General features: G+C 44.5%; 59 protein-coding genes, 2 tRNA genes, 1 pseudogene and 1 riboswitch (2 of these 63 cut by a window edge). Of the genes and pseudogenes, 10 read left to right on the top strand and 52 right to left on the bottom strand.

What is annotated here, in order from left to right; genetic code table 11:
• From CLOSA_RS07110 to CLOSA_RS06955, 34 genes are all read right to left on the bottom strand, one after another.
• Positions 1 to 107, bottom strand: the start of a protein-coding gene (locus CLOSA_RS07110) for a head-tail connector protein (RefSeq protein WP_013272088.1). Its footprint begins 247 nt before the window's first position; the window shows 107 of its 354 coding nt (coding positions 1-107); it begins with the start codon at positions 105 to 107; its stop codon lies off the left edge, out of view.
• Between the two features lie 9 nt (positions 108 to 116).
• Positions 117 to 1,115, bottom strand: coding sequence for a major capsid protein (locus CLOSA_RS07105; RefSeq protein ID WP_013272087.1), 999 nt, complete (start codon positions 1,113 to 1,115; stop codon positions 117 to 119).
• Positions 1,116 to 1,145: 30 nt separating this feature from the next.
• Positions 1,146 to 1,739 (bottom strand): phage scaffolding protein, encoded by a 594-nt coding sequence (locus CLOSA_RS07100; protein WP_013272086.1) that lies wholly within the window; start codon positions 1,737 to 1,739, stop codon positions 1,146 to 1,148.
• 283 nt (positions 1,740 to 2,022) lie between these two features.
• On the bottom strand, positions 2,023 to 2,298 hold the full coding sequence (locus CLOSA_RS07095; RefSeq protein WP_013272085.1) for a hypothetical protein: 276 nt from the start codon (positions 2,296 to 2,298) through the stop codon (positions 2,023 to 2,025).
• Complete coding sequence (locus CLOSA_RS22095; RefSeq protein WP_013272084.1) at positions 2,295 to 3,869, bottom strand: minor capsid protein; 1,575 nt, start codon at positions 3,867 to 3,869, stop codon at positions 2,295 to 2,297. The genes CLOSA_RS07095 and CLOSA_RS22095 overlap by 4 nt, the downstream gene beginning before the upstream one ends.
• A complete protein-coding gene (locus tag CLOSA_RS07085; protein WP_013272083.1) occupies positions 3,869 to 5,275 on the bottom strand; it encodes a phage portal protein in 1,407 nt (468 codons plus the stop codon). Before CLOSA_RS07085 ends, CLOSA_RS22095 begins: the two co-directional genes overlap by 1 nt.
• 10 nt (positions 5,276 to 5,285) lie before the next feature.
• Positions 5,286 to 6,572, bottom strand: a complete 1,287-nt coding sequence (locus CLOSA_RS07080; protein ID WP_013272082.1) for a PBSX family phage terminase large subunit — start codon at positions 6,570 to 6,572, stop codon at positions 5,286 to 5,288.
• Positions 6,565 to 7,266, bottom strand: coding sequence for a phage terminase small subunit (terS, locus tag CLOSA_RS07075; protein ID WP_013272081.1), 702 nt, complete (start codon positions 7,264 to 7,266; stop codon positions 6,565 to 6,567). Before terS ends, CLOSA_RS07080 begins: the two co-directional genes overlap by 8 nt.
• Positions 7,267 to 7,336: 70 nt before the next feature.
• On the bottom strand, positions 7,337 to 7,522 hold the full coding sequence (locus CLOSA_RS07070; protein ID WP_013272080.1) for a hypothetical protein: 186 nt from the start codon (positions 7,520 to 7,522) through the stop codon (positions 7,337 to 7,339).
• A 586-nt stretch (positions 7,523 to 8,108) separates the two neighbouring features.
• Complete coding sequence (locus CLOSA_RS07065) at positions 8,109 to 8,924, bottom strand: DUF3825 domain-containing protein (protein WP_013272079.1); 816 nt, start codon at positions 8,922 to 8,924, stop codon at positions 8,109 to 8,111.
• A 139-nt stretch (positions 8,925 to 9,063) separates the two neighbouring features.
• Entirely contained in the window at positions 9,064 to 9,525 is a 462-nt protein-coding gene (locus CLOSA_RS23135) for a hypothetical protein (RefSeq protein ID WP_013272078.1), read from the bottom strand.
• 28 nt (positions 9,526 to 9,553) lie between these two features.
• A complete protein-coding gene (locus CLOSA_RS07055) occupies positions 9,554 to 10,495 on the bottom strand; it encodes a hypothetical protein (RefSeq protein ID WP_013272077.1) in 942 nt (313 codons plus the stop codon).
• A gap of 336 nt (positions 10,496 to 10,831) precedes the next feature.
• On the bottom strand, positions 10,832 to 11,284 hold the full coding sequence (locus CLOSA_RS07050) for a hypothetical protein (protein ID WP_013272076.1): 453 nt from the start codon (positions 11,282 to 11,284) through the stop codon (positions 10,832 to 10,834).
• Positions 11,285 to 11,290: 6 nt separating this feature from the next.
• A complete protein-coding gene (locus CLOSA_RS07045; protein WP_013272075.1) occupies positions 11,291 to 11,542 on the bottom strand; it encodes a hypothetical protein in 252 nt (83 codons plus the stop codon).
• Complete coding sequence (locus CLOSA_RS07040) at positions 11,511 to 11,708, bottom strand: hypothetical protein (protein WP_013272074.1); 198 nt, start codon at positions 11,706 to 11,708, stop codon at positions 11,511 to 11,513. Before CLOSA_RS07040 ends, CLOSA_RS07045 begins: the two co-directional genes overlap by 32 nt.
• Positions 11,698 to 11,892: a hypothetical protein gene (locus CLOSA_RS07035; RefSeq protein WP_041708542.1), complete on the bottom strand. Its 195-nt coding sequence runs from the start codon at positions 11,890 to 11,892 to the stop codon at positions 11,698 to 11,700. Before CLOSA_RS07035 ends, CLOSA_RS07040 begins: the two co-directional genes overlap by 11 nt.
• Before the next feature lie 29 nt (positions 11,893 to 11,921).
• Positions 11,922 to 12,773: a DNA cytosine methyltransferase gene (locus CLOSA_RS07030; RefSeq protein WP_330362192.1), complete on the bottom strand. Its 852-nt coding sequence runs from the start codon at positions 12,771 to 12,773 to the stop codon at positions 11,922 to 11,924.
• 72 nt (positions 12,774 to 12,845) lie between these two features.
• On the bottom strand, positions 12,846 to 13,088 hold the full coding sequence (locus CLOSA_RS07025) for a hypothetical protein (protein ID WP_013271453.1): 243 nt from the start codon (positions 13,086 to 13,088) through the stop codon (positions 12,846 to 12,848).
• A 29-nt stretch (positions 13,089 to 13,117) separates the two neighbouring features.
• Positions 13,118 to 13,354, bottom strand: a complete 237-nt coding sequence (locus CLOSA_RS07020; RefSeq protein WP_013271452.1) for a hypothetical protein — start codon at positions 13,352 to 13,354, stop codon at positions 13,118 to 13,120.
• Between the two features lie 164 nt (positions 13,355 to 13,518).
• A complete protein-coding gene (locus CLOSA_RS07015) occupies positions 13,519 to 13,896 on the bottom strand; it encodes an HNH endonuclease (protein WP_013271450.1) in 378 nt (125 codons plus the stop codon).
• A gap of 32 nt (positions 13,897 to 13,928) precedes the next feature.
• The gene (locus CLOSA_RS07010) at positions 13,929 to 14,156 is read right to left on the bottom strand and encodes a hypothetical protein (protein WP_013272072.1); all 228 of its coding nucleotides are present in this window, start codon (positions 14,154 to 14,156) and stop codon (positions 13,929 to 13,931) included.
• Positions 14,157 to 14,249: 93 nt separating this feature from the next.
• Positions 14,250 to 14,597 carry a beta barrel domain-containing protein gene (locus CLOSA_RS07005; protein ID WP_013272071.1) on the bottom strand — a complete coding sequence of 116 codons (348 nt, stop codon included), beginning with the start codon at positions 14,595 to 14,597 and terminating at the stop codon, positions 14,250 to 14,252.
• A gap of 13 nt (positions 14,598 to 14,610) precedes the next feature.
• Positions 14,611 to 14,979 (bottom strand): hypothetical protein, encoded by a 369-nt coding sequence (locus tag CLOSA_RS07000; RefSeq protein WP_013272070.1) that lies wholly within the window; start codon positions 14,977 to 14,979, stop codon positions 14,611 to 14,613.
• Positions 14,980 to 15,028: 49 nt separating this feature from the next.
• Complete coding sequence (locus CLOSA_RS06995) at positions 15,029 to 15,238, bottom strand: hypothetical protein (RefSeq protein WP_013272069.1); 210 nt, start codon at positions 15,236 to 15,238, stop codon at positions 15,029 to 15,031.
• Complete coding sequence (locus tag CLOSA_RS06990) at positions 15,235 to 15,633, bottom strand: RusA family crossover junction endodeoxyribonuclease (RefSeq protein ID WP_013272068.1); 399 nt, start codon at positions 15,631 to 15,633, stop codon at positions 15,235 to 15,237. Before CLOSA_RS06990 ends, CLOSA_RS06995 begins: the two co-directional genes overlap by 4 nt.
• A 318-nt stretch (positions 15,634 to 15,951) precedes the next feature.
• Positions 15,952 to 18,159: an AAA family ATPase gene (locus CLOSA_RS06985; protein WP_013272067.1), complete on the bottom strand. Its 2,208-nt coding sequence runs from the start codon at positions 18,157 to 18,159 to the stop codon at positions 15,952 to 15,954.
• Between the two features lie 13 nt (positions 18,160 to 18,172).
• Positions 18,173 to 19,756, bottom strand: coding sequence for a DEAD/DEAH box helicase (locus tag CLOSA_RS06980; RefSeq protein ID WP_013272066.1), 1,584 nt, complete (start codon positions 19,754 to 19,756; stop codon positions 18,173 to 18,175).
• Positions 19,757 to 19,758: 2 nt separating this feature from the next.
• A complete protein-coding gene (locus tag CLOSA_RS06975; protein ID WP_013272065.1) occupies positions 19,759 to 20,208 on the bottom strand; it encodes a hypothetical protein in 450 nt (149 codons plus the stop codon).
• 13 nt (positions 20,209 to 20,221) lie between these two features.
• Positions 20,222 to 21,346, bottom strand: coding sequence for an ATP-binding protein (locus CLOSA_RS06970; protein ID WP_013272064.1), 1,125 nt, complete (start codon positions 21,344 to 21,346; stop codon positions 20,222 to 20,224).
• The gene (locus tag CLOSA_RS06965; protein WP_013272063.1) at positions 21,346 to 22,620 is read right to left on the bottom strand and encodes an AAA family ATPase; all 1,275 of its coding nucleotides are present in this window, start codon (positions 22,618 to 22,620) and stop codon (positions 21,346 to 21,348) included. Before CLOSA_RS06965 ends, CLOSA_RS06970 begins: the two co-directional genes overlap by 1 nt.
• A gap of 53 nt (positions 22,621 to 22,673) precedes the next feature.
• Positions 22,674 to 22,844, bottom strand: coding sequence for a hypothetical protein (locus CLOSA_RS22620; protein ID WP_013272062.1), 171 nt, complete (start codon positions 22,842 to 22,844; stop codon positions 22,674 to 22,676).
• Positions 22,845 to 22,860: 16 nt separating this feature from the next.
• On the bottom strand, positions 22,861 to 23,007 hold the full coding sequence (locus tag CLOSA_RS22615; RefSeq protein WP_013272061.1) for a hypothetical protein: 147 nt from the start codon (positions 23,005 to 23,007) through the stop codon (positions 22,861 to 22,863).
• On the bottom strand, positions 23,004 to 23,258 hold the full coding sequence (locus CLOSA_RS06960) for a hypothetical protein (RefSeq protein WP_013272060.1): 255 nt from the start codon (positions 23,256 to 23,258) through the stop codon (positions 23,004 to 23,006). The genes CLOSA_RS22615 and CLOSA_RS06960 overlap by 4 nt, the downstream gene beginning before the upstream one ends.
• Before the next feature lie 21 nt (positions 23,259 to 23,279).
• Positions 23,280 to 23,453, bottom strand: coding sequence for a helix-turn-helix domain-containing protein (locus tag CLOSA_RS06955; protein WP_013272059.1), 174 nt, complete (start codon positions 23,451 to 23,453; stop codon positions 23,280 to 23,282).
• A gap of 216 nt (positions 23,454 to 23,669) precedes the next feature.
• Here CLOSA_RS06955 and CLOSA_RS06950 point away from each other — a divergent pair, with 216 nt between their 5' ends.
• On the top strand, positions 23,670 to 24,077 hold the full coding sequence (locus CLOSA_RS06950) for a helix-turn-helix domain-containing protein (protein ID WP_013272058.1): 408 nt from the start codon (positions 23,670 to 23,672) through the stop codon (positions 24,075 to 24,077).
• 179 nt (positions 24,078 to 24,256) lie between these two features.
• On the top strand, positions 24,257 to 25,342 hold the full coding sequence (locus tag CLOSA_RS06945) for a site-specific integrase (protein WP_013272057.1): 1,086 nt from the start codon (positions 24,257 to 24,259) through the stop codon (positions 25,340 to 25,342).
• Between the two features lie 20 nt (positions 25,343 to 25,362).
• Here CLOSA_RS06945 and CLOSA_RS06940 read toward each other — a convergent pair.
• A tRNA-Ala gene (locus tag CLOSA_RS06940) sits at positions 25,363 to 25,435 on the bottom strand.
• Between the two features lie 94 nt (positions 25,436 to 25,529).
• A riboswitch (FMN riboswitch) is annotated at positions 25,530 to 25,646 on the top strand.
• An 83-nt stretch (positions 25,647 to 25,729) separates the two neighbouring features.
• Here CLOSA_RS06940 and CLOSA_RS06935 point away from each other — a divergent pair.
• A complete protein-coding gene (locus CLOSA_RS06935; RefSeq protein WP_013272056.1) occupies positions 25,730 to 26,407 on the top strand; it encodes an ECF transporter S component in 678 nt (225 codons plus the stop codon).
• A 141-nt stretch (positions 26,408 to 26,548) separates the two neighbouring features.
• On the opposite strand, the gene CLOSA_RS06930 is transcribed toward CLOSA_RS06935, so the two are convergent.
• The 4 genes and pseudogenes from CLOSA_RS06930 to xylB form a co-directional block, all read right to left on the bottom strand.
• Positions 26,549 to 28,027 carry an L-fucose/L-arabinose isomerase family protein gene (locus CLOSA_RS06930; RefSeq protein ID WP_013272055.1) on the bottom strand — a complete coding sequence of 493 codons (1,479 nt, stop codon included), beginning with the start codon at positions 28,025 to 28,027 and terminating at the stop codon, positions 26,549 to 26,551.
• Positions 28,028 to 28,099: 72 nt separating this feature from the next.
• Positions 28,100 to 28,726: a DUF4867 family protein gene (locus tag CLOSA_RS06925; protein ID WP_013272054.1), complete on the bottom strand. Its 627-nt coding sequence runs from the start codon at positions 28,724 to 28,726 to the stop codon at positions 28,100 to 28,102.
• A 64-nt stretch (positions 28,727 to 28,790) separates the two neighbouring features.
• Positions 28,791 to 28,913, bottom strand: a pseudogene (locus CLOSA_RS22090) (transaldolase family protein); the annotation flags it as partial.
• Between the two features lie 36 nt (positions 28,914 to 28,949).
• Positions 28,950 to 30,473: a xylulokinase gene (xylB, locus tag CLOSA_RS06920; protein ID WP_013272053.1), complete on the bottom strand. Its 1,524-nt coding sequence runs from the start codon at positions 30,471 to 30,473 to the stop codon at positions 28,950 to 28,952.
• Positions 30,474 to 30,856: 383 nt separating this feature from the next.
• Here xylB and CLOSA_RS06915 point away from each other — a divergent pair, with 383 nt between their 5' ends.
• Positions 30,857 to 31,459: a sugar O-acetyltransferase gene (locus tag CLOSA_RS06915; protein ID WP_013272052.1), complete on the top strand. Its 603-nt coding sequence runs from the start codon at positions 30,857 to 30,859 to the stop codon at positions 31,457 to 31,459.
• A gap of 5 nt (positions 31,460 to 31,464) precedes the next feature.
• Here the strand turns inward: CLOSA_RS06915 and CLOSA_RS06910 are convergent, their stop codons facing one another.
• Positions 31,465 to 33,321, bottom strand: coding sequence for an ATP-dependent nuclease (locus tag CLOSA_RS06910; RefSeq protein WP_013272051.1), 1,857 nt, complete (start codon positions 33,319 to 33,321; stop codon positions 31,465 to 31,467).
• Positions 33,322 to 33,449: 128 nt separating this feature from the next.
• Between CLOSA_RS06910 and CLOSA_RS06905 the strand changes: the two genes are divergently transcribed.
• Entirely contained in the window at positions 33,450 to 34,820 is a 1,371-nt protein-coding gene (locus CLOSA_RS06905; RefSeq protein WP_013272050.1) for a hypothetical protein, read from the top strand.
• 27 nt (positions 34,821 to 34,847) lie between these two features.
• Entirely contained in the window at positions 34,848 to 36,698 is a 1,851-nt protein-coding gene (gene asnB, locus CLOSA_RS06900; protein ID WP_013272049.1) for an asparagine synthase (glutamine-hydrolyzing), read from the top strand.
• Positions 36,699 to 36,754: 56 nt separating this feature from the next.
• Here asnB and CLOSA_RS06895 read toward each other — a convergent pair whose 3' ends face one another.
• Complete coding sequence (locus CLOSA_RS06895) at positions 36,755 to 38,044, bottom strand: FAD-dependent oxidoreductase (RefSeq protein WP_013272048.1); 1,290 nt, start codon at positions 38,042 to 38,044, stop codon at positions 36,755 to 36,757.
• A gap of 277 nt (positions 38,045 to 38,321) precedes the next feature.
• Here CLOSA_RS06895 and CLOSA_RS06885 point away from each other — a divergent pair, with 277 nt between their 5' ends.
• Positions 38,322 to 39,116 carry a MerR family transcriptional regulator gene (locus CLOSA_RS06885; protein ID WP_013272047.1) on the top strand — a complete coding sequence of 265 codons (795 nt, stop codon included), beginning with the start codon at positions 38,322 to 38,324 and terminating at the stop codon, positions 39,114 to 39,116.
• Between the two features lie 63 nt (positions 39,117 to 39,179).
• On the opposite strand, the gene CLOSA_RS06880 is transcribed toward CLOSA_RS06885, so the two are convergent.
• Positions 39,180 to 42,929, bottom strand: coding sequence for a phosphoribosylformylglycinamidine synthase (locus CLOSA_RS06880; RefSeq protein WP_013272046.1), 3,750 nt, complete (start codon positions 42,927 to 42,929; stop codon positions 39,180 to 39,182).
• A gap of 308 nt (positions 42,930 to 43,237) precedes the next feature.
• Here CLOSA_RS06880 and CLOSA_RS06875 point away from each other — a divergent pair, with 308 nt between their 5' ends.
• Positions 43,238 to 43,555 carry a hypothetical protein gene (locus CLOSA_RS06875; protein WP_013272045.1) on the top strand — a complete coding sequence of 106 codons (318 nt, stop codon included), beginning with the start codon at positions 43,238 to 43,240 and terminating at the stop codon, positions 43,553 to 43,555.
• 79 nt (positions 43,556 to 43,634) lie between these two features.
• On the opposite strand, the gene CLOSA_RS06870 is transcribed toward CLOSA_RS06875, so the two are convergent.
• Together CLOSA_RS06870 and CLOSA_RS06865 are read right to left on the bottom strand one after the other, a co-directional pair.
• Complete coding sequence (locus tag CLOSA_RS06870; RefSeq protein WP_013272044.1) at positions 43,635 to 44,249, bottom strand: histidine phosphatase family protein; 615 nt, start codon at positions 44,247 to 44,249, stop codon at positions 43,635 to 43,637.
• An 18-nt stretch (positions 44,250 to 44,267) separates the two neighbouring features.
• A complete protein-coding gene (locus CLOSA_RS06865; RefSeq protein WP_013272043.1) occupies positions 44,268 to 44,879 on the bottom strand; it encodes a sigma-70 domain-containing protein in 612 nt (203 codons plus the stop codon).
• Positions 44,880 to 45,015: 136 nt separating this feature from the next.
• Between CLOSA_RS06865 and CLOSA_RS06860 the strand changes: the two genes are divergently transcribed.
• Entirely contained in the window at positions 45,016 to 45,900 is an 885-nt protein-coding gene (locus CLOSA_RS06860) for a LysR family transcriptional regulator (protein WP_013272042.1), read from the top strand.
• Positions 45,901 to 45,956: 56 nt separating this feature from the next.
• Here the strand turns inward: CLOSA_RS06860 and CLOSA_RS06855 are convergent, their stop codons facing one another.
• Both CLOSA_RS06855 and CLOSA_RS06850 read right to left on the bottom strand, forming a co-directional pair.
• Positions 45,957 to 48,359 carry an ATP-dependent DNA helicase gene (locus tag CLOSA_RS06855; RefSeq protein ID WP_081443008.1) on the bottom strand — a complete coding sequence of 801 codons (2,403 nt, stop codon included), beginning with the start codon at positions 48,357 to 48,359 and terminating at the stop codon, positions 45,957 to 45,959.
• A 127-nt stretch (positions 48,360 to 48,486) separates the two neighbouring features.
• Complete coding sequence (locus tag CLOSA_RS06850) at positions 48,487 to 48,729, bottom strand: HPr family phosphocarrier protein (RefSeq protein WP_013272040.1); 243 nt, start codon at positions 48,727 to 48,729, stop codon at positions 48,487 to 48,489.
• A 436-nt stretch (positions 48,730 to 49,165) separates the two neighbouring features.
• Here CLOSA_RS06850 and CLOSA_RS06845 point away from each other — a divergent pair.
• A tRNA-Trp gene (locus CLOSA_RS06845) sits at positions 49,166 to 49,236 on the top strand.
• A 101-nt stretch (positions 49,237 to 49,337) separates the two neighbouring features.
• Here the strand turns inward: CLOSA_RS06845 and CLOSA_RS06840 are convergent.
• From CLOSA_RS06840 to radA, 6 genes are all read right to left on the bottom strand, one after another.
• Positions 49,338 to 49,775: a hypothetical protein gene (locus tag CLOSA_RS06840; RefSeq protein ID WP_157669002.1), complete on the bottom strand. Its 438-nt coding sequence runs from the start codon at positions 49,773 to 49,775 to the stop codon at positions 49,338 to 49,340.
• 66 nt (positions 49,776 to 49,841) lie between these two features.
• A complete protein-coding gene (locus CLOSA_RS06835) occupies positions 49,842 to 50,888 on the bottom strand; it encodes a hypothetical protein (RefSeq protein ID WP_013272038.1) in 1,047 nt (348 codons plus the stop codon).
• Positions 50,889 to 51,556: 668 nt separating this feature from the next.
• A complete protein-coding gene (locus tag CLOSA_RS06830; RefSeq protein WP_013272037.1) occupies positions 51,557 to 52,462 on the bottom strand; it encodes a DUF2935 domain-containing protein in 906 nt (301 codons plus the stop codon).
• 141 nt (positions 52,463 to 52,603) lie between these two features.
• A complete protein-coding gene (locus tag CLOSA_RS06825) occupies positions 52,604 to 55,177 on the bottom strand; it encodes a PEP/pyruvate-binding domain-containing protein (protein WP_013272036.1) in 2,574 nt (857 codons plus the stop codon).
• A gap of 2 nt (positions 55,178 to 55,179) precedes the next feature.
• Positions 55,180 to 55,785: a TetR/AcrR family transcriptional regulator gene (locus CLOSA_RS06820; protein WP_013272035.1), complete on the bottom strand. Its 606-nt coding sequence runs from the start codon at positions 55,783 to 55,785 to the stop codon at positions 55,180 to 55,182.
• Between the two features lie 302 nt (positions 55,786 to 56,087).
• Positions 56,088 to 57,234 carry the 3' portion of a DNA repair protein RadA gene (radA, locus tag CLOSA_RS06815; protein ID WP_013272034.1) on the bottom strand. It continues 248 nt past the right edge of the window, so 1,147 of the gene's 1,395 nt are visible here — the last part of the coding sequence; its start codon lies off the right edge, out of view; the stop codon is at positions 56,088 to 56,090.

Genomic DNA, 57,234 nt, shown 5'->3' with positions numbered 1-57,234 from the left:
CAATATTCGCAGACGAGTAGGATGACATCGGAGATGGTCAGGTCCTGCGTTTCGTCCTCGATTTTAAGATTACCTTTAACTGCTGCGATCATCTCCGATTTTGTCATACTGCCTCCTTATCCAATCTTATGCTTAAAGGCTACAATTCTGATCTGTTTAGGCTCATACACACGCTCATAGTTGATAGCATTCATCAGCTCGGCTTTCGTTGGTGTTTCCACATGCTCACGGGCCAGGTTGGTCCACTTGATTCCGCGTGGGTGCATAATGAAAGTCTTACGGCTGATGAGATAATCAACACCAGAACCTTTCTTTTTATCTCGGTCAACTTCTGTTGGTACAAACCCTACCGGGGATCCGTTACCAAATGCGATAGCACCCTGACCAAACAAATAGGTAGTATATACATCATTTGCTACCGGGCAGCCATCATCTACGATAACACGGCGACCCTGATAAGCTTCGAATTCTACATCAGTTGAATCTCTCTCCGTTGTAATAAGGTTGAGCTTCTTCAAGTATGTTTTAGTAGCACTATGCATGGCTACAGCAGTAAGCTGACCCTGTGCATCTCCAAGAAGCTGTAAAGCGTCGATGAATGCACTCGCACTGACTTTCTGTGCTGCGGCAGTACTTAAGGCGGAAATATCAAGAATATGATCTGCCAAAGGAGTTATCGTCGCACTTTCCGTATTTGTATAGCTGCCGAATACTCCAGTAAGCTCCTGGATTAATATTTTCTGGTATTCTCTTGCCCAATATCCAGCTTCGAGATTACCAATAGCCGCCATCGGATCACTGCCAGCAAGCGCGGCAGCCAGATCCGTTGATGCCCACAGATTTGCGCGGCGAATGGTGGTAGATACATCCTTATTGGATGTAATTTTCTTTGCTGTCAGATCTGCATCTTCAATAATGTCTTCGGAATCACCAGTTAAATCCTCGAAGAAAGGCATATTATGAATTGGGGCTGCTTCGCTAGCTAAACGATCAAATTCTGCGTTGTTAGTGATGATTCCGCTTTGGAAGAGTGCGGATAACTCCATAGTACGATTGACTACATATGGTGTATAAAGCTCTGGAATAATTACGTCTGATAATTTTGTTGTTGGCATTTAATTCACCTGTTCCCTTCTTTTATTCGTTCATTGGTTAATTGTTACCCCGGCAGCGGCAGCTAGTGCCATAGCCTGTGTTGGATTATCACGCAACAGCTTCCCTTGTTCCGTGAGGTTGAAACTTTCTTTTGCAAATGGGTTATTTGCCGCAGGATTTCCTCCGCCTGCCGGTCTGTATCCGCCGCCGTTCTCTGCCTTGAAGAGATGGGGATAAGCTTCTTTTAACGGCTTCAATACATCATCAATGCCAACAGGCTTTCCGTCATTGTCAAAGGTGAACTTATCAAGGCCACCTTGTTTATAGATGATGTAATCGGTATCCACGGTGCCTGATTCTTTAAGGGCATCTTTAAGAGCATATTCTTTCAACGTGTTTGCGGACTTGATCTCAAGATCTGCAACCTTGTCTTTATATTCTTTTACCTGCTTCTGCAACTCCTCATTGTCAGTATTATTTTTCTTCAATGTATCAATGGTTGCATTGGCTTCTTTCATCTTGCCGTTAACCTCGTCAAAGCGTTCCTTTGGTACATAGGCTTTAATGGATTCATTCCACGCATCTACAGCAATCTGGGCCTGCTCATCAGTCAAACCTTTTGCAATTAAATCCTCTTTCTTCATGTTTCTGTTACTCCTTTCGATTCATCTTCACTTGTTATCCCGGTCGTGTCCGGTGATGTCTCCCTCTTTTTCGCCGGGGATACCAAAAAAGGCGATAAAAATAACACCCAGGGGATTCCTGCGTGCTTATCACATTATTTGATTTTGTCAGTAGGAGGCTTTACCCCGCCGCCTTGAGGGAGAAAAGAAGGATCACCGGCCTTTTTATTCAGCCTCTGTTGCGACGGTCGCAACGATAAAATGGGTATTAAAATACCACCGGCCATTTTCTGACTGGTGGTATTTAATCGAAATACTGTATTAATTCTTTTATTACTTCTGGGCTTTTCGCGTAGATACTGGTTCCATAATCTATATCGTAAAATAAAGTAAAAGGTACATCTGAGAAGGTGCATTCATAGAAGTCCTCAGAAGGTCCCGTCTGCTTTTTTCCCATGTCAATATCTGGGTTCTCCTTTAACCTTTCGTATACCTTGGAGAAGAGCTCTTCCTCATCGATTCTCTCATAATTGGTAAATTCCAAAATCTCCGGTTTCCCGGTTATCTGATAAGTTTTCATCTCTCTTCCTCCTCTCTTTCTACTCCTGCAATACGGTCATACTTTTTGTTTGTAGTGGCGCTGCTACGAATGATATCCTGATAAGCTTCTTCATCTGTCAGTCCATACTTTTTCTTCTTGTGTTCCATGATCTGCTCAAACGAGGGGTTCTTGTGGTTTCTATCCAATTCCTCACGGGCTTTCTTATCCTTCATTAGCTCTCTGGCCTGGGTGCGGTATTCGTTTCTAAGGTTAAAAGCTCGAATCGCCTGTTCTCTTGACGACTTTGTTCCATCAACCAAATTCGGAATTTTTTCGTCCTGAGACTTATACCATAAACGTACCTCTTTATTTCCAAGCCTTTCTTTTAGCTTGCCCATCTGGGAGAAGTCCATTTGATTAATACGGCTTTGTTTTTCTGCCTTTACCTCTTTCCACTTCTCAACTTTAGTATACTTCATATCCTGGAATTCTGCAAATGATTCAGCGATATCTTTTCCAAAAATTGCTTTATAATCTTTGTACTGTTCCATGTCACCATTTTTATGCAAGATCTTTAATTCAGCTAACGCTTTTTGTGGATCGTTCTCTATGTATTTGGTATGCCACTCATCATAGGACATTCCAGCCGGAACCTTGTAAGATTCACCGGTTTCCGGGTCCCTAGCAATTCTCTTCATGCCGGCCGTTGGTGTATCCTCATAGTATGGCGCGTCTGTGCAGCGACACAAAGCATGCATAGGGGCCATATTAACGCCCGTAACCGCATCTTCGGTATCAAACACCTTTTTGTCCAAAGGCCTGCATATCTCGCATGTACGGCTGTCCAGAGCGGCTATGTATTCATACTTGTCTACTCCGTCCTCTTTGTACACATCATGGGTGGCCTGGGACATTACGAAACTAGCCTCGGTATGTAATAAGCGATAAGCTTCCCACTGACTCCTCCCGAACTTCTTCGCAAAACCTTTGCTTAATGTGCTAGGGTGCTTGCCCTGTATCATCATTGTAGTCATGGATTCCATAAGCTGCTGTTGCAGGTATGCCTTTTTTTTCCATAGCCGGGTGGAGAATTTAGCACCGTCAAATGGATAGTTGATGTAAGTATCAATCAACGATGGGGATATCTGTGCAAATTCCTTGTGGAATCCGGTGTACTGATCGATGTTGTACCATGTCTGATAGTAGGAGCCTTTATAAACCTGTTCTAATGTCAGAGATCCGTTATATTCATAGTCAACTGCGTAAAGCTTTTGTAGGACAGCATCAATCTGCTTTTCCAAGGCCTCATACCGGGTCACTCTTGCCTTGATGGACATATTCTCAACATCAAGGTTATACTTTCCCATATTTTCCTTTACCTTATCAATAAAGTCTTTAAGCTCCCCGATTTCAGCCTTTGACAGCAGCTTCCGTGCCTTTGCATACGTTACGCCGTTTTCGTCCGCATAGCGCATGTAAAACAAGTCTATGACCTGCTGGATCTCTTTCTTTGCCTGGATAAATGCTTTTTCCAAATCCTTATAATATTGGTTGATTGTCTTTTCCCCAGCCTTGTAGCGGATTATCTGCCTATCTTCCCAATAAGACATTATGTATCATCTCCTTCAATGCCTGGGGCTCCATTCTCAGTGAGCATTTCGGTGACGGTCTTATTACGTTCCTCGTGCTCGCCTTCCTCTTCTTTTATGGTGTTCATTTCTGCTTCCGGATCCTCTACCCACGGGTGATGACCAACGATAGTCGTCTGAGAGATAACTCCCATACTCTGCATTGCAATCTGAGAAAGTTCCAGGTCATTTTTAACGCTTGTTCTGGTCCATGTCTGGATAATAGAATCGTCCTTAATTGCAATGTTTGACACTCTGCAGACACAACGTATAAACCGTCCAAAACTTAGTTTAAATTCGGTCTCCATAAGCCCTGCTTTGAGTTCTAAGAGAGAATATAGGAAACCCAGCGCAACCCCCGAACTATTACCAAAATTCTGTGGATCTGGATCTATACCTTGCCCTTGTTCAAAGATACATTTGCGAGTTATTGCAAGCAGCTTATCCCTAGCCTCTACCGGTAATTCAATCGTAAGGGTGGAAACTCCTGATTTATCGTCAGAGCCTCCACTCTCAACCTGGATTGTCTTATAGTCTTTCAAATCCCTCAAAAACTGCCCAAGATCTGTGCCGCCGTAATTTGTAAGCACGAATATAACTTCTTGGATATCCTCCAGATCATTAACAAAACCGCTGAATACCTTACAGTAGGTATCAATCAGTGGCTTTGTATTTACCAGATCGTTTGTATCTATATTGTTGTTGTAAAACGGGAAGAATGGCACCTCTCCCATACCGTGATTGTATGTTTCTGACATATCACAAAGCTGTGGGTCTATAACAAACATCTGGTATGGTGTTAGTAGGCTAATGTCATCGCCTGTCTTTAACCTGTATGCATTACACTCTGTATCATTCCAATATTCATAGACAGTGTACACAACGCCAGTGTTTTCATCAGTATCCTGATAAACTCTAAATGCACCCAGCAGTTCCTTTTCTAAACTCGAACCCCATACCGGCATGATTTGTTCAGATGGTACTACCGCATATTTCAATATACCTTTGTTGTCCTTCCAAAGATGTAACCACCCTACTGTACAGTTAGAAGCATCAATACACAGGTCTTTACATACTTTAGGATATTTGTCACCAAGGAATCCGGTCAGTTTTTTGTTTGCGGCCTTATTTCCCAAATCAAATAATGGTGGTGCCGTGAACATATAGGCGGCTTTTTGATTAACAAGGAGACCGTGGAAATTAAAAGGTATTCGGTTGTCAGCATTCCTTAATGGATTTTCCTCCTGGTCACGTTCGTTTTTCGGTTTGTCAAACAAGATATCAGTCTTATTCCTATAGTAGTTGCGCGCTTTTTTAGCTTGCATGATAAACTCAGATTGTCCCGGCTGATATTTCTTGATTAGCCTTTTTATAACATCTATATCCATGTGTTTCACCTCACTTTAATACTTTCAGTCCGCCGCCCTTAAGGTCTGACACCTCATAATCATCAAGCCCGTACCATATAGCTGATAAGGTATGAGGGTCTATGTTGAATTCGTCCTCTATGATTTCGCCATCCTTATCAACAGCAAATGTAAGATCCTGCAACTCATCAATAATGTGCTGACATTTATCTGAGCATACAATGTGTATAAAACGTTTCACCTTTTTAGTGTACACTTCGCGTGATCCCTGAAACTTTTTGCATGGTTTAATACGGAATCCCTGCTGTTTATAGTACCTTATTGCTTTAGGCTCCGCACAATCTGCTTTTATCAGTACACCTATCCATTTTGCGAGATCAGCTGCTATCTCAGGGTCCGTCTTATCCCTGGAATAATACTCATCATACAGGTACAAGATTTTGTTATCATGATCTATCATCATACGCACTACAGCATTATAAGAAGTTACAAAACCGAAGTCCATACCGTTCTTTTCAACAGGGTTCCGGATCAGTTTAATAAGTGTTTTAACCTCATCATCTGGTTTAACAACGAACTGAGGAAATACCAACCTCCCATTGACACCAAATCTCCCCTTTCTAGCAATACGATATAGGTCAGGATCATGCTGTTGTAATTCGTCCAACTGTTCCACATATTCCTGCGGCACAAAATAATTATCATCTACAGTGCTGTGGTGGTAATACGTGTTGCCTATCACAACAATTCTTCTGGTATATAATTCCTCATCGTTCAGGATCTTGTACCCTGTTGATTTATCTTGAAAGAAATGCTTATACACCCAGTTGCTCTTGCTGACTGGATTTGTGGAAAGTATAATATGGTTGCTCAATTCTGGGTGACGCAAACGCCCAAGAATCTCTTTAAAACCAGCATACTTCACTTCAGAACATTCCTCGATCCAGACGATTGAAACACCGTTTAGGGATTTCAGCTTGGCCGGCTTATCCATACCTTTGAAGATAATCTTACTACCATTGCTAAAACGTACTTGCATTGGGGAAGTCGTAAAGGTGATGTAATCGCTCACTCCCATGGCTTCCGACACTTCCATCAGAAGGTCAAAGCAGGAATCCCGAATTGTATCAAATACCTCTCGAACCACCAGAACCTTACGCTTTTCCTCCAGAAGCTTTTTTATCAACTTTACGGCCACATGGTAACTCTTTGAGCTGCCATATCCGCCAACGGTCAAATATATCTTGTAATTCCAATCGTCTACAAAATCAAAAAAATGATCATTCAGAGTGAAATCTACATTTTTTACATCACTCATGACGATCACTCGCTTTTCTAAAGGTTATCCGGATCGGCTTATCCGTCTTGTCCTCTACCTTGGATTTTAAGGTTGCAATCCGGGCTTTCTGTTCTTCCGTAGCCAGCTCCCAATCTTTATGCAACAACTCATCATATTGCTTGATCAGAGACCGTAGTTCTGACTGAGCCCGGGCCTGGGCCTGCATGAAATTTGCCTGCTTATCCCAGGCTTGCTGAACCTCCCACTTTTCACCGCTTACCTTGCCGATCTGCTCGGATACCCTTTCAATGGTCTTATCCTCTCGATTCCGGACATACATGATCTGCTGAGCTCGGATAATGGCAGCGTAGGCAATCTGTATCTGATCCCACAGGATATCCAGGGGATTTACGGTCATGCTGTTTACAATCTCCAGGGTCTCCGCAGGAAGATACTTAGAAAACAGGCCATGTTTCTCTGCATTCTTATTTCCGGCCGGTGCTCCATGGCCCGTAGCATTTTGGTTTCCAGGTTGCCCTCCCTTTTGTGTGCACACCTTTTCATTTTTTGTGTGCACACCTTTTTGACTATCCTTTACCCACTTGTACCTGGTCTTCCATGATTTCACGGTGTTAATGGTGACACCATACTTTTCAGCAATTTCCCTGTACTTCAATCCTGCCTGATAGTCAATCAGGGCAAGTTCGTTATTTGGTGCTCTGGCCCCACTCATCATCACCACCTCTCAATCGTTTTTATTGTAAAGAAAAAGCACCCGCTACGACTAACGGATGCCTTCTTCGTTACTTATTTTGTTCATCAATAAATGATCTCATCATCTTGCTGATCTGCCCTGCCTGACTGACTCCTGCCTTGTCACAGGCTTCCGCAAACTGCTCTGTCAACTCCTGCTTTAACTTGTATGACTTACTTATAAGCCCTGCCTTTGCATTCCATTTGTCTTGTGGCCTAATTTTCTTTTCTTCCATAGCTATCCCTCCACATGCAATATAAACCTTTTGCCAGTTTTGCACATGCCAGCGCAATGAAGAAAATACCTAGAAATCTTAAACTTTCAGCCATATTGATTTTATACAGATGAGTGTGTTATAATAAGTTATAGAGAAGGGCTTTCGCCCCTCTCCGCTACTTGAGTAGCTTTGATATGAATAGAAGGATTATTCCTACTATTAAGTCCGTTAGCACTCCGACCAGCCAAGTCTTGAGTTTGCTATCGGGCTTTTTCTTTCGGCTTCTACCTCTCATCTGTATCTCACCTCCTTATGTATATATTATATCATACGGTGTACCGTATGTCAACAACTATCCACAAGAAGTTTTTATTTTGTTGCCTTTTCTCATTCGTTTGTTTTGGGTAAAGAAAAAGAGACGGGGTTGAGCGTCCCGTGAAAAAAAGAGGCACCACACGGGCGCCTCTTTTCAAATCTTATAAGAGTCTACGAAAAAACTATTATACTTACAAAACTTTGATAAAACACTAATAAAATCTCTACTTTTTATAATCTAATTAAACGTCTGTATCAAATATACTACATATTGCAGTAATTTGCAAGCCTAAATTTTAAGCCAATCAGCATCTGGCTTAACAATACGTCTTGAATTTACATATGCCCATCCAATCGTCAAAACCGTCTTTCCAATATAATTGTGATTTGTTTTATCCACCACCAGCGCTAAGTCAGCAACATTGTTGTTTCCTTTTAAAAACAAAGGTAATAATAATTGAATTTTAGATTCACCGGTACCCTTATCAGTAAAATATTGAGGAATGGCCAATTTGTAATTTCTTTTTAACTTTTCTTTTATTGTTGCTGTCGCATTCATAAGTAATGCTTTTATCAAATGTTTATCGTTATAGCCTATATCTACAAATCTTTCGTAATTATCATCTATTATATGATCATAGTCCAATATTAATTCCAATTTACGATCAAAAATGAAATCAGAGGGATTGGTAAAATAATCCGCTACATCAGGGAGCTTTGAAAAGCATTTCATCCTGCTTTCCACACCTTGACAAAAACCTATAAAATACCACTTCTGATCAGGCTTAGCGACCTTACTTGTACAAGTTGCAAAAAAAGCAAAAACATCGTTTCCATTCAGAGTTTGCAAACCTGTGTTGAAACACATATTATTGCCATCAGAGGAAATCTCTATCTTTCCTTCTTCTTTTACTTGATCGTATGTATATAAAATATAATTTTTTAAAATGAAATTCTCTTTATAACTTCCCTCCGTTTCAGAATACCCCCACTCTTCTGGTTGCACAGTGTTTGCTAAGTAATTAATCTTTTTCTGATAAGACTCCGGATTTCCCATATATGCATCTTTATATAGATATCCCTCTGGCGAATATTCCTTCTCCACGACTTTTTATTCCCCCTATATCATTTTTTTCATTATACACCAAAAATCACCAAAAGAAAACACCCATCGACCAAATTTCGACAGGTGTTTCAAAAAGGAGGGAGACACCGGGTGAGCGCCTCCTCCTAATATTGTTCTTCTATTTAAAAATGGTATATACAACTAACGATAAAAAAACTAAACACATAGCGACATCGATTAATGTTATAATTAATGCGCCTATAAATATACAGAATAATACATCAGAAACAAGATTATTTATAATAACTGGAATAAATACTGAAATAGCTATTAACAAGGTAAAACAGGTTAGAATATATGTGTATAAAACAGTTTTAAAGTGACCGGTTCTTTTTATCTCTTCAGTCAGCTTACTTCCCGTAAATGCAACCAATATTGAAACTACCGTAATTATAAATCCCAATAGCGTCCCCCATATATCAATAACTACTTTAACTGATTCTATGAAATTATGAGGATTGTAAATTTCTGCATTTTGCGGTGCATTCTTAATTACTATATATGGAATAAGCAATCCAATTACAAGAGGAAAAAGAGTAATAAAAATTCGGCGAGCAAAATGTCTTTGTACAATCTTCATCTTAATCCCCTCCTTGCTTTCTTCTTCATTACATACCAAAGACCGAATTATAATAATTAACTATTGTTGCATACATTTCATTTGAATCAATGACTTTACTATCTGTTACTGCAAAAACTTTTTTACAAATTAGCTTATCACTTAAAAGATCTATGCAATCTTTGTAAGCACCTTGACTAACTTTGAAATTTTTAATATCCTCTCTATTTTCATTAACGATATTTTTGATTTCCTCAATAGAAACTGGTAATTTAAAGCCTTCTTTCTTTTGAGTAATTCTTCTCTTAATTACCACTTCATAAGTGTCAAAATCGTCAATATTATTAAAGAATGCTCCAAATATTCCCATTTGATCTCTCAATAATACTTTCATTTCATCTGTATTTCTAACCCCTAATTCAAACAAACTATATCCTCTATTTTCAGTCAATCGCTCAAAAACATCATTCCTCATTTTACCGCTACACGTTATCATAGTAATTTCAGGAAAAACTTTTGGAATGTAAGTTACTACAGAACTGGGGCGTGCACCATTGAAATTAAATTCTGCACCCATAATCATTTTATCTGGAAATAATACACAATGAGTAATTTCCGCTACTTTAAAATTTCCTTTGACTTCAGACACCATGTTGCTAAGCTTACCATTTTTTTCAATATACGGTAAAGCATTAGACCTACAGAGCACAATTCTAAATTTTATATTTCCCTTATTTGGAATATCGTCTACGATAATATAAATATTATCCCCTACTAAAGTATGAAATGCAATCTCTTTTAAAATTTGTAGTCTTTCAGTATCGTTTTTACATGCTTCTATTTTTTCATTTACTTTCTTTATATGCTGAAATGCTTTTTTTATTACAATTTCTTGCTCAGCTTCAGTTACACCATTTTTTAAGTTTTCTTCCGTAAAGGCTGTAAAATCATAGTAATAGATTTTTCTATCTATACCTTCATCTTTTTGCATACTCAATTCTCCCCGTTCGACATTTTTCTTTATTATATCACAAGTCTACTGGGAATATATTCCAAAAAACAAGAGCGTGTTTTGTATAATCAGTATAGAACAAATGTTCGAATATGTAAAATTAGAAAATATTATAAAAGGCCCCTAGCTATAAGCTAAGAGCCTTAGGCGCCCGGAAAATGTCTTGGGAGAGTATGAACCGGGTTAATCAGTCACCGGGCTGTTACACCCGGCAACCGTAGGGGGATTACCTAAATGAAGGTATGCAAGGCTTTTTCGTCTGGCTCCTGCATAGTATCATGCTAACATATTTTATTCCAACACGAACCAACAATTCTAAATTTCTCCAAAAAATCTTTTATTCCTCTGCCAGCAGCTATCCTCCGTAAACTTTACCCTCCGCTTTGGAAACATGCGATTCATGGACTGCGCCACCTTCCACCAGGGAAGTCCGTCTATGTAATACAGCCTGAACATAGTCCTTACTTCGCTTTTGGGGATAGATTCAATATATTCCTCTGCCTGCGTCATAAGTTCCAGCAACTCCGTCTCCTTGATATCCAGTACTTTCTGTAGTCTTTCAATAGCTGCCTTTTTCCGGTAATGTTCCGGTGTCGGATACCCTGTGATTCTGATGCTGCCATAAGTTCCATCAGATCTGGTTCCTTTCACAGAATCCGAAACGATACCCAGGTTTCTGATCTGCTTTTCAAGCTGCTCCTTTCGTCTGCGAATGTCCTTGATTTCCTCTCTCATCTCACAATACTGGACCAGTATTTCTTTGTCCAAATCCTGTCACCTCCTTGCTGTCAATATCTTCTCTACTACCTCGTCCCATTCCTTGGCCCATCTCATAGCCGCCGCAGTCTTTTCATTTGCCAGCCCTATCTCCTGGAAGGTATACTGGTCTTTATAGATCAGTCCGTCTCTTGCGTAATTGCAAATAACGCCCGAGGCTGTCCCTAACTTCTTTGCAAGTTCCCTGGCTGTCCCTGAATCTATCGGTATGCCATGGCTACAAACGGAATATATCTTCTTTGGTTTCATGATCCACCTCCACCGATACAATTCTCACCCGTTCCCGGGGAATGTCTATGTATTCACCGTTGTCTAGCAGGATCCCGATCAGGCCATCGTTGCTACCGATCACAGTCCCGAACTTCCTACTGGGATAAACCTGAACAGTGAATTTCTGTTTTTCTTCAAACTTCATGCTGCACCTTCTTCTTTGCAGGAGGCTTCCTGCGCTTCGGGTCCGGACACAGGCTTGTGAATAAATAGGCCGGCTCTCTTGCGCTGATTGTATCGGCTTTAGGTCCATTAAGTATGTAATACTGCTTCGCAGCCCTTGCGTGTTCCGTTGAAAGAATGGCCGCATGTTCATCTTTACTACTCAATTTATCACCTTCCTTGTGGAAATATTAGTTTACCGGCCTAACTCTATATCAGCTATTGCCTGGAATATCGGGTAGAACTGTGCCGGCACTACTGCATTTCCGAGACATTTAATTCTGTCCAGCCCTTCGGAAATCCCATCATCATTTCGTAATACTCCGCTGATTGGTTTGCGGTGTATCCCTGGTACATAAGGTAATGGATCGTTTTTTTTGCGTGCCCTTTCATTTCGTGTTTGTATAATGATGTTTGCATGTCCGTCTTTTTCACCTTTGTCCACGCTATTGCATCTGAAGCTTGTGGCGTGGGCAATAATTCCAATCCGCTTTCTGGAGTGAACTGCTCCGACATCGGAAGCTCTGTAACAACACCATCCAACATCATACCCCAGGCTGGCAAAATCTCTGAGTATTCCTCGAAAGAACCGTCCAGATTCGCTTGATAAGAGTCCCCATACATTTTCAGCCACAACCCACTGGGGCTTAATTTCATTAATGACGCGCCTGTACTCCGGCCATAAGTCACGTTCATCACCAGACGCTTTACGCAGCCCATTAACCGAATGTGGCTGGCACGGGAAGCCACCCGAAATGACCGTGAGTTCTCCCGGCTTGATTCCGGTTCTTCGAATAAAGTCATCTGCGTGTAGTTCATGTATATCTCTCCACCTTTCTACATCGGGCCAGTGCTTTTCTAATACCTTTGTCGGGTATTCAGCCCATTCACACTGTCCTACACTTTTAAACCCAGCCCACTCAGCTGCCAGATCAAGTCCCCCTATGCCAGAGAAAAGCGATAAGTGAGTGAGCTGTTTATTCTCTGTGCAATCGGTCATTTCCATCTGACCGTCACATTTATAATTGTCAAATACTTCAAATCCCATTTTTGAAAGGAGCCAGGTACCTTTTCGTCCGGACGGCTCCGGCCTCCTTTCTTAATGAATCAAATATCAGTTTTATTGGATAACGTTCAGTTCATCATCTACCTTAAATAGTCTTTTACCACAGTCAGCACATAAAGCGTATTTTCCGGTATTCTTATAATATAAGTAATCATGAAGTGATGAACTTTCAATTTCTCCATTCTCTAAATCCACAAGGTATTCACCGTATCCGTGAATATGTTGCCTTATTTTTATTGTTCCTCCACCACAATGAGGGCATTGATTTATAGGAAATGAATATTTATTATTTTGCACACTGGATACCTCCTTCTGAAAATCTAAATTTACCGGGCCAGCTTACAAAACTTAGGTATTACCTTGTAGGCCGTTTCCCATGCCAGGACAGATATATCTTTAAAACTTTCTGCTCTGGCCACCTGTTCCCATACTGCCCTTTCAATATCGTTCATTGATTCAAAGGCTTTATCAATATTACTCTGTTTTACGGCTGTAAGCTGCCGTTTCTGCCATCTTCTAAGTTGCTGATCTAATTCAATCTGTTCCTGCACTGTATAAGCCATTCCTACCTCACAATTCTAAATATTAGTCATTCGCAACTTCCTAATTTCTTCGGCATTTAGTTCCCTTTTCAAATCTCTAACAATTTCTCTAAGATGTTCTGCATTCCTGGCGTTTAAGCATCTTTCAGAGTAAGTCTTTAACAATCCAGCTACGTCAAGATTATTCATAGTTCATTACCTTTCTCCGGGATCGTTTCAAAATAAAATTGAACTGGCTTTTCGATTTCCTGGATAATGCCGTATTTTTTAGAGATGCGGTAAATAAATTCCTTCTCCAAGCGTTCCGGAATAGTCTTTACGTGTTCTCTAAACTCTTCTAATGGCAAGGTGCTTTTGTAAAAATTACACGCCCTGCACGCTGGCATATAATTGCTTATATCATCAGCTCCACCGTACCAGTATAAAGACTCTACATGATCTACTTGCATTTCACTAATCTCCATGTCACTGCCACAATAGGCGCAATGCCCATTATACTTTTCATAGACCTTTATTCGAATCTTTTTAGGAATTGCTTTTCTCTTTACTTCGGTATTCCCCATGATTCTCCTTTCTCCTGGTGCTCCGGAAAATCCTAATTTACTGGTTCAAAATACTGTTTCAAATCGGATTCTGTAATCTCAATCCAACCAAGTTCATCCGATCCTTTAAGGCAGTCAAGGTGTACTTCGCCGCCAATCAAGTTACTTTCATCGTCCTGTAACCACGTTGATCCGATTGGTACACAATCATACTCTCCAGTAGGGAAACATTCTTCACCGTACTTTTCAAGCCACATTTCCTTGATGCATTTATATTCCATAATACTTACTGCCTCTCTTTCTCCCTCCGGCCCCGGTCCTGCCAGTCAGGCCGGAAGGTTATGTAATGCCGGACACGCCGGACGCATTACCCATCAATCAACAAGAATCTCCTTCACTTTTCGCAACTGCTCCAAAGTATATTTCCTGCATTTGATCCATGTTATATTGCTTAGCCATTTTGAAAGCTTACTTTGTTCAATGTAATTATTTGCATCTGTTCTTGAAGGGCATAGGTAAGTTATTTCGCCATAATCAGTATTTTGAACCAGTCCGTAACAAAACCTTTCCTCATGCTCATATCTGTTTCCATTATCAATGGTCACATATTTGCGCCCCACTGCTTTTACCTTTGCTTCTCTGATCTCTGGTTCACAGTTCCTACCCTCATACATATTGATAATAAAAACTTTTTGACCTACATCAAAATCTTTTACTGTCATTTTGTTTCCTCCGTCAAACTTTGGTTTTATGGCCTGCAGGCCCTGTCAGCCATTCAAGAGCACCCATCATACAAGTTTCCCCGTCTCCAACCTCATTTCCATCTTCATCGAATTTACATTGTCCAGTGTGGTTATATTTACACATGGGGCAAATGGCGGACCACTCTCCACTGACAATCAATTCAGCCAGTTCCCTATCAGTCATTGATCTGATTTTCTCAGCGTTTGTCATTCCAGCTTTCTTTTCTTCATGTTCCAAATAAAAGAGCTTTGCTAGTGCATAAGAAATGCGGCTTCTCTTTCCTGGATTGCGATTGTATACCGTCTGATTCCCACAAACCCTGAAATGATCTGGTCCATACGCCTCTGTTAATCTTTCCATGTCTCTCCTTCCTCCGGTAAACCCGCGTTTCCTTGTTGATCTATAATTTTCATTCTCTTCTCCACATTCTCTGCCCTAACTCCGCTATCATTTCCGCCACCAGCTGCTCCATGAATGGATACTTCTTCATCAGGACCACGGCCCAGGTGTTCATGCGCTCCCATTCGTCTGATCCTCGAGGAAGAATCTTTCCCCGGTAATTGAGCCAAAACTTGTTATACACCTCTTCAAAGGCTTTCTGTACTTCTTGATCCGTCATAAGCTTTCCACCTTTACATAAATCCCAGGCAGATCAGCCCAGTACTTTTCAATCACTTCGGATGCTACCTGCGCATCATCTTTCCAGAAATGCAGCTCTGTCATAACGTCCTTAAGAAGCTTTACCAGATTGTCTGTGTCAGGCTTGCTGGTCTTATACTCCCCGTTCTTATGTTTGCCAGTAACAGGGAAGCACCACCACGTTGTCAACCTCACCGGACCCACAAACCTTTTTTCCGGGACGTGCTGCCCCAAGTGCGCCGATAGCTTCGCCCTGGCTGCTTTTAGCTCATCCGGTTCATAAAAGACCGGCTTCCCATTTACCACATGCACCTGCTTTTCCTGGTGAGTCACGGTAGGGACCTTTTTCATGACTATAAAAAAATCTATTACCATTCACTTCACCTCTCTAAAATTTTAATGTACGAAATCTTCTTGTGAAAAGTTTTATTTGTCAAAGGACAGGGGAAGGAAGGAGGGTGGGCAGCGCTTAAGCCCACCTTTCTTTCCCCCTTTGACCGTCAGGGAAAATAGCCTTATATATATACGTAGTATATATAGCATTTCCCTTCCCTGGAAAATCTCGGTGTTTTCCCGACTTTTTCCCTGCGAGGGAAATGCTCGGCATTCTTCGAGTTTTTCACTTTTAGGGGGAAAGGGGAAATGTTCGACTTTTTCACAATTAGGGGAACTGTTTCCCTTCGACTTTTTCCCTTACTTTCTACCCACATAACCTTCATCAATCCAGAAACCACCATGCTCTTTAATACGATTCCGGACTGTTTTTTCTGTCGTTCCCATGCCCTCTGCAAGATCTTTGATTGTTACTTTCCCGTCTTCATTAAAGCTTTTTAAGGACTCATATTGTGTTTCCAGACTCTCCTTACGCTCCTTTTTGGACTCTTCTGGGGACTTCTTTTTACTGAAATTTTTCTTCCAGGAAGGAGCATCTGCTTCTGGCTGAATATCTCCTAAGACTCCGGACTGATCCAGAGTGTGAACCGGATAATTAAACCATAGATTCACCGGATCAAACTTTGAAAACTCTCTGAGCGTCCCTTCAATACGCCATGCGGTCATACCCTTTACCCTGGACTTGGCCGCTTCTATATTGCGTTCCAGGGCTGCCATTTGCCATTTATCCAACTTCTCCTTGCAGTACTCCATCATCTGGTAGCTACTACATAAATCATCCTGGGAAAGGTCGTCCTCCCACTTAAAATGTGCATCAAGGTACTGCCTGCAGGTGTCACAGACTGCCCGGTTCTCCTGTTGCTTCATCAGTTCTTCGGTCGTTTCTAGTTCAATAAGATCAATAAGCGCATCAGGATCCCTGGCAAATACGCCGGATCCGCTGGCCCGGTCCATGGACTTCTTCCCGCCCTGGCTTCCCTTGCTGTGATGATGGCAGTAGATCACTGCCACGCCAAGCTCCGTACACACCTTATCAAACTGATTACAGAAATTAGACATCTGATCCGCGCTGTTTTCATCACCGGTAATTACTTTGTAGATCGGGTCAATGACAATGGCTATGTAATTCTTTTTCGCCGCCCTGCGTATAAGCATTGGGGCCAGCTTGTCCATAGGACGGGACTTTCCTCTTAAGTTCCAGATATCTATGTTTTTTAGGTTCTTAGGCTGCCACCCAAGTGCCTGATATACATCTTTAAAACGGTGAAGGCAGCTGGCCCGGTCAAGCTCTAAGTTCACGTACATCACTCTTCCCTGCGTACAGGCCCAATTAAGCCACTGTTTTCCCTCAGCTATAGCAATGCACATTTCTATCTGTAAAAACGATTTCCCGGCCTTGGAGGGGCCTGCAATCAGCATCTTGTGTCCTTGTCGTAACAGGCCGTCTATTAGGGTCGGTGCCAACTCCGGAAGGTTCTCCCATACATCGTCTAAGCTTTCCGGATCCGGAAGATCATCGTTGATGGACTCAATCCATTCTTTCCACTCCGTCCAGCTTTCTTTTCCTATATTGGTATCAACAATAAACTGCTTCTTATCGCCACGCATAATACCGGGCAGCCTTGATAGCCTGGAAGGATTCCGGTTTTGCTGATCAATAGCAAGTCCATTTTTCTTGCAGATATCGTAAAGATAATCCACTCGCTTCCGGTACTCGCTGTAATCTGCGGCGTCAACCCTTACAATAGCATGGAGACTCTTACCGCCGCTGTGCACCAGACAGGCAACCGGTAATTCCAATTCCCGGATAATGGCGTGCTGTTTCTCTATCTCCATGGAATCTGATTCTACCAGTGCATACTTAAAATCAGAGACATTCTCATTTTTCACGCCTTTTCCATCCAGAGGATTAAAGCGGATCCACGCTCCGCCCTCCGGATTGTAATCGCCAAGTACGCTGCCAATATCACCCTTACATTGGGACAGAAGTTCAATAAGCTGCCCCGCCGTCCGACCGTAAGATCCTTTATCTGCAGGAAGGTATTTCTCATCCTTTTTCCAGCTCTTTACTACATAGCCGACATTCTCTCCAGCCTCAAACAGGGTTTCTAAATACTTTATAAGTTCCCCGGCTGGATCCCACTGCCTGGGCTCTGTAACTTCTCTTTCCTCTACCCAGTTTTTATCAACTATAATACCTTCTGCTGAAATGGTGTCGTTCCAATCAAGGGCTGTCCCAGGATCATAGGGAGGCGTCCACCCCTGATCCCTGGCATATTGGACAATGGTTCCACCTGTCACCGGAGTACCGGCCCCGTGGAAGCCCCGCCATTTCTTTTCACATTCCCCTGCGTGATAGCGCCGGTCATTCATGCTCCAACGGTCCCACACATCAACGGAATACCCTTCATGCTGCAAAGCCATACCTACATTGATCCAGTCCTGATAGGAAAGCTCTGAGGGGTCTATATGATTAAGGACCTCCATGAGGTCGTATGTACTATCCATGTTTCAAGTCTCCTTATTCCGGTATATATTCCTGCGGATTCACGCCAGAGGGCGCTCCCCTCCAACCTGCCGCTGCGATACGGTCAATCATGTTTTTGGCAGAATCAAAGTTCCACGTTCCAACATGCTGGAATCCGTACTTTTCCAGGCAGCGGATTTGCTTTGGTGTGCTCAAATTTTCTTCCTGACGCTTGTGTAAACGATCCAGGATGAGGCTGGCCTTTCCAGCATTGTCTATCTGATCAGGGAGGATCCCACGCTTTTCAAGCTCTCTTTTCTGGCTGTCTGATGGAGGTGCCATTTCCCAACCAAAGGCTGGAACATATCCAGACAAATCCTCCGCCTGGATACTCATTTCAAATTGCAACGGATCCACCAGCTTCTTTTTACGATTTCTCATTTCCTTAAGCTGTTTTGCAAGGGCTTCCTCTCTTTGGGCGACAACATCCTCTGCAGCCTGCTTTTCTGCTTCTTCAATATCTATTGGGCATCCGGCCTTTTCGATGTTCTCAGTCATTTTCTTTGCAACTTCCTCATCCTGACAGATCAGACTTGCAGGGTGGCATAGTTCATGACGTTCTGTGTGCCAAAGAAAATCCAACAGTAGTAAGTGGTCCTTCCCCGGGAATAACCGGGTGCCACGCCCTACCATCTGGCTGTAAAGGCTACGGACCTTAGTCGGCCGCAAGACTACAATACAATCCACACTTGGACAGTCCCAGCCTTCCGTAAGAAGCATAGAGTTACAGAGTACGTTATAATCTCCCCGCTCATAGGCTGCCAGGACCTCCGCCCGGTCTTTGCTGTCCCCGTTTACCTCGGCGGCCTTAAAACCCTTTTCATTCAAAATGTCCCGGAATTTTTGGCTTGTCTTTACTAAAGGGAGGAATACAACGGTCTTCCGGTCCTTACAATGCTTTTCCATTTCGTCTGCAATCTGATACAGGTATGGATCCAGGGCCGTTGCCAGATCTCCGGATTTGAAATCCCCGGACTGGATACCAACTCCTGAAAGATCAAGCTGCAGGGGAATGGTGAGGGCTTTGATTGGGGATAAGAACCCGGCTTTAATTGCTTTAGGGAGCGTGTATTCATAGGCCAGACTGTCAAAGCATTCACCCAGGTTTCTCATATCGCCACGGTCCGGTGTGGCCGTAACCCCTAGAATGTTGGCCCCTTTGAAATAATCTAAAATCTTTTGGTAACTGTCAGATAAACAATGATGTGCTTCGTCGATAATGATGGTGTCGAAATAATCCACCGGGAATTGTTTTAGTCTCTTATCTCTCATTAGGCTCTGAACGGATCCGACTACAACCCGGAACCAACTCCCTAAGCAGGTTTCCTCTGCCTTCTCGGTAGCACACCCAAGGCCGGTGGCCTTTCCGATCTTATCGGCGGCCTGATCCAGAAGCTCCCCACGGTGAGCCAGAATCAACACCCGGTTCCCCCTGCGGACACAATCTTCTGTTACCTTGGCAAATACGATTGTCTTACCGCATCCGGTGGGGAGGACCAGAAGCGTTCGTTTGACGCCCTTGTCCCATTCTTCAAAAATAGCAGCCTTTGCCTCTGACTGATATGGTCTAAGTTCCATAGTTAAAATGTCCCTGCTTTAAATTTTTTAGGTTCATATGGAAGATACCTTTTTACATGGTTAAACTTTTTGCTTGGATCATCTCTGCCTGGAGTTACCTCGATTGTTGCTTTTCCCTTAGCTCCGGGAACTGCTGGCCAGTTCATTCTTACCTTGCCATCAACTTCCTTTTCACCAATGCAAAGGAAGAACTGTGCAATCTTCCATTGCATTTTATCGTAAAGAAGCAGACTTTCTGTTATAAGAGCAGTCCCCTCTGGAGTTTCAAATCTCAACTTCAACATTGCTTTGTTGCATTCAGGAGATCTATCTCCACCTGGATGTCTTGCGCGTTCAAAAGATTCTACTGTGAAATCATAATCTCCAGGAGGAAGGAGGACAAAGTCCCCACCCCCTTCTCCTTTTTCCACTACGTCGTCCCAACCTAATTCTTTTGCTTCATAATCTGCCATCTATTTTTCCTCCTTAATTAAACACTAAGCTGTCTTTTTCTTTCATTTCTTTAATCATGGGATATACTTGATCCCAGGCTCCTACTAACACACCAGAGATAAAGTCAGGCGGATAATCAGCAACCGCCATATCTGCGGGGAAGTATCCTCTGGCAGCCACTACATTCTGAATATCCCACTCGTCAACCTGATTATTAATCATCAAATCATGAAGGGCTTTCGGGATCCGCTCGTCAACCTTCACTTCCGGTGGATTTATAGAATCTGACTCTGTTTCCATCGGTGGAACTGCCTTCTCTTCCTTTGGAGACTCCTGAGCGCTCCTATTGTCTGTACTCCCAGTCTTTTCCTGTCTCGATTGTGAAGTGGAGGGGGGTGTGTTTTTCTTCTCCGAAATGGGATTTCCCGCATCGGAACTTTCTATAATATGGCGAATAGCTCCATACTCAAAAGGCATTTCATCAGGAAGCCCGTACCGGTTCTTTGCGTCCCAGCAGGAATGGTGGGTCGTATACATGACACGTTTGCCGCCCTGGGCCTTGTTCTTGCCCTTCTGGGCGCCCTGGCCGTCTACATTGACCACCATAGTCTTATAGTTACAGAACAGGACCATATCCGCCCATTCCTTTACCATGGGAGCCACGCCTTTGCTCAGTTTCATTTCCCAACGATCATAAGCTCCTAATTCGTCCGGCTGCTCGAACTTCCGCATTTTTGCATGGGCCGTAAGAACCACATTAATTTCGACTTTTATCACATCAGTAAGAAGGTTTAAAAGCTTCCCAAAATCCTCCTGAATGTATATGTATCCTTTTCCATAGCCAAACTCTTCAATGCTGTTCTTATGGTTCTTATCACAAACACTGGTAGTACAAAGCATTTCCGCCCAATCTGCCGTATCAATAATCAAAGTCTTACATAGTCCAGGGGTCTTGATTACTTCTGAAACCTCTTCCATAATCATGGTCCAGCTGCTGGGCTCCGGAAGTCTCGCCACATCCATATCCTTTGTACTGCCCTCAGTATCAATAAACACCGGATCCGGGAACTGTGCGGCGAATGTTGATTTACCGATCCCCTCGGGGCCATACACAACAATTTTTTTCGCCCCCGGTAATTTCCCTCTAATAATCTGCATTAAAATACTCCTTTCTTCCATTCTGTTTTCTTATCTTCCATGAGTGGGTGCTCCTGGCCCGCCACGTATCCGTCCTCAATAATGATGGAACATTCTTCCCCGGTACTTACCCGGGTTGCAATAGCCTGGAGGCCCTCTGATTCCAACCACTCTCCAAATTCCTTAAGTACTTCAAGGTCCATCTGCTCAAGCTTGTCCAGGAGAACGAAACCACACTCTGGATTTAGCTTCCTTACAATGGCGGTGGATACTTTCAGCCGATCAGATCCTGACATGTTGTCCCACTGCTGACCTTTATAAACCAGTTCTCCCTCTTTGATAGAAAGTTCCGATAGCGGAAGTTCTGCAGAATTAAGAAGCTTATTTTTAGCGTCACGGGCTTCATCAAGCTGTTTCGAAAGCTGGTCATACTGCCTTCGGTATTCTCTGGCATCGTCTTCCGCCTTCTCTTTGTCAAGGTTTGCCCGCACCTTCCGGTTAATCTCCTCAATATCAGAAATGCTTTGTTCCAGTTCTGCAGTGGACTGATCCTCCAGATCCTTCGCATCCATTCTGGCAATGGCAAGATCGGCCCGGACAGTTTCCTGTTTCTTAAGTAACTCCTGGATCTGCTCCATAAGCCTCTGGTCTTCCTGCTCCAGCTGATGAAGACGTTCCCGTTTTCTCCGGTTCTCCCCGTTCTGTGCCAGGATATCCTGCTGTTTCTTGATGAGCTCTGACGCAGATACAAGTTCCGCTGGTGCATCATTATAATAAGGCTGCTCTTTTGCGTACTTCTCTTTCTGGTCCGCAATACGACCAATAGCAAGCCGCTCATTGTAATGCTCCTGCTCTTCCTTTTCCAGTGTCACCAGCTTGTCCCCTACCCCGATAATCTTAAGAAGAATCTGAGCCTTTTCCTTTGAGGTTGATTCCATGAACCTTGGAAGGTTAAGGGCGAACTGCTCTACAAAGTCATTCAGGAGCTGCTGGCCTCCCTTCTCTCCGTTCGGATCCGTGACCTTAAGTGCGCTGTTCTTTCCCTTCCGTTCCACCACAAGACCGTTACTCATAGTAATTCGGAGGTTCGGAGGGATCACGGACTGGTCCCGCTGGGCTTGTGAAGGCCGAAACTTGTCCCCACCCAGCACCCAGGCAATGGAATCCAGGACTGAAGTCTTTCCCTGATTGTTCCTACCTCCGATGATCGTCAGGCCGTTGGCCGATGGCTCGATCTTTACGGCCTTAATTCTTTTTACGTTTTCAATCTCTAACTGATTGATTTTCATAGACATTGTTGCAATCCTCCTATAAATCCCTTATAATAAGGGTGAAAAGTTATTATCAGTTATTTGGATTCCCTGGGAGTTGCAGCTCCTGGGGTTTCTGCTTTTTCATAGCCGATAATATGGCCATCATTAATCAGCAACGGCTTAAATGATTTACTTTCAACCGCATCCGCCAGCATTTCGAGCGGCATGTCCTCTAACTCTTCCAATATCCATTTTGCAAGTTCCATTAATCATCACCTCCTCTCACAACACTTCCAGCGCACCCACTGCCATAAACATCAAGGCCATTGCACCGAGGAAGATCACTGCCGGCATAACCCGTTTTGTAAACTCCATCAGCTTAGATGGACGGGTGTCGGTGTAATCGCCTAAGTTGTCATAGTACTTCATACGTACTCCTTTCCCCTTACGATTTGCAGAATTTCCTGATCGCTTAATCCAAGTGTGGATACCAATCCCCATAGATCGCCAAGCCGTAAAGTTTCTGGATACTGCCAGCGGTATTTCAACGTTCGCTCAGGCGTACTCAAGCGGCGTGCAACTTCTGGGTTTCTGATTTGTTTGAGCTCCATTCGTTTTTTAATTGTCACACGTGCAATTAATTTCTTCTGCTCAAAATCTGATAATTTCAGCTTTGGCATATTTTTCTCCTTTCAATGCATTCACTTCACTGTGCGTCGTGATTCTTCAAATACCGATATGTCACTTTCACTAATCCTGTAATCTCTGCCTATTTTTAAGGCTGGCAGCTTCTTTTTTCGGATCCAATCCCAAATAGTAATAACTTGTACACCGTATCGCTCTGCTACCTCTGCGCAAGAATACATTTTAGACATAAAATACCTCCTTTCATTAAATAATACTTGCGTATAGCTCGGTTTAGTGATATACTTGTTTTGCTGAACGAGTTACATCATTTTTACGAACTAATTTTTGTGGAATTACTATTTTTAGCTTATTTTTACGAGCTATAGCCATACTATAGCACGTCAAACAGAGCTAGTCAATAGTTTATTTCGTTTTGCCTAAAATAATTTTCTTGTGAGGTCATTATGTACGAAATATTTGAAATGCTCTGCGACAAAAACGGTATTACACCTTATAAATTTTGTAAGGATACAGGAACGCGTACCTCTACAATTAGTACATGGAAAAAGAAAAAATCTTTAGCAAGTTCAAAGTTAGCACAAAAAATATGCGATTACTTTGGAGTTACAATGGATTATTTAATGACCGGAGTAGAACCTGAAGAAATTAAGAAACCAGAATTGATACCTGTTCAAGAACTTGATGTTGCGAAGAAGATCGCTGGAATCATTGGAGATATTAATGATAAGGGAACAAGCCCCCTTTACTTCAATGGGAAAAAGCTTGACAAAAAGTCGATGGCAATACTTGCCCAAGCTCTTGAGAGTGCAATGAAACAAGTTGAGATCATGAGAGAAAAAGACGAAAAATAAGAAATAAAACAAATAAAAAACCGCCCCAGTGCTAACTGGAACGGATTTTAAATATCATACCGGACAAAGGCCCGATACAACGTATTCACAGACTTATTGTATCACTAATGCGCCGATCTGTCAAAGGTATGGCGTATTTTTTGTACCTTAAAATAAGTCAACTGAAAGGAAATTTTAAAATGCCAACTGCAAAAAAGTTACCATCTGGATCATGGCGTGTACAAGTTTATAGCCATACAGAAACCAAAATACAACCTGACGGAACTTCCAAGAACAAAAGGATTTATAAATCGTTTACCAATGACGACCCAACAACAAAGGGAAAGCGTCAAGCTGAAAAAGACGCATCTGCCTGGGCCGCAAATAAAGAATTATCGTCAAAAAGTTATAATAAGTCAATAGGAACTATGTTAGATGACTATTGTACTGCAAAAAGCAATGTACTATCTCCCACAACTATAAATGGGTATAGGTCTATAAAGCGTTTTATGATGAGCAGCATAGTTGACCAAAAGGCCGACCTCATTAACAATGATAAGATTCAACAGTGGATAAATGAAATATCTATAGAGCGATCTCCTAAAACTGTTAGAAACGCATACGGTTTGTTAGTGGCAGCTTTTGACTTGTATTATCCAGAAAAACGGATAAAAGTAAAATTGCCGCAGAAAATAAAAAGTAACACTTATACCCCATCTGATAATGATATAAAAATTCTTATGGATTACTTTAAGCGCGATAAAGAAATGCTGAAAGCAGTGTGCCTTGCAGCTTTTGGAACCCTTCGTCGTTCAGAAATTTGCGCCCTTACATCAGAAGATGTTACAGGAAATACTATTTCAGTAAACAAAGCAATGGTTAGGGTTTCCAGAGGTGAATGGACTATTAAAACAACTAAGACAGTTTCCAGTACCAGGGAAATAATAATGCCACAATTTGTCATAAATATGCTACCACATACAGGAAAACTTGTTGATGTTGGAGCTCCTGACAATATATCAAACCGATTTGCAAGAGCTATAAAAAAACTTAAGTTGGAAAACATCCGTTTTCATGATTTAAGACATTATGCTGCATCTATTATGCACGCACTTAACGTTCCGGATCAGTATATTATGCAACGTGGTGGTTGGTCATCAGATAAAACTCTAAAACAAGTATATCGTGGTACTATTAATGATTTTGAACAAAAATATTTAGATGTAACATTAAACCATTTCGAAACAATGCAACACGAATTACAACACAAAAATAAAAAAGCCTAGTATTTACTAGACTTTTGTCGTGGAGATAGTGGGATTCGAACCCATGACCTCTTGAATGCCATTCAAGCGCTCTCCCAGCTGAGCTATACCCCCATGTCCGCTATTATAGCAAAGCATTAAAAAAATTGCAACAACATCTTGCAATTATTTTTTAAAATGTTATAATACCTTCAGAACATTTGCATATGGTTGTCTTCAGGGCAGGGTGAAATTCCCGACCGGCGGTAAAGTCCGCGAGCGCATACTGCGCAGAATTGGTGTGATTCCAATACCGACAGTAAAGTCTGGATGAAAGAAGATGTGTTAAATAGTGATAATACACCTGTCTATTTTTAACACCTGAAAGACATACTTTCAGGTGTTACTTATTTTCAGGAGGACTGAATCATGAATATGACAAAGAAAACAAGCAAACTTACTTTGATGGCCATGCTTTGCGCGCTGGCTTTTGTAGCCGTTGTGGCCATCCGGATCCCATTGATCCCTATGCTTCCATTCTTAGAGTATGAGCCAAAGGATATTATCATTCTCACCGGAGGCTTCTTATTCGGCCCGATGTCTGCAGCACTGATCTCTGTCATCGTATCCTTTGTTGAAATGTTTACCATCAGCAGCACCGGTATCATCGGATTGATCATGAACATTCTCTCAACGGTAGCCTTTGTCTGTCCGGCCGCTTATCTCTATAAGAAGCGTCATTCCATGTGGGGAGCTTTCTTTGGTATGGTAGCAGGCACCCTTCTCATGACCCTGGTCATGGTTTTGTGGAATTACCTGATCACTCCCATTTACATGGGGTATCCCAGAGAGGCCGTGGCCAAGCTCCTTCTCCCGGCATTTATCCCCTTTAACCTTTTAAAGGGAGGTATTAACACAGCCCTGACTCTTCTCATCTATAAGCCTCTGGTAACGACCTTGAGAAGATCCAATCTTATCATTCCCGCTTCAACGGCTTCTATAGACGCCTCTAAAAAGCGGAATTATAATTTTGGCATGACCCTCACAGCTGCCGTCATCTTAATAACCTGTGTTTTGGCGGTCCTGGCTATGAAGGGAGCTATATAAACAACAAGACAGTAAAAGGCGGAAGGATACCCCGGCAGGGGAAATCCTTCCGCCTTTTATCGTTGTTTCTTTGCAGTTATTATGTTCTGTTGCCTCTGTCAATCATTGCCTCACAAATAATCTGACAAAATACAGCTCCTTTTAACCAAATGGATTTTCTGTCTTATATAGCATGCCCTTTGGCTGGTTAAATCCAATTTCTTCCACTCCAAGATACTTAAACACCTCAAATAAGGCCTTTCCGTAATGTCCGAAAGCTACCGCACCATGGTGTGGGAAATTCTTTTCAATGAGCACATGACGGTAAAATCTTCCCATTTCCGGAATGGCAAACACACCGATGGAGCCAAAGGAACGGGTGGCTACCGGAAGCACCTCTCCCTGGGCTACGTATGCCCGAAGGAAATTATCTGCAGTACTCTGGAGGCGGAAAAACGTAATATCACCCGGTGCGATATCTCCCTCAAGGGTTCCCTGAGTCACTTCCTCCGGAAGAGCTCTTGCCATGATCATCTGATACTTCATGGAACAGGAGGAAAGCTTTCTTGAGCATGTGTTCCCGCAGTGGAAGCCCATAAAGGTATCCTGATGGGTATATTCATACTTGCCCTTAATATCTCCATCATACATATCCGCAGGAACCGTATTGTTAATGTCAAGCAGGGTCACGGCATCCATACTGATACAGGTACCTATGAATTCACTGAGTGCTCCGTAAATGTCCACTTCACAGGAAACCGGGATTCCCATTCCTGTAAGGCGGCTGTTCACATAGCAGGGAACAAAGCCGAACTGGGTCTGGAAAGCCGGCCAGCACTTTCCTGCTATGGCAACATATTTCCGGTATCCCTTGTGTGCCTCCACCCAATCCAGCAGGGTGAGTTCATATTGGGCAAGCTTTGGAAGGATTTCCGGTTTCTGGTTCCCCTCTCCCAGCTCCTTTTCCATATCCGTTACTACATCCGGGATCCTTGGATCGCCTGCATGCTTATTATAGGCTTCAAATAAATCCAGCTCAGAGTTTTCCTCAATCTCCACGCCCAAATTATAAAGCTGTTTGATGGGGGCATTGCAAGCCAGGAAGTTTAAGGGGCGTGGGCCAAAGCTAATGATCTTTAACTGGGAAAGTCCTGCCAGAGTTCTGGCAATCGGAAGGAATTCCTCGATCATATCAGCGCATTCCTCTGCCGTTCCTACGGGATATTCCGGTATGTACGCCTTGATATTTCTAAGCTTTAAATTATAGCTTGCATTTAACATTCCGCAGTAGGCATCTCCACGGCCCTGAGTTAAGCTGTCCCCGCTTTCCTCTGCTGCTGCGATGAACATGACCGGTCCGTCAAAATGCTTTGCAAGAAGAGTTTCTGAGATCTCCGGACCAAAGTTTCCAAGATAGACTACCAGGGCATTGCAGCCTGCTTTCTTTACATCCTCCAATGCCTGGACCATATGGATCTCACTTTCCACGATACAGACAGGACTTTCATAAATATTTCCGCCGTCATATTTTGCCCTGTATGCCTCTACCAGCGCTTTTCTTCTGTTTACTGATAAGGATTCCGGAAAACAATCTCTGCTTACCGCTACGATTCCTACCTTTAATTCCGGGATATTATTCATTGTATATCTCCTCCTGTTATTTTTCACCACTCTTTTTTATGATAGGCCTGCTGATTTATTGATAAATTCTTATCATACAGACAAGTTTTCTCCGGATATGCCAATGTAGGCATGCTCCGGAAGTCCGCCCTCTTTATGTCCAATGAGCCATTTATTTTTGGCAAACAACAGCCGGTCCTCTTTATTCACGGCTTCCCCGGCAGGCTCTAAATCCGTATTGGTGTCCTTTGGTAAAATCACCACACAGCGAAAGCCCTTTTCCGACACATGGCAGGGGGCATAATGAAGGGTCGTGGCATAAACCTCGATCATAGTTCCAGCCGGAACCAGAAATGCCTCCATGTTTCCTGAATCGTATGTATAATCAGGAGCAATATCCTGCTGCCGTCCCAAGATCAGGATCAAATCCGTCACGGCCACATTGATTTCTGAATTTCTATGGTATTCCACTGCGTTCATGTTCTTATTATGCCCGTTGCAATAACCCACCTGTATGGGAAGCTGGCCGTAAAGCTTCTTTTCGATTTTCTTAGAAACCGCCAGTTCCTCCAATTCCTTTACGGAAGCAACATATACCACCTCATCAGGAAGGGGTGTTTCCTTCATTTTTTCCAGAAGTTCTCCTGCATCATACCCTGTAACTACTTTCCCGTACTTACGAAAAGCAGGATCTGTCACTGGTTTAATTGTCAATCCCATAGCTTTCCCTCTCTTTTCTTATTCTCCAAATACTGCCAGATAATCCTTTTTGAACTTTTCAATCAGCTCTCACTGCCAGAAGCGCCTGGGCAGCGGAAAATACCAGGGTAACGATGGTTGGTATTCCTGCTGCATGCAGGGCCTCCACTGCTTTTAGGCCTTCTGCCGTCATGGGGATCTTCACTACCTTATATTCTTCCTCCTTTTTATCTTTTGCCATGATTTATAAAGCTGCAAGCTTCTTATAGCTGTCCTTTAAATCCTCATAAAGCTGCTTGTATAGCAGATGGTATTTTTTATAAAGGCCGGCCTGTCTTTCCTCAGGCCCCGTAGTCTTATCCTGAAAGATCAGGGCATCACAGGCTGATTCCACGCTTTCAAAAATCCCGCACCCCACTCCGGCCAGAATGGCAGCTCCAAGAGCCGGTCCTTCTGTCTGGGCAACGGTTTTTACCTGACAGTCATACATGTCCGCAAGCATCTGGCGCCATACCTGGCTTTTTCCGCCTCCGCCGCATGCCATCATCTCTCCCACCTGGATCCCCATATCCTTAAGAATGTCATTGCAATCACTGAGTGAATAGGAAACACCTTCCATCACCGCCCGCAGCATGTGCTTTCTTGTATGGATAGCGGAAAGTCCAAAAAACACGCCCCGGCAGTCCGGGTCAAGGTGAGGGGTCCTCTCTCCCATCAAATAAGGAAGATAAATAAGCTTATCGCTTCCTGCCTCTACCTGGCTTACATCCCGGTTGATGAGATCATAAACATCGATCTTCTGTACGCTTGCTTCTTCCACATAATCCTGGCAGAAATTGTCCTTAAACCATTTTAAGGAAAGTCCTGCCCCCTGGGTCACTCCCATAACATGCCACGCTCCAGGTACCGCACAGCAGCAGGTATGGACTCTTCCTTTGGGATCAATGGTAACCTGGCTGCTGTGGGCGAATACCACTCCCGATGTACCTATGGTGGTAAAGGCAGTTCCATCCTTCACGACTCCGGTCCCCACAGCGGCGGCCGCATTGTCTCCAGCCCCTCCTGCCACCTTTGTATCCGCAGAAAGTCCGGTCCTGGCTGCGATCTCCGGAAGAAGAGTTCCCGTCACCTCACAGGATTCATACACCTTTCCCAAAAGCTCCTGGTCAATATCCAGTTTATTTAAGACTTCTTTGGACCAGCACCTTCCTGGTACATCCAAAAGCTGCATTCCGCTGGCGTCAGAAACATCCGTTGCGTATACTCCCGTCAAAACGTAACGGATATAATCCTTTGGAAGGAGGATGTGCCTGCACCTTCCGTAATTCTCCGGTTCATGCTTCCTCACCCATAAAATCTTTGCCGCGGTCCAGCCGGTAAGGGGCGGATTGGCAGTGATCTCAATCCAGCGCTCCTTTGGAATAAGCTTTCCCATGTCTTCCACCTCGGCTGAGGTTCTCTGGTCACACCATATGATAGAGGGACGTATCACCTCATTCTTTTCATCAAGCATTACAAGCCCGTGCATCTGGCCTGAAATCCCGATTCCTTTTACAGCCTCTTTTTTTACCCCGGACTCTGCCACAACCTGGGTAAGGGTTTCAAGAACCGCCTCTCTCCAGTCTTCCGGATTCTGCTCCGCCCAGCCGTTTTGGGGCTGGTAAAGGGAATATTCCCTGGATGCAGAAGCAATCACACGGCCCTTTTCATCAAACAGTACGGTCTTTGTTGCCGATGTCCCCACGTCAATTCCAATCAGATAATTCATTCTGATACCTCCTCCAAAGATCTCTTATTCTGATTATAATATACATGCCTGAAAAAAGCGTGCGTTTATTTGTCCAACTAATAGCACTTTCTTGCCTTATATCTCCACCAGCAAGGACTTGTGCGAAACAGGCCATAATAGATTTTGGTTATGCCTGCTCTTAAGAAAATCCTGTCATGGTCTGTTTCATAGGGCAAATGCGCGTAAGCGGGCAAAACTGCAGGCTTTGTTCGCTGCACTGGGGAAGAAAGGCATAATAGACCCAAGGTTTAACCATCCTGTCTGCAGTACATTCGAATTCATGGACATTTAGAAGGGGACAGGGTATAATGAAGAAAAAAAGAGGCTGTTCCCCGACAGCCCCGTTGTTTGAGGAGGTTTTCATGGATTTAAGAGAAAAAATGAAAAGCGGAAAGCTTTACAGCTGTGACGACGAAGACCTGATGGCAGAGCAGACCGGATGTCTGGAGATCCTTTATGACTATAACCAGACCCGCCCGTCGGAAGGCCAGAAGCGGCAGGATATCCTAAAAAAGCTCTTTGCAGAAATCGGAAAAAACTGCTACATAGAACCCCCGCTCCACGCCAACTGGGGAAAGCACGTTCACATGGGAAACGACGTTTATGCCAACTTTCACTTAACCCTTGTGGATGACGCCGATATCTTCATCGGGAACCATGTTATGTTCGGGCCTAACGTTGTAGTGGATACGGCGGCCCATCCCATCCGCCCTGATATTCGTAAGAAGCAGATCCAGTTTAATGTGCCTGTTACCATTGAGGACAACGTATGGGTCGGGGCCGGATCCATCATCCTTCCAGGAGTCCGAATCGGAGAAAACAGCGTAATCGGGGCCGGAAGCGTGGTAACAAGGGATATCCCAGCCAACGTGGTGGCCTATGGAAGTCCCTGCAGAGTGATCAGAGCAATAAGCGAACGGGACTGGAGATACTATTTTAAGGATTGGGAAATTGATTTAGAATAACAGACTCATGGCTGGGTCTTTCTGCTTTCAAAATAAACGAACCTGTCAATCGCATCTAAAATGTCTTTAAAATCTTCCCGGGGAGCCAGATCAATGTACTTTTTTAACAGCTCCCCTTCCTGCTTTTTATACGGGCCGTAAAATATATCGTACAGGTTATGGCCCCTCATATGGATCCTGAATTCCTCCATATGGGCCTTTAATTCCTCCATTGATTCCAAATCCTTGCCCAACACCTCCACCAACTGCTTTCCGCTCTTCAGGCGGCAAAGATATTCCTGCCATTTATCAAACAGGGTCTGATAAAACGCTTCTTCATGTTCCACCACCCCAAGCGCTGCCATAACTGTGGGATTCAGGAAATAATTTTCAAAGGAATAGTATTTTAAAATAAGCACATTTCTTCTGGTGACCTTTGGAAGCTTATCAATGTCCTCCCCGCTTCGCTCGTCATAGTACCGGCAGAGCTGGCCTGCCAGTTCTTCCGGGTTTTTCCCATCCCCATCCCGTATCATTAGGAACTGGTCTCTTAAATACACCTGATTCATGTACTTTAAATTGGCATAGGTCTTAATATTGGTACAGCTGTTGGTGGTGATGATGGATATCCGGGATAAATTGCCTTCTTTATCATAGATTTCCGAATAATACTTTTCCAGCAGCAGGGGCAGGCGGCTCTTATCCTGCTTTCCCTCCACAATGAACACGAAGCTGACCCCTAAAAGATCATTGGCGCCATAGCCTAAATCATCTAAAATGGCATCAATATCCGTTCTGTCCCTGACAACGGAATAACCGCCCCGGTCCAGCACCACCTGGCGGATCTGGCGGCTGGTGAAGTTAAACAGCATACCAGGGGAATGGGTGGTAAAAATCACCTGATTCTTCTTGGATAACCGGTATAGGATCTCACTGGATATTTTCTGAAGCTGGGGATGGAGGAATATCTCAGGGTCCTCTACGATGACGATGCTGGGGATCCGCTTTTCATCCTCTGTATATGTTTCCAAAAGGGACAGCATGTAAAGGCTTTTCATGCCGTTGCTTAAATTGTTTATGGGACTTAGCTTCCCCCGTTCTGCATGATAGGTCTCTGCCGTGACTTTGAACATCTCACTGGGATTGCTGTTTAAGGAAAATCTGATCTCCTCGTAGCCGCCGTTTTTTCTGTAGTTTTCATTGACCTTTTGGGAAAAATCATTTAGGTTCAGCTGATACATCTTATATTCCAGGAGCTTTGCTGTCTCATAGATCTGCAGCTCCTCCGGCCTCTTCCGGTTGATCAGTCCGATGCATTTAAAGCACTGGTTGCACACCCTTGCGCCGTCAAACATACATACCTGCGTCCTTAGCTTCACCAACTGGTCATCTTCCTGGAAAAGCAGCAGATCGTTCTGAAACTGGTCTAAATCCCGTTCCGAATGAATGTAGTAAAGCCTGGGGAAAATATCCCTGATGTACCGGTTATTCTTCCGGTATCCATCTTTATACCGGACGACTCCGTTCCAATTTATCTGATAGGTAAAGGTCAGGCTCCCGTTGCGGTAAGAAGGCAGCTTCGTTTCAAAATCATGGAGCCATGCTTCAAACCGCTTATACTGGCTCACCACCCCGCACCTGTGAAAGGAGGCCAGGTCCTCCGGCGTAATGGCCAGAGTCAAGGCTATCTCAATATTCTGCTTCTTTTCATTAAAATCCTCTTCCGTGACCTCATAGGCCCCTGCTGCTGCCCGGATGGCATCAAGGATCCCTGTCTTTCCTGTATTGTTTTTCCCTACCAGGATCAGGGCGTTTTCCACGCCCTGGATTTCCATATCCCGTATGGATTTAAAATTCTTAATATGTACCGATGTTATCTGCATAGGCCTCTCCTTTATAAAATCCAGTATAAAAGCCGGACAGGAAAATTTCAAGCTCTGCCTAAAAAAATCACACTGTCCCTTCTCTTGCATCATAGTATAGATTATATTATTTCACAGGAGTGGTTCCTATGTTTGATCCTTATCTGGTGCTTACACCTCTGCACTATATTTATCTCATCGGCGTCATTGTGATCCTGGCCGTTATGATTCTCCGAAAGGATACGCCCCTGGTCTGTATCTTTTTTCTCTTCCTCCTTGGCCTTGTGGGCCTCAAATCCCTGACAGGAGGCATCATGACCGTATTCAACTCCATCCTGTATGCTTCCCGGCAGTTTATGGAGATCATTGCAACCATCGCCCTTGTTACCGCCCTTTCCAAATGCCTAAAAGACTTGGGAAGTGATTATCTGATGATGATCCCCATGTCAAAGGTTATGAAATCCCCCTCTCTTACCTGGTGGATCCTGGGGGGCACCATGCTGGTATTTTCCCTCTTTCTCTGGCCCTCTCCATCCGTGGCTTTGGTTGGAGCGATCATGCTTCCTTTTGCGGTCAGAGCCGGTCTGGATCCTCTGGCTGCCGCCATGGCCATGAACTTATTCGGCCACGGGTTCGCTTTAAGCTACGACTTTGTCATTCAAGGAGCTCCGGCCATATCCGCAGGAGCGGCATCCATCTCAGCTTCCGACGTTCTGACCAAGGGCCGGCCTTTGTTTCTTGTAATGGGAATTGTTACCGTTGTTTCTGCATATCTGTTAAACAGGAACGGAATCTCTGCCTGCTGTCAGGAAGTTCATATCCAGAATACAGAGGAACGCCATGTTACGGGAAACACTGCCGTCATAATGGCCATACTGACCCCTGCGTTTTTCCTGGCCGACATCTTTCTTATGCTTGCTTTTGACCTAAAGGGCGGCGATGCCACCAGCATGGTTTCCGGCACTGCTGTTCTTATCATGTGCATTGGGGCTTTTTTAGGCTTTGGAAGGCATTCCCTGGAAAAGGTGACCTTCTATGTTACCGAAGGCTTTCTCTTTGCCATACGGATCTTTGCTCCCGTTATCATCATCGGGGCATTTTTCTTTTTAGGAGGAGAGGGAATTTCCACCATCATGGGGGAACAGTTTCAAAGAGGAATTATGAATGACTGGGCCATCTGGCTGGCTCATAACATACCTCTTAACAAATATATGGCCGCATTTTTCCAGCTTGTGATCGGAGGCTTAACGGGCTTGGATGGCTCGGGCTTTTCCGGCCTTCCTCTCACCGGCGCACTGGCGAACACCTTTGGTACTGCGGTAGGGGCCTCGGTTCCTGTTCTTGCAACCCTTGGGCAGATTGCCGCCATATTCGTCGGCGGAGGCACCATCGTTCCCTGGGGACTTATACCGGTTGCAGCTATCTGCAGCGTAAATCCCCTGGAACTTGCCAGAAAAAATCTTCCTCCGGTCATGATCGGTTTTCTTGCCACTTTTATCACCGCCTGTTTTCTGTTATAGATCATCCAGCATTAAGGAGGGATTTCCATGTGCGGAATTGCTGGTTTTTACAATCCGGATCGCAATTACCTAAAAGATAAGTCCTATTACGAGAACATCCTGGAAGGGATGTCCCAGACTCAGAGACACCGGGGGCCTGACGATTCAGGGATCTGGCTCTTTCAGCAGGGAGGCCTGTCTCACGCCCGTTTATCCATTATAGACTTGACCACCGGCCGCCAGCCCATAAAAAAAACAGAGGCAGGTAAAACCTTTGGAATTGTGTACAACGGAGAAATTTATAATACAAAAGAGCTCCGCCGGGATTTGGAGGAGCGGGGCCATTTCTTTTCCACCACCTCTGACACAGAAGTGATTTTAACGGGATATATGGAATACGGGCCTGATTTTGCGAAGCAGTTAAACGGCATTTTTGCTTATGCCATTATGGATCCTTTCCGGGAACGCTTATGTCTCTGCCGGGACCGTTCCGGCGTAAAGCCTCTCTATTACACCTTAAGGGATGGAGAAATCATCTTTGCATCGGAGCTGAAAGGAATTTTTGCTTATCCGGGCATCCGGCCTGTGCTGGATAGGAAAGGGTTAAACGAAGTGTTCTCTCTGGGCCCTGCCCACACCTATGGGGACGGGGTATTTCAGGATATGAGGGAAATACTTCCCGGCCACATGCTGCTCTGTTCCAGGGATGGCTTCCGCCTGAAATGCTATTGGAAGCTGGAAAGCAGGCCCCACGAGGACAGCTATGAGGAGACTATTGAAAAAACTTCTTTTCTGGTCCAGGATTCCATCCGGCGCCAGATGGTTTCCGACGTCCCTATCTGCACCTTTTTGTCAGGGGGAGTGGATTCCAGCCTGGTTTCCGCAGTTTGTGCCGCAGAGCTTAAGAAACAGGGCAAAAGGCTTACCACCTTTTCCTTTGATTTCGTCAACAATGACAAATATTTTAAAGCCAGCACCTTTCAGCCCTCCCAGGACCGCCCCTTTGTAGATCAGATGGTGCAATTCCTGGACTCCGACCATCATTACCTGGAGTGCGACAATGGGACCCAGGCCGACCGGCTTTATGACTCCGTTCTAGCCCATGATCTGCCGCCCATGGGGGACATAGACTCATCCCTCCTCCACTTCTGTTCTATGGTCAAAGGCTATAATAAGGTAGCTTTGACCGGAGAGTGCGCAGATGAAATATTCGGAGGATACCCCTGGTTTCATAAGGAAGAATGCTTTAAAGCCCGGACCTTCCCATGGACTATGGACTTGGGGACCCGGAAGGCGGTCTTAAAAGATGATTTCCTGGACTATTTAAAAATGGATGAATATGTAATGGAAACTTATGAAAGGTCTGTGGCGGAAACCCCTGTCTTTCTTCAGGATAATCCAACAGAAGCAAGAAGAAGGGAGATCTCCTATCTGAACCTCCGCTGGTTTATGCAGACCCTGCTAAACCGTATGGACCGTGCCAGCATGTATTCCGGTCTTGAGGCAAGAGTCCCCTTTGCCGACCACCGGATAATAGAATATGTGTGGAATGTTCCCTGGGATATGAAAACAAGGGATGGGGTGGTTAAAAATCTCCTCCGGCAGGCCGGAAAGGGACTTCTGCCTGATGAGATCCTCTTCCGCAGGAAATCTCCTTATCCCAAAACCTATGATACCAATTATGAGGCGCTTTTAATCCAACGGGTTCGGGAAATGATGACCGGCGGTTCTGCCCCTGTCATGGAGTTTCTGGATAAGAAGAAGCTGGAAGAACTTTTAACCAGTCCTTCGGATTACGGAAAGCCCTGGTACGGCCAGCTCATGGCAGGTCCCCAGATGCTTGCTTATATCCTTCAGATCAACTTCTGGCTGAAAAAATATCATATCTCCGTCGTATAACATGGTAAGAGGTGCATAAGTTCCACTAAAGACTTATGCACCTCTTAATGGTATCTTTATTCAATTTCTTCCAGGATTCTTCCCATATCCGAGGTATCACCGATGAGTATGGCACCCACCAGCTTGCCGGCTTCATGATAATATACCTTATATATTTTCTTCTCCTCATCAATTTCCCTGCTGATCTCATAGGTTTTTCCAGAATCTTTTCCTGGATCTCCTACAGCAAAGAGAGATGTATCCATGCCATGAAAGGTAAGAGCGGCTGTCACGGTTTTATAGGAAATCCTCTCACCTGCGGCATTGGCTCCCGCTGCCTTTCCCATCTCTACGGCCTGAGGCCAGATTGCATAATTGATCCCTTCATATTCCGCACAGTCTCCACATGCGTAAATGCCTGGTACTGTGGTTTCCATGTGCTCATTTACAATCACAGCCTGCCCGGATTTGGCCCCGGCATCTTCTGCCAGGGATACATTGGCCCGGACACCGGCGGATATGACGACCAAATCTGCCGGCAGGACCGTGCCATCTTCCAGACGGACCCCCGTCACCTTGTCTTCTCCTTCTATCTCACCGGTAACTGCCTTAAATTTTACATCGATTCCCTTTTCCAGAATAATGGCTTTTAAAAATTCTCCGGCTTCCTCATCAAGCTGCCGCTTCATAAGCTGGCTGCCCTGCTCCAAAACTGTCACAGAAAGACCTGCATTTTTAAGTTCCCATGCTGCTTCCAGTCCCAGCACGCCGCCTCCGATGACAACGGCCCGGGCTGATGTGGAAAGAAGGGAATTGATTTTCTCAATATCGGAAAGGCGGCGTATGGCCACTACCTCCTGTTTTTCATTTCCCGGTATGGGAGGAATGAAACATTCTGATCCCAGAGCATAGATGCATTTGTCGTATTTCAACCGGATCCCGTCGTCAAAAGTGACCTCCTTTTCTCTGGTATCAATCTTTTCTGCCCGTTTTCCCGTCAGATTCAGGATTCGCTTCTCCTCATACCATGCAGGGTCATGAAGAAGCAGTTCTTCTTTTCTCTCCTTACCCATTACCGATTTGGTCAGCATAGGTCTTGAATAAGGCAGACAGTCCTCTTTCGTCACCATGACAATGGAACAGGTGGAATTTCTTTCCCGGATCGCTTCCGCAGCACTGACTCCTGCCGCGCCGTTGCCCAGAATAAGGTACAGCTCTTCCGTATCTTTATGGAAATCCCTTTCCTCCTCTTCATAAGGAACAAAATTTTCCGTTCCTACTCCGCAAACAGGGCAAACTTCATTTTCCGCCTCAAATACGGCACCGCAAACCAGGCATTTGACCATTTTCTTCTTGCCTTTTCCCATGTAAATAATACCCCCTTCTCATGTCTCTTATGTAAGTACAAGCTTGATCTCTGATACTATCATAACATAGTTCTTTACGATTTCAAGCTCCTTTCCGTTAATAATTCGTAAGCATAGAAAGAAAACCGTAAAGCCGAAAGTCCGTATTTTTATGGTAAAATATCCACGAAAGCAATCAGCGGTGCGAAACAGGACAGAGCAGAATTTTCGTCGTGCCCGCACGTAAGAAAATTCTGCCCTGCCCTCACTGCTCTTTTGACTGAAAAGAGGAATCATAATGAAAAAATACAGCATTGGAGAAGTATCCAACCGGTTAGGTTTAAGCCGGGATACCCTTCGATTTTATGAAAAAAAAGGGATCATTCAACCGGAAAAGCAAAAAAACGGCTACCGAACCTATACATATGAAGACATTAAAAAGCTTTCAAGCATCATGTTTTACCGCAGACTGAACTTCAGCATCGAGGATATCGGCCGGATCTTGTATAAAAGCTCCTTTCCCTCCTACTGTTCCATGATTCAGGAAAAAATAGCCGAGGAAAAGCTGCAGGTAGAAAAGCACCGGCAGTCCCTCATCCATCTGACCCATTTGCAAAAGCACTATAAAAATGTGGAAAAATTCTTAAACCGTTATGACCTGCGGCCCATGCCGCCTTATTACCAGATGCCGGATAACCATTTCATCAACCAGACAGGCATCGCCGATTTATGCTATATCTGTCAGGAATACCGGATTCAGGACCATGGTGCGGACCGGGGAAAAGAATTTTTTATGATTGCAGAAGATACCGCCTCCATTATGAAATTGAAGCAGGCATTAAACAGCTATCCATTGCTGAAGCAGGACCGCTGCGTTTATACCGTAGTCGCCTCGGACAGCCTTGTCTTAGAGTCACAGGCTGTCTTAAACGCTGCAGACTGGGCAAGGAAACATGGATTTCATTCTATGGGCCTGGCCTACAGCAGCCATTTATTAAGCTGTGCTTTTAAGGATATTGCAAAGGAAAACCAGGACATAAAAGCAGATACACCCATTCATTACATGGAAGTGTATCTGCCGCTGCAGGAATAAGAGAGGCTTTGCATGAAGCATTCCGCTGTGACAGCTCACAAAAGCCGGGAAGCTCTGTCCCTGTTACTGGAAATATTTTACACCAGATTCAAATATCTTCATATCCTGCTCTCCGTAAATATTTATTGCCACTGTTTCTCCCCTGCGTTCGGAATGAGCCATCTTCCCAAGAATCCGCCCGTCCGGGCTTGTAATGCCCTCCACTGCCAGGTATGACCCGTTAGGGTTCCAGCATTCGTCCATGGTAGGGCAGCCCTTGTCATCCACATATTGGGTCGCTACCTGTCCATTTTCAAACAGCTTTCTGATCCATTCCTCATTTGCCACAAACCGCCCTTCCCCGTGTGAGGCAGGATTGCAGTAAATCCCGCCTAATTCTGCCCCAGAGAGCCACGGAGACTTATTTGTGACCACTTTCGTATACACCATCTTGGAAATATGGCGGCCAATGGTATTCATCGCCAGTGTAGGAGAATCCGCCCTTTGCGGTCCGATCACTCCTTCCGGTACAAGGCCCAGCTTAATCAAGGCCTGGAAACCGTTGCAGATTCCCAGCATAAGGCCATCCCTTTCCTGTAACAGCTTTCCAATCTCTTCCTTGATCCCCTGGCTTCTGAATAGATTGGCAAAAAACTTGGCAGAGCCGTCAGGTTCATCGCCTGCGGAGAATCCTCCGGGAAACATAACGATCTGAGCCTTTGATATTTCCCTCCGGTATTGTTCCACAGATTCCCGGATGTCCTGTGCCGTTAAGTTCCGGAAGACTTTCGTCACTACATTGGCTCCCGCCCGCTCAAAAGCCTTTGCGCTGTCATACTCACAGTTGGTACCAGGGAACACGGGAATGAATACATTAGGCCTTGCCACCTTGTTCCTGCAAACGTAAATATCTTTTGTATCATAAAGCATTTCCGGCACAGCCAGCCTTTCTGCTCCTGATTCTGTAGGAAACACGTCTTCCAAAGGCTTTGACCATGCTTTCAGCGCTTCATCAATCTCTATGGAGATGCTGCCATATTCAAATACGCCTGTATCAGTCACTTCACCGATGACGGCACAGGAAACCGTCAACTCCCCAAGCCTTTCTTCCGGAACCTCACACAGGATATTTCCCCAGCCGGCCTGGAAGAAATCTCCCGGGTCCACGTTGGTTCCGATCTTTACACCCATCCGGTTTCCAAAGGCCATTTTACTTACTGCCTCACAGATTCCATGGCCCTCAACGGCATAAGCGGACAAAATGCGCCCTGCGCAGATATCTTCAAACAGCGCTTCATACCCCTTCATGACTTCACGGTATACCGGAAGATCATAGGCGTCTTTATCAATCCGGAATATCACGATCCTGCTGCCCGCCTTCTTAAATTCCGGTGAGATGATGTGCCTGCCATCCCCAACATTCACAGCAAAGGAGACTAGGGTCGGCGGTACATCCATGTCCTGAAAGGTTCCTGACATGCTGTCCTTTCCTCCGATGGAAGGAAGTCCAAATCCAATCTGGGCGCTGTAAGCCCCAAGAAGGGCGGAAAACGGCTGGCTCCAGCGGGCCGGATCATCTGTCATCCTGCGGAAATATTCCTGGAAGGTGAAACGGATTTTTCTGTAATCACCGCCTGCCGCGGCGATTCTGGCAACTGAGGACAATACCGCATAAACCGCGCCATGGTAAGGGCTCCAGCTTGACAAATAGGGATCAAAACCACAGCTCATCATGGTAACAGTATCCGTTTTTCCATGAAGCACCGGAAGCTTTGCAACCATGGCCTGTGTCTCCGTCATCTGGTACTTGCCTCCATAAGGCATGAACACACTTCCTGCCCCTATGGAACTGTCAAACATTTCCACAAGCCCCTTCTGAGAGCATACGTTTAAATCGGAAAGCAGTTTTAACCAGGTTTCCCTGACATCAGGGATCTCCTTCCTTACAAAAGCGCCCCCTTCTCTTTGAGGAACCTCTACAATTACCGAAGCTTCCTGATGGGCTCCGTTGGTATCCAGAAACGGACGGCTGATGTCTACTATGGTCTTTCCTCTCCAGCTCATCACAAGCCTTGGTTCTTCTGTTACCACAGCCACTTCCACAGCTTCTAAATTTTCCTCAGCCGCATAGGACAGGAAACGGTCGGCATCTTTGGGATCCACCACTACAGCCATGCGTTCCTGAGACTCGGAAATGGCGATTTCTGTTCCGTCAAGTCCTGCGTACTTCTTCGGCACCTTATCCAGATCAATCCGCAGACCGTCTGCCAGCTCCCCTATGGCAACCGACACGCCGCCGGCACCAAAATCATTGCATTTCTTAATGATCCTGCTCACTTCTTCCCTGCGGAATAATCGCTGTATTTTCCGTTCTGTGGGCGCATTTCCCTTTTGTACCTCTGCACCGCACGTTTCAATGGAAGCTTCTGTATGAACCTTGGATGAGCCTGTGGCCCCGCCGCATCCATCACGTCCTGTACGTCCTCCAAGGAGAATGATCCTGTCTCCCGGATCTGAAGTCTTCCGGATGACGTTCTTTCTTGGGGCAGCACCCAGCACGGCTCCAATTTCCATTCTCTTTGCAACATAATCCGGATGGTAGATCTCCTTTACATAGCCGGTAGCCAGGCCGATCTGGTTTCCATAGGAGCTGTAGCCGCCTGCAGCACCGGTCACGATCTTTCTCTGAGGCAGTTTTCCCTTTAATGTCTCGTTCAAAGGCCTTGTAGGGTCTGCCGCCCCGGTCACCCGCATGGCCTGGTAAACGTAGGTACGGCCGGAAAGAGGATCCCGGATGGCTCCTCCAAGGCAGGTGGCCGCACCGCCGAAAGGCTCTATTTCCGTAGGATGATTGTGAGTTTCATTTTTAAAATTTACCAGCCATTCTTCTTCTTCACCGTCGATGAGAACCGGGACTACAATGCTGCAGGCATTGATCTCGTCGGACTCCTCTAAATCTTCCACCTTTCCCTCCATGCGAAGCTTCTTCATTGCCAGAAGAGCCAGATCCATAAGGCATACATACCTGCCGTTTTTTCCCTTTAAGACTGCTTCCCTGTCCTCAAGGTACTGCCTGTAGGTATCCTCCATGGGCTTTTGGTAGTATCCTGGCCGAAAAGTCACATCCGTTAATTCCGTCTGGAACGTGGTATGACGGCAATGATCCGACCAATAAGTATCCAAAACCCTTATTTCCGTCATGGACGGATCTCTCTGCTCCTCATTTTTATAATAATTCTGGATATGGTAAAAATCCTGAAAAGTCATAGCAAGATTTAATGATTCATATAATTCCTTTAATGCCTCTTCCGCAAGCTCCTTAAAACCGTCAAAAACCTTCACGTCTGCCGGGGGTTCAAACACCGCTGTAAGGGTTTCCGGCTTTTGTTCTTCCGCTTCTCTGGAATCTACCGGATTAATGCAGAAGGATTTAATCTCTGCTGCCTGAGCTTCTGTAAGAGTACCGGATATCACATAAGTAGTCGCGGATCTGATCACAGGCTCCTCATCTTCCTTTAACAGCTTTACACACTGCTCTGCGGAATCGGCCCGCTGGTCAAACTGCCCAGGAAGATATTCAACGGTAAAAACCACATCTTCTTCCTTTTTCGGGAAAACTTCTTCATACACTTCATCTACCGGTGGCTCTGAGAAAACAGAGGTAAGAGCCAGCCCATATACATCATCGGACAGGGCTTCCATATCGTAGCGGATCAGCACCCTCACACCGGTCACCGTATGGATACCTAAATAGCCTGTGATTTCCTCCTTTAATTCATTTGCTTTTACGGCATAGGCTGTTTTTTTCTCAACATACACTCTTCTTACACTCATGATTTCCTCCTTGCAATAACTCCCCATGGATCATCAGGGCAGGATCTTTCCTGTCACTTTTATGCATTCATCATACCACAGAATCTATAAATTAGAAAAATTAATATATCTTATACTATTAATTAGTATAATTAATTTCTTGTTTTCATTATCATAAAGAGTCTTCCGCAAGCCTCATTTCGCATCCGGCTCCAATCCTTTTCGACATATTTCGACAAAATTCATCATTTCTTTATAAAATACTTGAAAAATCGAAGCATTTACAATATAGTAATAGAAGATTTTTCTACAAAGGAGCACTGGATTTTATGGATCTTAATCAACAACTAAGGGACTTATCCCGAAAATATTCATTTGAAAACGCCTGCTTAAAAACAGAGGAACAAGGCCCCCATCTGGAGGTATGCCTGCAGCTTAGGGAAGAACACATTGAAAGCTTCCTTGAGAAAGCCGGACAGCTCAACTCGATTGTGGAATCCTGCGCCAATATGGTCAGTATCTTTGATGATTCCGCTTCAAAGGAGGTCCTTATGCAGACTACCCTGCGCTGTGCAGGAAGAGACCGGTTGTATATCCGAACCAGCCCTTCCATGGTAAAAATCCTCATAGAGACACTGTTTGATTAAGTACCGGTTCAAGAGAAGCAAGGCAGCTTAAAAAGCTTCCTTGCTTCTCCTGTTATCCACTTCTTATGAAAAATTCTCTTTATTCTTCTAACATATGGGATGTATCATTCATTTCCAGCAGCATGTAATCCTCGGTCAGGGGACTATAATTAACCGTCGTAATGCTGGCATTTTCCACAATCATGCTTTCAACCTCCGGATCATTGTGCATCATATAGGAAACCAGATAAGCAATGGTCGCCCCGTGGGAAACCATGGCTATATCCTCCCTGCCGCCGGTGATCCTTATGATCTCCTTTAAAGCCTCTGCACAGCGCTTTATGACCTGCTCCTGGGTCTCTCCGCCTGGAGGAGCCACTTCATCAGGGTTTAAAGCCCACATCCGGTACTCATTTGGATACGCTTCCATGATCTCTTCCCATGTCATGCCTTCCCATTTGCCAAATTCCACTTCAATAAGCTGAGGCATGGGACAGATCTCCACCTTCTGCCTGCTGCCGATCCTTTGGGCCGTTTCCATGGCCCGGGCCAAAGTACTGGAAAAAATCCTGGTTACCAGGCGGGAATCCATGCCCTTTGCCAGTTGCTCCGCCTGTCTTCGTCCCGCTTCATTAAGGGGAATGTCATGACTCCCCTGGATTCTGCCCTGGATGTTCCAGTCGGTCTGTCCATGGCGTATCAAATATATTTTCATCTCAATTCTCCCAGTCTCTTATTCTTCGTAATCGTAATCTTCAGCCGCTTCATCCTCAGTGATTTCAATGCCTTCCACTTCTGCCAGGGCTTCTAAGTCCATGGTTTCGGCATTCATGCTCATGGCGTCCATTGCCATTTTCATGATTCCTTTTATTTCTTCCACAGACATCTTCATCTTATCCGCCAGTTCTTCCACCGTTGCCTCCCGGCCCAGTTCGCCTGCAAGAGCCTGGGATACTTTTTGGAGTACATTCACCCGGGCTGCCAGCTCTTCTCCTGTCTGGCAGGCGGACTGCTGCTCCTCCACAGCCGCAGTAAGAGCTTCCCTGATCTTCCGGCCGGTGAAGCTGTCAAACGCCAGCCTTCCATTTTCCATGGCTGAGAACTCCTCAACAGCCATCATAAGGGCCATATTGGCTTCCTGGACCAGGTCTGTGATAAGCACACCTCTGCCGTCATATTCCCTGGCATATTCCAGGGCTGTCCGTAAGTTTCCTTCCACAAGTCTTTTCTTGGCTTCCTTCCTGCCCTCCGCAGCTTCCTTTAAAAGCCTTTCCTGCTCGTCCCTGGTACAGGGAGGGATATTTCCCATCTCTTCCAGATACATCTGGTAAAAATCATCATGCATACGCTTATTATACTCCTTCTTTTTCATAGTTTGTTTTATGCCGTACGATACCGCACCCCAGGAATTTTGTCAAACGCCTTTACAAATCAATCAGATTCGTGATAGAATATCCATATGTTTATAAGGAGGACTAATAATGGATATAAATTATGAACTTTATAAAGTCTTTTACCACGTTGCCACCACCTTAAGCTTTTCGGAAGCCTCCAAACAGCTGTTCATCTCCCAGTCGGCAGTGAGCCAGTCCATTAAGGTACTGGAGAAAAAATTGAACCAGACACTTTTTGTCCGAAGCACGAAAAAGGTCCAGCTTACTCCGGAAGGGGACATCCTCCTAAAGCACATAGAACCAGCCATCAACCTGATTCAAAAGGGAGAAAACCAGCTTTTGGAAGCCAATACCTTAAACGGCGGCCAGCTGCGCATCGGTGCCAGTGACACCATCTGCCGCTACTATCTGGTTCCATATTTGAATAGATTTCATAAGACCTACCCCAATGTACACATTAAAGTCACCAATCAGACTTCCATTGAATGCGCTCATCTTCTGGAAACCGGGCAGGTGGATTTTATTATCACCAATTATCCAAATTCCGGACTTTTAAGCTCCCAGAGCACCCGGGTCATTAATGAATTTTCTGATGTGTTCGTAGCCAACCAGGAGTATTTTCCTTTAAAAGGGCAGACCGTAAGCCTCCAGACCCTTCAGACCTATCCCATCCTGATGCTGGAGCGAAAGAGCACCACCAGTGAATTCCTTCATCACATGTTCCAGAAGGAACAGCTGGACCTGGTTCCTGAAATTGAATTAAGCAGCAATGACCTCTTAATCGACCTGGCCCGCATCGGACTGGGGATCGCATTTGTTCCTGATTTTTGCATCCCTGAAAATGATAAGGACCTGTTCCAGGTAAGGCTTTCAGAAAAGCTGCCTACCCGCCAGATGGTCGTGGCTTACAATGAAAACATTCCTGTTTCCCAGGCCTCCAAGCAATTTATGGACATGCTTGGCCCCCTATAACAGATATTCCCTGCCATCCTCCTGTGGATGGCAGTTTTTTTCCGGGCATTTGACTCTTATCTGGACCAAAAGTTCCGGGCAACTTCTTCCACATTTTTTAACTGTACCTCGTAATATCCATCCCATTCCCTTGGAAACAAGGCCTGGTAGTCCGGTTTTAAGAAACGTTCATCCAGCAGTGCGATCACTCCCTCATCCCGGACCGTACGGATCACCCTTCCTGCTGCCTGCATGACCTTGTTCATTCCAGGATACTGGTAGGCGTAATCAAAGCCATTCAGCTCCCTGGCATCAAAATACCCCTTTAATATTTCCTGCTCCGTACATACCATGGGAAGCCCGGTGCCTACGATAATGGCTCCGATCAATCGTCCTTCCTTTAAATCAATGCCTTCCGAAAAAACACCTCCCATAACGCAGAGAGCCACAAAGGAATCCTCCCGTTCTTCTGAAAACTCCTTAAGAAACTCCTCCCGTTCCTGCTCCCTCATGTGAGACGCCTGGGACATATACGTAAACTCCTGTTTAAGCCCCGGCCGCTCTTTAAGAATCGCTTCTATCTCCTTCAAGTACTGATAAGAGGGCAGAAATACCATGTAGTTTCCTTTATGGGCTGACACAATCTTTTCCATATAGTCCACTACCTTCTGGTATTCCCGCCGGTTTCTTCTGGTATAGCGGCTGCTGACATCAGAAGCTATCATGAGTAGCCGCTTCTCCTGGTCAAAGGGAGAATGGGCATATACCGCATATTCTTCCTGATCTCCGCTTAGCAGTTCCTTGTAATACCGGACCGGAAGGAGGGTGGCGGAAAAAAATACGGTACTGTTTCCCTTATCCAGACACTCTTTTAGGTTTTTTGCCGGATTTATGCAAAACAGTCTGAGCATAAATCGTCCATCAGGTAAAAGTTCCGTATAGATCCGGTAATTATCATCCAAACGGTCGTAGATATTCAAAAAGTCACGGAGGTTAAAATAGAAGTCCAGAACCAGATCCCGGTCCTCAAAATCTTCACTGGCTTCCAAAAGCTTCTCCAATTCCCCGAAAAGAGTCATGATGCCTGTCATGAAAAAACGGATATCTTCCATTACCTGAAAACTCACACATTCCCGTTTCATTTCCAAAAGCTCTTTGTTGCACCGATCCAGCATCCGGATAAGCTTCTGGTTCATTGGCTTTATCACCTTTTTAATAAGAAGGAAGTCTTCTTTATAAACAGCCGCACTGTACATTTCCCTAGCTCTTGGCACAAGATTATGGGCCTCGTCTGTTAAAAACAGGTAATCTCCGGAAATACCCTCGGAAAAATACCGTTTCAGGCGGATATTGGGATCAAATACATAATTATAATCACAAATGACAGAGTCCACCCAGTTGCTGATATCCAGGCAGAATTCAAAGGGGCATACCCTATGCTCCTCCGCGTACCCAAGAACCACTTCCCTGGTGATCCCGCTCTCTTTGTGAATGATCTCAAAGACCGCATCTCCCACCCGGTCAAAATGTCCCTTTGCATAGGGGCATGCATCTGGATTACACTCCGGAGTCTCAAGAAAGCACAGTTTTTCCTTTGCCGTTATGGTTACCGAATTGAGATACAGCCCGTGCTCCCTTAAAATATCAAAGGCTTCCTCCGCCACCGCTCTGGTTATGGTTTTTGCGGTCAGATAAAACAATTTGTCTCCAAGCCCTTCTCCAATGGCCTTTACGGCAGGATAAACAGTGGAAAGGGTCTTACCGATCCCGGTGGGGGCCTGGATAAATAGATTCCTTTTTCTGGCGATACTCCGGTAAACGGCTACCACAAGCTCCTTCTGTCCCTTCCGGTAGGGATAGGGGAAAGAAAGCTCCCTTATGGACTCATCTCTTCTCATTCCATGGTTGTATAAATATCTTGCCCATTTCATGTACTCATGAATCAGGCCCTGAAACCAGATTTCCAGTTCTTCAAAGGTTTTCTCCACTTGAAAACGCCGGATCTCCTCTGTCTCAATGTTGCAGTAGGTCATCTGAACGACGGCCCCATTCCTTTGATGGTCATAACAGTAAAAATATCCATAGCACATGGCCTGGGCCAAATGTACGGGATAAGGCTCCGTCAAATAGGACAGATCCATATAAATGCCCTTGATTTCATCAATGGTCACCCCTTCCGGCTTCTCTATGATGCCATCAGCCCGCCCCTCCACCAGTACTTGAAACTGATCCACTTCCACCTCATGCTTTAGTGCCACTTCAGCCCTGTAATCCGCTCCCATACGGCGCTGGATCTTCCTGTGTATCCGGCTTCCTTCCTGCATGGCGGTCTTCTCAGCTCCTCCAGTCCTGCGGTTATCCAGGTCACCAGAGCGCAGAACAAGCTCGACCAGATTTCTGACGGATATTTTCAGGATTTTTTTCTCTGCCTCCTCCACTCCGGTGTCCCCTCCCTTCTTTTCCTCTCTGACCTCTCCCATATGAGCAAATCACAAAACCGTATATCCATTACGGAGGATTTTTCGCTCACCAAACGAATTTCCTGGGAATGAAAAAAAGGAACTGCAGGCCGTCCGCCATACAATTCCCTTTCTACGTTGCATCTGTTTATGCTGCTGAACAATTACCTGGAGCTTTCGCCGCCAGAAATGCTTCAAACTCTGCATCTTCCCCGTTAAGCTCAACGGTCAAAACCTGCGTCAAATCCAGACTCAATACTCCTAATATAGACTTTGCGTCAATGGTTACTCTATTGTAATACACGTCTATGTCAAAATCACATTTTGCAGCAGCAGCAACGAACTTTTTCGCCTCGGCAACAGTCGGCAACATAATCTTAAACTGTTTCATAATCAAAACTCCTTTTTATAATGAAGAAAAAGTATAGATTATATATATCATGTTTGACATGATTTGTCAAATTATGTTTCATATAAGATTATATCGCCCATTTTTGTGCATAACCTGTAATTATTTTTGAGGGAACCCTTTATAGATAAGCATATTTTTGTTGAGACAAGTTTTATTTTGGGAATTATTATCATTTCTACTTTTCATTCTCATTTAATTTCACAATTTTGTCTTGTTATTTTCATATAAAACGCCAAATTAAGCCACTGGAACAGGACTTTTTTCCAGAGACTGCCGTTTTTCTTTTATTTTACCACAAACAGGCTTCCAATAACAGCAGAATAAATTTTTTATTTTTTACCAAAAACAGTTGCAATTTAAAAGCTTCTATGCTATACTCTCTAAGTGCTCAGGCGAGAACATGACGCCGTTCCGTAGGGGAATAGTTCAATGGTAGAGCAACGGTCTCCAAAACCGTAAATGGGGGTTCGAGCCCCTCTTCCCCTGTTTCTAATATGCCTTAGAATCCTTATTTGTAGATAGGATTTTTGGGCTTTTTCTTTTTTAAAAGCCCTGCATGGAGAATGATCTTCTTGACGGAAGATGCTTTATTCTTCTATCTTTTCTGGTTCAGCATTAATAATTGGTAATCGGTCCAACTGCTTGAATAAGAAGGTCTCTCCTTCTATCATCATTATAAACGTCTTCTTTTTTCCATCATATAGTATTTTGGTATTATGAAATTTTGAGCTATTGATAAAATGCTCATGATCCGTTCCTTTTGAATAAGTGCCTTTCTCTATTACATCAAAATCATAGTAATAAAATGTATAGTTATTGGCCAAGTCAAATACCATAGATGCAAAGGGAAGTTTTTCACATGTGTAAGTTCCTTGCAGAACTGGAAATTCCCTCATAGATTTCCTGTGATCAAGAACAAGACAAATTGCACAGATCAATAAAAAGATAAGAAGTCCAACCAATATTTTTTTAAATGATTTATTTTTACTCCCCCTCACCTCTTTAAGTTTCCTATTTATGTTCATTTTATGTTCAGCAGTAAAACATTTACTTTATTTATCATCTGACTGATGCATCGCTGCCAAATTCTATCATTCATGAAGCTCCCTTTGCGCTTTGACAGATTCCAATTCTATCTGATCCAAATCACTCCAGTAGAGACCGTACCGGATCGACTTTTGACCCTCAGACCCAACCACAATAAAACCATATACATTCGAGTTCATTTCTGCAATGGGATAGAGATTGGAAATCCACAGCCCATTCAGATCCAGTTTATCACAAATCTTTTGCCGGATGGACATGGCTTCTTCTGAATAACTCCAGACCAAAACAGAATCTGCATAATCCTGATATCTTCCCGCCAGTTCCAGTTTGCCTTCGGCGAAGAGATACCGAAAAGTGACCGGTATCTCATGATCCGGGGCATGGCATTTCGGCGAGATGAAAGCAGTATCCCTGTCTGCACGGATGTAAGTATATGGGTCTCCCTGAGTTGCGTTCGCTTCCAGTGGTTTTAAGTCAAGGCTTTGTTTCAATTCCCAGTTACCGTTACTTTTTTCATATTGAAACAAGCCTGCATAACTATGAAAGACAAATCTTTCACTGTCAGCATAATTCAGTTCAATTCCATCTGCTCCCAGGAGTGCTAAATCAGAAGTCAAGAGATCCTCATTTACCGGTTGTGCAATTAAGTTTACAGCCGTAAACCTCAGCCATTCATCGGCCACCATTGCAACCAGTTCTCCATGTTCTTCTTCCAGACAATATGGATTTCCTTCACTGCCAAAATTGGACTGCCCATGTTCTGACGGTACCTCTTCCGGATTTACGGAGGATAATATATATCCATCTGCGCAGTCAGAATCCCCCATTGGTTCCCCCTGTTTCCTTAGAAGTCGATAGAGCTGACCATTGATATACAGCATGGGCAGTCCTTTTTCTGATGAGTATTCTTTGTTTGATTTTTTTGGTGATGTAATCTCTGGTGTTGCATCTGACTCAGTGATCGCTGGCAGAGTAGCAGTTGTGGCTTCGGATACGGTGTTTACCGTTTCTGGCTTAGGAAGTTTTTGGACACATGCGGTTAATCCGGCGATTGTAATAACTGTACCCCAAATGATGATATATTTCCTCAAATGTACACCTCCTATGATTTATTTTCTGACTTTTATATTATAACAAGGTTTCGTTTCTTTTTTTTTACATTTTCCTTACATTTATTTGATACAACTTAAATGTAAAGAGAACTCATAATTTCAGGATCAAATGATTGTTTCATTCATTTAAATAAGGAATGCAGTGATATATCCTTCGTATAGTTCTAACTCCAAAACCATAAATGGGGTTCGTGCCATTCGATAAGAATCCCTCTCAGACAATGACTTTGTCCCAGAGGGATTTTTCAGATATTTTCATTTTTTATTGGTATATTATTAAGTTGGAACATATAATTATACTGGCAGGTACAATCTGCTGGCAATCGTGTATAGGGTGGTAGGCCTCGATTCTACATAGAGTGGAGGTGTTGCTCATGAAGAATTATGACTTTAAGGACTTAATGTCTTTTGGTATGTTCCTTCTGGCATTGCTGACATTCGTCTTTATGACATGTCGCTAAAAGCAAAAAGCCTTCCCTGTACTTTGGCCGGTTGGGAAGGTTTTTGCTTTTCTAATTAGCCAACCACCCTGTGGCGGTTGCCTTTCTTTATTATATTATAGCTACTATTTAAAATATTACAAGTACAGGCATTTATTTTAAAATCTTTGTAGAAATCCAATCAAATGGACTGCTCTCGTGTTGCCATTAAGACAACTGCCGAAGCATCCGGATATAATGGTTTGATTCACGCAGTACATGATCCGCCAGAAGAGGCAAAATAATGCTCCGTATTTTGCATTCATTAATCCCTTTTGTGCCCGCTTCCTTGAAATCCCGGTACTTCATAGTCTCTTTCAGGGTTGTGTCCGTTACGCTGCGAATCGTCACATCTGTAGCCGTTCTGGCTGCTTGCATTAAATCATTGTATTCTCCCGCGAAATCATTGGCCGTATTGATGAGATCATTTTCGGTTGGATCAAGCAACCCCCGGATAAACAAGGCATGCTCCAACATAATCCGGTCCCAAAAAAGCTCGGTTTCTTTTAGGCTTTCCTCTGGATTCTTCCTGCTTTCCAGCGCAGCTAAATGGCTATGATACATTTTGGCTTCACGCAGGATATGGTCGATGAGAAGCGGATAGTTTGCCGTGAACATGCGGCAGGACAATACATCATTCAATATACCTGTTTTAAAGTCAATGAGTCCCTCCAGCATAGGCATGGCAAAAGCGTTAAGCTGACTTACCTGCTGTACCAATTCAGGGGTTATTAAGGGGTTGGCCTCGCCGTAAAGTCCCTCTTCCAGCTTCGTAATCTCCTGATTGATGGCTATACCGGTAAAGTATTGTGTTTTTTGCTCGCTGCCCAGGGTGTAATCCGTTACGATTTCGCCAGAGGATGCCACAAGAGGGGTGATAATGCCATTCCCCAGCACTACCGCATGGTATAAAATAGTCTCGAAATGCTGCTTGTATTGATCTGCAACCTGGGAAAACTCAGGATTGGCTGTGGTAAAGCCTGCCTCCAAAAATAAGGAATGCTCTTTCATAATACGCCCAAAAAACATATTTAGCTCAAGTGAGAGAATTACATACTGCTGTTCCGTGATCATAGGAAATCTCCTTTATTGTTCTACCGCTATCATATGCCGGAGCCGTTGTCTTATTGACCAGAAAGGAGGAAAATCCGATCATTTTATTAAGTTGGATCACGGGTAACGCAAATGCAGAAGAAGTCTCCCAGTTTCAAAGGTTCAAATCAAAGGCAGAACTTGCACTGTCCCCATCGACCCGTCTACCGTTATCATTTGTCCGCTCTGAATGGTCCGTGTGGCAGTGTGTGTGGCCATGACGGCGGGGATGCCGTATTCTCGGGCAACAATGCTTGAGTGGCTGAGAGGGCCGCCTATGTCCGTTACAATCGCACTTGCAAAGGCAAACAACGGTGTCCATGCGGGAGTTGTGGTAACGGCAACCAACACACTTCCCGGACGGAACCGTTCAAAATCTGCCGGGCTGTTCAGTACACAGGCGGGAGCCGTCACAACGCCGGTACTAGTTCCAATGCCCTTCAGCACGATTTTCCCATCTTTCCGCTTCTGCGGTGTGTATGATATGGTCTTTCCGTTTTTCTCCGGCAGTTTGGCGGGCGGCAAATAACCCCGGTACTTTTTGAGTTCCGCTTTTCGGGCAGGTATCGACCCACTCATATCAGATAAAGGCATATTTTTATCCAATTGTGCTATGAGTGCTTCCAATTCCGATTTTGTAAGCCAATAAATATCATCCAGATGTGAAATTGCTCCGCCGCGTATGAAGCGTTCTGAAATTTCCTGAAACATACGGCGAATCAGCGGATGCCCCATTCCCATCAAATAAATAGCGTTCTCACGCATGGGGGTGGTTTCCTGCGCCCAATGGAGCAGCTTTAAAAACAGTTTTTTATGCGAGCCGCCTATATGTTGTAAAATCTTTTCTTCCGCCTGTTTCCTGCGCTTTTCAAATGTGGCTTGGCGTAAAAAAGGACTTTCCCCTTTTCCTTCCACAAATGTTTTTATGGATTCAATAGTTGGTGTAAGCGTTTCCTGCGGTGTGGAATAGGCAAAATCAAATTCATAAGCGGTACGGCCAAACTCTTTGAAATACTGATTGATTCGGTTTTTCCATTCGGTCCATGCTTCCTGGGAAACTCCGGCAGGCGTAACTGAGGACTTAAAATCTTCCGCTATCTTTGTTGCCGGATTGTTTTGTAGATAAAGGTTGAGGGTGTTATTTTGCTTTGACCATTCCGAGAGGTCCCATAAGTTCTTTTCCGATTGCAGAGCAATGGTATCAAACCCAAGCAGGAAAACGGAAGTATCTGCCATACCGGCACGGCGGGCCGCTCCCTGAAATGATTTTGTAAATAATATTTCGCTGACAGAGGCAGCGGGCAATGTCAGCTGAATCCTTGTGAAATAAATACATGCGGCATAAAATACCGTTTGAATCCCCTCCATTATTTGATGAGCGTTCCGTGTATGCAGGGGCTTTTCTTCCCATTGTTTCATCACATCTTCAAATTCTTTTCGCGCCGCTTCCCAGCGTGGGACGCTGTTCGTGAGCGCCCGGCGCAAAGAGCGGGGCGAAAGGGACTTAACGGCAATCAGAAGTGGCTTTGATTTTGCGGAAAGATAGACATATCCATTAATAATCGTGTATGCCCCATTTTCCGGCAGTAGCTTTTTTGCGCTTTTATCAAACATATCTCCCCATAAAAGCTCCGATGCACGGTTAACGATTTCAAGACCAAGCGTGGCGAACAAGGGCGTAACAGGATTTGGCAAGTGTTCCGCCAGACTGCCCTTTGTGTATATCACATCCTTTTCCGGAAGCGCCCATTCCGGCGGCAGGACCGTAATGGGGCGAGCCTGAACAATATACAATTTATCTTTTTCCAGCACCCACTCTATATCCATCGGTATTTGATAATACTTCTCAATGATCCTTCCAAGCTGTGTCAGACGCATGACTTGATCGCGGGCAAGAGCATGTTTCTTTCTCAACCGTTCAGGAACCGGGATTTCTACCGTTCCGTCTGAGGTGCGAACCGTCATGATCTCTTTATTTGCCGCTTCATACGATACAATTCGTTTTGCGTTCTTATCCACTACGATTGTATCGGGGGTGACTAAGCTGGAAACCACAGCTTCACCAAGCCCCCATGCGGCGTTAATAATCATTTCGCTGCGTCTGCCATTGATTGGGTTTCCCGTAAACATAACGCCTGACACATCGGAAATCACAAGCTTTTGTACGACTACGGCAATCGCAGCAACCTCCTGCTTTTTATCATTCTTCATGCGGTAAGCAATCGCGCGGGCTGTCCACAAGGAAGCCCAGCACCGCTTTACAGCAGCAAGGACTTCATTCTCACCTTGTATGTTAAGATAAGTTTCCTGCTGCCCCGCAAAAGAAGCGTCGGGCAAATCCTCGGCGGTCGCGGAGGAACGGACAGCCACCGCAATGTTCCCTAATTCCGCATAAGCGGTTTTAATTGCCGCCGACACTTCCTGCGGCATTTTTCCATCATGAAATAGCATCCCAATCTGCGTAGATACCTCTTCAAGCTGGCTGGTATTGTTGGAGTCAATACCAGCCAGAAGCTTATTCATGTGAGGCTGAATATGGTTCTTCTCAACAAAAATCTGGTACGAGGCAGTCGTGATATGAAAACCGTCCGGCACAGGGATGCCCGCCGTCAAGAGTTTTGATAAAGACATGCCTTTCCCGCCGACCATTTCAAGGGTTGCCTGTTTATGCGCCAGGGGTAGGATATAATAAATCATAATCATTCACCTCCATCATTCATAATTCCGTGTAGAAATATATTCATTGTTTCATCCAGCATTTTTTCCGGACTGGCTGACGGTCGGGATGTGTAGACGATTGCTAAAACGGAGTTCATTAACAAACGTGTCAAAAGATCGGCATCGGTTTTGCGAAAGATTCCTGTGGCCATTCCTTTTTCAATCACGGATTTTATAATATCCTGATATGCGTAACGCACAGCTTTCAGCCGCTTTCGATATTCTTCTTCTAAGTAGTCAGATTCTGTATGGAACCACATCAGCACAGTTCTATACTGCTTCGGTATTCTAAGATGGTTATCCATGATTTTTCTAAGGCATTGTTCCGGCGAGGACTCATCAGCAATAATCCTATGAACTTTATGAATGGTTTCTTCTATTTTTTTTTCGACTGCGTAAACAACAATCTCGTCTTTTGTTTTGAAAAAATCATACAGACTGGACTTTCCCATGTTTGTTAAAACTGCGATTTCCCGCATTGAAGTTTTTTGGAATCCATTTTCAGCTATGAGGCGCAAAGCAACACCGGCTATTTCTTCCCGGCGCGCTGCTTGCTGTTCGGGTGTAAGCATAATTCCTTTTGGCATGTGACCATACCTCCTTATAGCGACCAATGGTCGGTTCTTGTATCCTCATTATATAACGACCACCGGTCGCTTGTAAAGGTTAATTTTTTTTATTATATCTCGCCATGGCTCATTTTTTTCTATGCGCTTTTCCTCCTTATCTCGTTTTGGCATGAAAATAGGGCCTGATTTTACAATCAGACCCTTGAGGTTAATCAAGCATTTATCCTTTGATCTATGGCATTCGTAGCAGCATTCGATTGCTTGTACAAAAAAACCTTATTCTATGCGGATTTCCAAGTTTATCCTTATGATCACCTGCTTCATCCCACAACCTTCCCAATCGCCTCTCTCACATTACCCACGCCAATCAGCCGCATTCCTTCCACCTTTCCCATCTTTTCCAGGGAAATCTCCGGCATCACGCAGGTATGAAAGCCCAGCTTCTTCGCTTCATTCACTCTCTGCTGCGCCATGGACACGGCCCGCACCTCTCCTGCCAGTCCTACTTCCCCAAAAATAATGGTTTTCGGGTCAACGGCCTTGTCCTTCATGCTGGATACGATTGCCATCAGAATGGCCAGATCCAGGGCCGGTTCATTCATACGCAGTCCGCCTGTAATATTTACATAAGCATCAAAATGAGACAAGTCATAATGGCAGCGTTTTTCTAAAACAGCCATGAGCAAATTCACCCGGTTATAGTCTGTACCGGCAGCAGTACGTCTGGGCATACCAAAGGCAGTGGGAGTAACAAGAGCCTGTACCTCCAAAAGCATAGGCCTTGTCCCCTCCATGGAACAGGCAACTACCGCACCGGAGGCATCCTCCGGTCTTCCGCTGAGCATGTACTCCGATGGATTCTTCACCTCCGACAGCCCGCTTTCAACCATTTCAAAAACCCCGATCTCATTGGTGGAACCAAAACGGTTTTTTACTCCCCGTATGATCCTGTAAGAAGCGCTTCTGTCACCCTCAAAATATAAAACCGTATCAACCATATGCTCCAGGACTCTGGGTCCGGCTACCACACCTTCTTTTGTTACATGTCCCACAATAAAGATGGCGATCCCTGCTCCTTTTGCAATCTGAAGCAGAATATTGGTGGATTCCCTTACCTGGCTCACACTTCCTGGAGCAGAAGAAATTTCTTCCCGGAACATGGTCTGAATGGAGTCAATGATCACCACATCGGGCTTTTCCTCCACAATGGCACCTTCAATCAGCTCCAGGCTGGTCTCACAAAGAAATAATAAATCCCCCTTTACTTCTCCGATCCGGTTAGCCCGCAGTTTAATCTGCTTTAAAGATTCCTCTCCGGATATGTAAAGTACCTTTCTGCGGCCGGCCGCCAGATTGCGGCAAACCTGCAGCAGCAGCGTGGATTTACCGATACCGGGATCACCGCCGACCAGTACAAGGGAACCTTTGACGACGCCGCCTCCCAGAACCCGGTCCAGCTCGTCATAA

Source organism: [Clostridium] saccharolyticum WM1 (genome assembly GCF_000144625.1).
In the GTDB taxonomy this organism is placed as follows: domain Bacteria; phylum Bacillota; class Clostridia; order Lachnospirales; family Lachnospiraceae; genus Lacrimispora; species Lacrimispora saccharolytica.
This window is presented reverse-complemented; position numbering and strand designations above follow the sequence as displayed.

Excerpts from the sequence above, each read along its gene's own strand:
- CLOSA_RS07105 (WP_013272087.1), bottom strand. The coding sequence starts at position 1,115 with ATGCCAACAACAAAATTATCAGACGTAATTATTCCAGAGCTTTATACA.
- CLOSA_RS07100 (WP_013272086.1), bottom strand. The coding sequence starts at position 1,739 with ATGAAGAAAGAGGATTTAATTGCAAAAGGTTTGACTGATGAGCAGGCC.
- CLOSA_RS07095 (WP_013272085.1), bottom strand. The coding sequence starts at position 2,298 with ATGAAAACTTATCAGATAACCGGGAAACCGGAGATTTTGGAATTTACC.
- CLOSA_RS22095 (WP_013272084.1), bottom strand. The coding sequence starts at position 3,869 with ATGTCTTATTGGGAAGATAGGCAGATAATCCGCTACAAGGCTGGGGAA.
- CLOSA_RS07085 (WP_013272083.1), bottom strand. The coding sequence starts at position 5,275 with ATGGATATAGATGTTATAAAAAGGCTAATCAAGAAATATCAGCCGGGA.
- CLOSA_RS07080 (WP_013272082.1), bottom strand. The coding sequence starts at position 6,572 with ATGAGTGATGTAAAAAATGTAGATTTCACTCTGAATGATCATTTTTTT.
- terS (WP_013272081.1), bottom strand. The coding sequence starts at position 7,266 with ATGAGTGGGGCCAGAGCACCAAATAACGAACTTGCCCTGATTGACTAT.
- CLOSA_RS07070 (WP_013272080.1), bottom strand. The coding sequence starts at position 7,522 with ATGGAAGAAAAGAAAATTAGGCCACAAGACAAATGGAATGCAAAGGCA.
- CLOSA_RS23135 (WP_013272078.1), bottom strand. The coding sequence starts at position 9,525 with ATGAAGATTGTACAAAGACATTTTGCTCGCCGAATTTTTATTACTCTT.
- CLOSA_RS07055 (WP_013272077.1), bottom strand. The coding sequence starts at position 10,495 with ATGCAAAAAGATGAAGGTATAGATAGAAAAATCTATTACTATGATTTT.
- CLOSA_RS07045 (WP_013272075.1), bottom strand. The coding sequence starts at position 11,542 with ATGAAACCAAAGAAGATATATTCCGTTTGTAGCCATGGCATACCGATA.
- CLOSA_RS07040 (WP_013272074.1), bottom strand. The coding sequence starts at position 11,708 with ATGAAGTTTGAAGAAAAACAGAAATTCACTGTTCAGGTTTATCCCAGT.
- CLOSA_RS07030 (WP_330362192.1), bottom strand. The coding sequence starts at position 12,773 with ATGGGATTTGAAGTATTTGACAATTATAAATGTGACGGTCAGATGGAA.
- CLOSA_RS07020 (WP_013271452.1), bottom strand. The coding sequence starts at position 13,354 with ATGGCTTATACAGTGCAGGAACAGATTGAATTAGATCAGCAACTTAGA.
- CLOSA_RS07015 (WP_013271450.1), bottom strand. The coding sequence starts at position 13,896 with ATGGGGAATACCGAAGTAAAGAGAAAAGCAATTCCTAAAAAGATTCGA.
- CLOSA_RS07010 (WP_013272072.1), bottom strand. The coding sequence starts at position 14,156 with ATGGAATATAAATGCATCAAGGAAATGTGGCTTGAAAAGTACGGTGAA.
- CLOSA_RS07005 (WP_013272071.1), bottom strand. The coding sequence starts at position 14,597 with ATGACAGTAAAAGATTTTGATGTAGGTCAAAAAGTTTTTATTATCAAT.
- CLOSA_RS07000 (WP_013272070.1), bottom strand. The coding sequence starts at position 14,979 with ATGGAAAGATTAACAGAGGCGTATGGACCAGATCATTTCAGGGTTTGT.
- CLOSA_RS06995 (WP_013272069.1), bottom strand. The coding sequence starts at position 15,238 with ATGACGGATCAAGAAGTACAGAAAGCCTTTGAAGAGGTGTATAACAAG.
- CLOSA_RS06990 (WP_013272068.1), bottom strand. The coding sequence starts at position 15,633 with ATGGTAATAGATTTTTTTATAGTCATGAAAAAGGTCCCTACCGTGACT.
- CLOSA_RS06985 (WP_013272067.1), bottom strand. The coding sequence starts at position 18,159 with ATGGATAGTACATACGACCTCATGGAGGTCCTTAATCATATAGACCCC.
- CLOSA_RS06980 (WP_013272066.1), bottom strand. The coding sequence starts at position 19,756 with ATGGAACTTAGACCATATCAGTCAGAGGCAAAGGCTGCTATTTTTGAA.
- CLOSA_RS06975 (WP_013272065.1), bottom strand. The coding sequence starts at position 20,208 with ATGGCAGATTATGAAGCAAAAGAATTAGGTTGGGACGACGTAGTGGAA.
- CLOSA_RS06970 (WP_013272064.1), bottom strand. The coding sequence starts at position 21,346 with ATGCAGATTATTAGAGGGAAATTACCGGGGGCGAAAAAAATTGTTGTG.
- CLOSA_RS06965 (WP_013272063.1), bottom strand. The coding sequence starts at position 22,620 with ATGTCTATGAAAATCAATCAGTTAGAGATTGAAAACGTAAAAAGAATT.
- CLOSA_RS22620 (WP_013272062.1), bottom strand. The coding sequence starts at position 22,844 with ATGGAACTTGCAAAATGGATATTGGAAGAGTTAGAGGACATGCCGCTC.
- CLOSA_RS22615 (WP_013272061.1), bottom strand. The coding sequence starts at position 23,007 with ATGAAGTACTATGACAACTTAGGCGATTACACCGACACCCGTCCATCT.
- CLOSA_RS06960 (WP_013272060.1), bottom strand. The coding sequence starts at position 23,258 with ATGCCAAAGCTGAAATTATCAGATTTTGAGCAGAAGAAATTAATTGCA.
- CLOSA_RS06955 (WP_013272059.1), bottom strand. The coding sequence starts at position 23,453 with ATGTCTAAAATGTATTCTTGCGCAGAGGTAGCAGAGCGATACGGTGTA.
- CLOSA_RS06950 (WP_013272058.1), top strand. The coding sequence starts at position 23,670 with ATGTACGAAATATTTGAAATGCTCTGCGACAAAAACGGTATTACACCT.
- CLOSA_RS06945 (WP_013272057.1), top strand. The coding sequence starts at position 24,257 with ATGCCAACTGCAAAAAAGTTACCATCTGGATCATGGCGTGTACAAGTT.
- CLOSA_RS06935 (WP_013272056.1), top strand. The coding sequence starts at position 25,730 with ATGAATATGACAAAGAAAACAAGCAAACTTACTTTGATGGCCATGCTT.
- CLOSA_RS06930 (WP_013272055.1), bottom strand. The coding sequence starts at position 28,027 with ATGAATAATATCCCGGAATTAAAGGTAGGAATCGTAGCGGTAAGCAGA.
- CLOSA_RS06925 (WP_013272054.1), bottom strand. The coding sequence starts at position 28,726 with ATGGGATTGACAATTAAACCAGTGACAGATCCTGCTTTTCGTAAGTAC.
- xylB (WP_013272053.1), bottom strand. The coding sequence starts at position 30,473 with ATGAATTATCTGATTGGAATTGACGTGGGGACATCGGCAACAAAGACC.
- CLOSA_RS06915 (WP_013272052.1), top strand. The coding sequence starts at position 30,857 with ATGGATTTAAGAGAAAAAATGAAAAGCGGAAAGCTTTACAGCTGTGAC.
- CLOSA_RS06910 (WP_013272051.1), bottom strand. The coding sequence starts at position 33,321 with ATGCAGATAACATCGGTACATATTAAGAATTTTAAATCCATACGGGAT.
- CLOSA_RS06905 (WP_013272050.1), top strand. The coding sequence starts at position 33,450 with ATGTTTGATCCTTATCTGGTGCTTACACCTCTGCACTATATTTATCTC.
- asnB (WP_013272049.1), top strand. The coding sequence starts at position 34,848 with ATGTGCGGAATTGCTGGTTTTTACAATCCGGATCGCAATTACCTAAAA.
- CLOSA_RS06895 (WP_013272048.1), bottom strand. The coding sequence starts at position 38,044 with ATGGGAAAAGGCAAGAAGAAAATGGTCAAATGCCTGGTTTGCGGTGCC.
- CLOSA_RS06885 (WP_013272047.1), top strand. The coding sequence starts at position 38,322 with ATGAAAAAATACAGCATTGGAGAAGTATCCAACCGGTTAGGTTTAAGC.
- CLOSA_RS06880 (WP_013272046.1), bottom strand. The coding sequence starts at position 42,929 with ATGAGTGTAAGAAGAGTGTATGTTGAGAAAAAAACAGCCTATGCCGTA.
- CLOSA_RS06875 (WP_013272045.1), top strand. The coding sequence starts at position 43,238 with ATGGATCTTAATCAACAACTAAGGGACTTATCCCGAAAATATTCATTT.
- CLOSA_RS06870 (WP_013272044.1), bottom strand. The coding sequence starts at position 44,249 with ATGAAAATATATTTGATACGCCATGGACAGACCGACTGGAACATCCAG.
- CLOSA_RS06865 (WP_013272043.1), bottom strand. The coding sequence starts at position 44,879 with ATGCATGATGATTTTTACCAGATGTATCTGGAAGAGATGGGAAATATC.
- CLOSA_RS06860 (WP_013272042.1), top strand. The coding sequence starts at position 45,016 with ATGGATATAAATTATGAACTTTATAAAGTCTTTTACCACGTTGCCACC.
- CLOSA_RS06855 (WP_081443008.1), bottom strand. The coding sequence starts at position 48,359 with ATGGGAGAGGTCAGAGAGGAAAAGAAGGGAGGGGACACCGGAGTGGAG.
- CLOSA_RS06850 (WP_013272040.1), bottom strand. The coding sequence starts at position 48,729 with ATGAAACAGTTTAAGATTATGTTGCCGACTGTTGCCGAGGCGAAAAAG.
- CLOSA_RS06840 (WP_157669002.1), bottom strand. The coding sequence starts at position 49,775 with ATGAACATAAATAGGAAACTTAAAGAGGTGAGGGGGAGTAAAAATAAA.
- CLOSA_RS06830 (WP_013272037.1), bottom strand. The coding sequence starts at position 52,462 with ATGATCACGGAACAGCAGTATGTAATTCTCTCACTTGAGCTAAATATG.
- CLOSA_RS06825 (WP_013272036.1), bottom strand. The coding sequence starts at position 55,177 with ATGATTTATTATATCCTACCCCTGGCGCATAAACAGGCAACCCTTGAA.
- CLOSA_RS06820 (WP_013272035.1), bottom strand. The coding sequence starts at position 55,785 with ATGCCAAAAGGAATTATGCTTACACCCGAACAGCAAGCAGCGCGCCGG.